Source organism: Pacificibacter sp. (assembly GCF_039769035.1).
In the GTDB taxonomy this organism is placed as follows: Bacteria; Pseudomonadota; Alphaproteobacteria; order Rhodobacterales; family Rhodobacteraceae; genus Celeribacter.
On sequence record NZ_JBDMZG010000113.1, the window covers coordinates 1 to 47,885 of the forward strand.

The 47,885-nt window shown below is 56.3% G+C and carries 46 protein-coding genes; 15 read left to right on the plus strand and 31 right to left on the minus strand.

Translation table 11 applies throughout. The features are described from left to right. From ABF287_RS10265 to coxB, 5 genes are all read right to left on the minus strand, one after another. Nucleotides 1-411, minus strand: a 411-nt coding sequence (locus ABF287_RS10265) for a cytochrome c oxidase subunit 3 (protein WP_347184916.1), incomplete at its 3' end; no start/stop codon positions are given. A 42-nt stretch (nucleotides 412-453) separates the two neighbouring features. After that, the gene (locus ABF287_RS10270; RefSeq protein WP_347184917.1) at nucleotides 454-1,035 is read right to left on the minus strand and encodes a cytochrome c oxidase assembly protein; all 582 of its coding nucleotides are present in this window, start codon (nucleotides 1,033-1,035) and stop codon (nucleotides 454-456) included. Next, complete coding sequence (locus tag ABF287_RS10275; protein ID WP_347184918.1) at nucleotides 1,035-1,199, minus strand: hypothetical protein; 165 nt, start codon at nucleotides 1,197-1,199, stop codon at nucleotides 1,035-1,037. The genes ABF287_RS10270 and ABF287_RS10275 overlap by 1 nt, the downstream gene beginning before the upstream one ends. Before the next feature lies 1 nt (nucleotide 1,200). Further along, entirely contained in the window at nucleotides 1,201-2,139 is a 939-nt protein-coding gene (gene cyoE / locus ABF287_RS10280; RefSeq protein WP_347184919.1) for a heme o synthase, read from the minus strand. A gap of 123 nt (nucleotides 2,140-2,262) precedes the next feature. Next, entirely contained in the window at nucleotides 2,263-3,129 is an 867-nt protein-coding gene (gene coxB, locus ABF287_RS10285) for a cytochrome c oxidase subunit II (protein WP_347184920.1), read from the minus strand. Between the two features lie 178 nt (nucleotides 3,130-3,307). On the opposite strand from coxB, the gene tldD reads away from it, so the two are divergent. Continuing rightward, a complete protein-coding gene (gene tldD / locus ABF287_RS10290) occupies nucleotides 3,308-4,729 on the plus strand; it encodes a metalloprotease TldD (RefSeq protein ID WP_347184921.1) in 1,422 nt (473 codons plus the stop codon). 246 nt (nucleotides 4,730-4,975) lie between these two features. Then, entirely contained in the window at nucleotides 4,976-6,115 is a 1,140-nt protein-coding gene (dprA, locus tag ABF287_RS10295) for a DNA-processing protein DprA (RefSeq protein WP_347184922.1), read from the plus strand. A 253-nt stretch (nucleotides 6,116-6,368) separates the two neighbouring features. Here dprA and ABF287_RS10300 read toward each other — a convergent pair whose 3' ends face one another. Both ABF287_RS10300 and ABF287_RS10305 read right to left on the minus strand, forming a co-directional pair. Continuing rightward, the gene (locus tag ABF287_RS10300; RefSeq protein ID WP_347184923.1) at nucleotides 6,369-6,800 is read right to left on the minus strand and encodes a glyoxalase superfamily protein; all 432 of its coding nucleotides are present in this window, start codon (nucleotides 6,798-6,800) and stop codon (nucleotides 6,369-6,371) included. Next, nucleotides 6,797-8,248 carry an MATE family efflux transporter gene (locus ABF287_RS10305; protein ID WP_347184924.1) on the minus strand — a complete coding sequence of 484 codons (1,452 nt, stop codon included), beginning with the start codon at nucleotides 8,246-8,248 and terminating at the stop codon, nucleotides 6,797-6,799. Before ABF287_RS10305 ends, ABF287_RS10300 begins: the two co-directional genes overlap by 4 nt. 377 nt (nucleotides 8,249-8,625) lie before the next feature. On the opposite strand from ABF287_RS10305, the gene topA reads away from it, so the two are divergent. From topA to ABF287_RS10335, 6 genes are all read left to right on the plus strand, one after another. Then, nucleotides 8,626-11,253 carry a type I DNA topoisomerase gene (topA, locus tag ABF287_RS10310; RefSeq protein WP_347184925.1) on the plus strand — a complete coding sequence of 876 codons (2,628 nt, stop codon included), beginning with the start codon at nucleotides 8,626-8,628 and terminating at the stop codon, nucleotides 11,251-11,253. Nucleotides 11,254-11,410: 157 nt separating this feature from the next. After that, on the plus strand, nucleotides 11,411-12,115 hold the full coding sequence (locus tag ABF287_RS10315; RefSeq protein ID WP_347184926.1) for a CoA transferase subunit A: 705 nt from the start codon (nucleotides 11,411-11,413) through the stop codon (nucleotides 12,113-12,115). Continuing rightward, a complete protein-coding gene (locus ABF287_RS10320; RefSeq protein ID WP_347184927.1) occupies nucleotides 12,115-12,744 on the plus strand; it encodes a 3-oxoacid CoA-transferase subunit B in 630 nt (209 codons plus the stop codon). The genes ABF287_RS10315 and ABF287_RS10320 overlap by 1 nt, the downstream gene beginning before the upstream one ends. A gap of 363 nt (nucleotides 12,745-13,107) precedes the next feature. Next, nucleotides 13,108-13,296: a hypothetical protein gene (locus ABF287_RS10325; protein WP_347184928.1), complete on the plus strand. Its 189-nt coding sequence runs from the start codon at nucleotides 13,108-13,110 to the stop codon at nucleotides 13,294-13,296. Nucleotides 13,297-13,748: 452 nt separating this feature from the next. Further along, the gene (locus ABF287_RS10330) at nucleotides 13,749-14,552 is read left to right on the plus strand and encodes an NAD(P)-dependent oxidoreductase (RefSeq protein WP_347184929.1); all 804 of its coding nucleotides are present in this window, start codon (nucleotides 13,749-13,751) and stop codon (nucleotides 14,550-14,552) included. Nucleotides 14,553-14,586: 34 nt separating this feature from the next. Beyond that, on the plus strand, nucleotides 14,587-15,117 hold the full coding sequence (locus tag ABF287_RS10335) for a GNAT family N-acetyltransferase (RefSeq protein WP_347184930.1): 531 nt from the start codon (nucleotides 14,587-14,589) through the stop codon (nucleotides 15,115-15,117). Nucleotides 15,118-15,184: 67 nt separating this feature from the next. Here the strand turns inward: ABF287_RS10335 and folD are convergent, their stop codons facing one another. From folD to ABF287_RS10435, 20 genes are all read right to left on the minus strand, one after another. Further along, nucleotides 15,185-16,087, minus strand: a complete 903-nt coding sequence (gene folD, locus ABF287_RS10340; RefSeq protein WP_347184931.1) for a bifunctional methylenetetrahydrofolate dehydrogenase/methenyltetrahydrofolate cyclohydrolase FolD — start codon at nucleotides 16,085-16,087, stop codon at nucleotides 15,185-15,187. After that, nucleotides 16,084-16,395, minus strand: coding sequence for a chorismate mutase (locus ABF287_RS10345; RefSeq protein WP_347184932.1), 312 nt, complete (start codon nucleotides 16,393-16,395; stop codon nucleotides 16,084-16,086). The genes folD and ABF287_RS10345 overlap by 4 nt, the downstream gene beginning before the upstream one ends. Before the next feature lie 135 nt (nucleotides 16,396-16,530). Then, on the minus strand, nucleotides 16,531-18,510 hold the full coding sequence (gene ftsH, locus ABF287_RS10350; protein ID WP_347184933.1) for an ATP-dependent zinc metalloprotease FtsH: 1,980 nt from the start codon (nucleotides 18,508-18,510) through the stop codon (nucleotides 16,531-16,533). 80 nt (nucleotides 18,511-18,590) lie between these two features. After that, nucleotides 18,591-19,874, minus strand: a complete 1,284-nt coding sequence (gene tilS, locus ABF287_RS10355; RefSeq protein WP_347184934.1) for a tRNA lysidine(34) synthetase TilS — start codon at nucleotides 19,872-19,874, stop codon at nucleotides 18,591-18,593. 60 nt (nucleotides 19,875-19,934) lie between these two features. After that, nucleotides 19,935-20,807, minus strand: coding sequence for a tol-pal system protein YbgF (gene ybgF, locus ABF287_RS10360; protein WP_347184935.1), 873 nt, complete (start codon nucleotides 20,805-20,807; stop codon nucleotides 19,935-19,937). Nucleotides 20,808-20,817: 10 nt separating this feature from the next. Then, nucleotides 20,818-21,372, minus strand: a complete 555-nt coding sequence (gene pal / locus ABF287_RS10365) for a peptidoglycan-associated lipoprotein Pal (protein ID WP_347184936.1) — start codon at nucleotides 21,370-21,372, stop codon at nucleotides 20,818-20,820. Nucleotides 21,373-21,458: 86 nt separating this feature from the next. Further along, the gene (gene tolB / locus ABF287_RS10370; protein WP_347184961.1) at nucleotides 21,459-22,793 is read right to left on the minus strand and encodes a Tol-Pal system beta propeller repeat protein TolB; all 1,335 of its coding nucleotides are present in this window, start codon (nucleotides 22,791-22,793) and stop codon (nucleotides 21,459-21,461) included. Nucleotides 22,794-22,810: 17 nt separating this feature from the next. Next, nucleotides 22,811-23,986 carry a hypothetical protein gene (locus ABF287_RS10375; RefSeq protein WP_347184937.1) on the minus strand — a complete coding sequence of 392 codons (1,176 nt, stop codon included), beginning with the start codon at nucleotides 23,984-23,986 and terminating at the stop codon, nucleotides 22,811-22,813. Between the two features lie 10 nt (nucleotides 23,987-23,996). Next, nucleotides 23,997-24,482, minus strand: coding sequence for a protein TolR (gene tolR / locus ABF287_RS10380; protein ID WP_347184938.1), 486 nt, complete (start codon nucleotides 24,480-24,482; stop codon nucleotides 23,997-23,999). Nucleotides 24,483-24,485: 3 nt separating this feature from the next. Then, a complete protein-coding gene (gene tolQ / locus ABF287_RS10385) occupies nucleotides 24,486-25,181 on the minus strand; it encodes a protein TolQ (RefSeq protein ID WP_347184939.1) in 696 nt (231 codons plus the stop codon). 140 nt (nucleotides 25,182-25,321) lie between these two features. Next, nucleotides 25,322-25,711, minus strand: coding sequence for a tol-pal system-associated acyl-CoA thioesterase (ybgC, locus tag ABF287_RS10390; protein WP_347184940.1), 390 nt, complete (start codon nucleotides 25,709-25,711; stop codon nucleotides 25,322-25,324). A gap of 92 nt (nucleotides 25,712-25,803) precedes the next feature. Beyond that, entirely contained in the window at nucleotides 25,804-26,445 is a 642-nt protein-coding gene (locus ABF287_RS10395) for a hypothetical protein (RefSeq protein WP_347184941.1), read from the minus strand. Continuing rightward, nucleotides 26,442-26,756 (minus strand): hypothetical protein, encoded by a 315-nt coding sequence (locus ABF287_RS10400; protein ID WP_347184942.1) that lies wholly within the window; start codon nucleotides 26,754-26,756, stop codon nucleotides 26,442-26,444. The genes ABF287_RS10395 and ABF287_RS10400 overlap by 4 nt, the downstream gene beginning before the upstream one ends. A gap of 12 nt (nucleotides 26,757-26,768) precedes the next feature. After that, nucleotides 26,769-27,812: a Holliday junction branch migration DNA helicase RuvB gene (gene ruvB, locus ABF287_RS10405; protein ID WP_347184943.1), complete on the minus strand. Its 1,044-nt coding sequence runs from the start codon at nucleotides 27,810-27,812 to the stop codon at nucleotides 26,769-26,771. 3 nt (nucleotides 27,813-27,815) lie between these two features. After that, nucleotides 27,816-28,502, minus strand: coding sequence for a Holliday junction branch migration protein RuvA (ruvA, locus tag ABF287_RS10410; protein ID WP_347184944.1), 687 nt, complete (start codon nucleotides 28,500-28,502; stop codon nucleotides 27,816-27,818). Next, nucleotides 28,499-29,080: a crossover junction endodeoxyribonuclease RuvC gene (ruvC, locus tag ABF287_RS10415; RefSeq protein ID WP_347184945.1), complete on the minus strand. Its 582-nt coding sequence runs from the start codon at nucleotides 29,078-29,080 to the stop codon at nucleotides 28,499-28,501. The genes ruvA and ruvC overlap by 4 nt, the downstream gene beginning before the upstream one ends. A gap of 113 nt (nucleotides 29,081-29,193) precedes the next feature. Further along, nucleotides 29,194-30,072, minus strand: coding sequence for a 50S ribosomal protein L11 methyltransferase (locus tag ABF287_RS10420; protein WP_347184946.1), 879 nt, complete (start codon nucleotides 30,070-30,072; stop codon nucleotides 29,194-29,196). Nucleotides 30,073-30,234: 162 nt separating this feature from the next. After that, on the minus strand, nucleotides 30,235-30,891 hold the full coding sequence (msrA, locus tag ABF287_RS10425; RefSeq protein WP_347184947.1) for a peptide-methionine (S)-S-oxide reductase MsrA: 657 nt from the start codon (nucleotides 30,889-30,891) through the stop codon (nucleotides 30,235-30,237). Nucleotides 30,892-31,001: 110 nt separating this feature from the next. Next, the gene (locus tag ABF287_RS10430; RefSeq protein ID WP_347184948.1) at nucleotides 31,002-32,237 is read right to left on the minus strand and encodes an MFS transporter; all 1,236 of its coding nucleotides are present in this window, start codon (nucleotides 32,235-32,237) and stop codon (nucleotides 31,002-31,004) included. 126 nt (nucleotides 32,238-32,363) lie between these two features. Then, the gene (locus ABF287_RS10435; RefSeq protein WP_347184949.1) at nucleotides 32,364-34,559 is read right to left on the minus strand and encodes a primosomal protein N'; all 2,196 of its coding nucleotides are present in this window, start codon (nucleotides 34,557-34,559) and stop codon (nucleotides 32,364-32,366) included. Nucleotides 34,560-34,782: 223 nt separating this feature from the next. Here ABF287_RS10435 and ABF287_RS10440 point away from each other — a divergent pair, with 223 nt between their 5' ends. From ABF287_RS10440 to ABF287_RS10450, 3 genes are all read left to right on the plus strand, one after another. Then, on the plus strand, nucleotides 34,783-35,499 hold the full coding sequence (locus ABF287_RS10440; protein ID WP_347184950.1) for a DUF484 family protein: 717 nt from the start codon (nucleotides 34,783-34,785) through the stop codon (nucleotides 35,497-35,499). Beyond that, nucleotides 35,496-36,443, plus strand: coding sequence for a tyrosine recombinase XerC (locus ABF287_RS10445; RefSeq protein WP_347184951.1), 948 nt, complete (start codon nucleotides 35,496-35,498; stop codon nucleotides 36,441-36,443). The genes ABF287_RS10440 and ABF287_RS10445 overlap by 4 nt, the downstream gene beginning before the upstream one ends. 75 nt (nucleotides 36,444-36,518) lie before the next feature. Next, entirely contained in the window at nucleotides 36,519-37,211 is a 693-nt protein-coding gene (locus ABF287_RS10450; protein WP_347184952.1) for a CDP-alcohol phosphatidyltransferase family protein, read from the plus strand. Between the two features lie 86 nt (nucleotides 37,212-37,297). Here the strand turns inward: ABF287_RS10450 and ileS are convergent, their stop codons facing one another. Continuing rightward, nucleotides 37,298-40,240 carry an isoleucine--tRNA ligase gene (ileS, locus tag ABF287_RS10455; protein ID WP_347184953.1) on the minus strand — a complete coding sequence of 981 codons (2,943 nt, stop codon included), beginning with the start codon at nucleotides 40,238-40,240 and terminating at the stop codon, nucleotides 37,298-37,300. Nucleotides 40,241-40,487: 247 nt separating this feature from the next. Between ileS and ABF287_RS10460 the strand changes: the two genes are divergently transcribed. Both ABF287_RS10460 and ABF287_RS10465 read left to right on the plus strand, forming a co-directional pair. Continuing rightward, complete coding sequence (locus ABF287_RS10460; RefSeq protein WP_347184954.1) at nucleotides 40,488-40,895, plus strand: group III truncated hemoglobin; 408 nt, start codon at nucleotides 40,488-40,490, stop codon at nucleotides 40,893-40,895. Between the two features lie 78 nt (nucleotides 40,896-40,973). Next, on the plus strand, nucleotides 40,974-42,170 hold the full coding sequence (locus ABF287_RS10465; RefSeq protein WP_347184955.1) for an NAD(P)/FAD-dependent oxidoreductase: 1,197 nt from the start codon (nucleotides 40,974-40,976) through the stop codon (nucleotides 42,168-42,170). A gap of 9 nt (nucleotides 42,171-42,179) precedes the next feature. Here ABF287_RS10465 and ABF287_RS10470 read toward each other — a convergent pair whose 3' ends face one another. Both ABF287_RS10470 and ABF287_RS10475 read right to left on the minus strand, forming a co-directional pair. Then, complete coding sequence (locus ABF287_RS10470) at nucleotides 42,180-43,202, minus strand: TIGR01620 family protein (protein ID WP_347184956.1); 1,023 nt, start codon at nucleotides 43,200-43,202, stop codon at nucleotides 42,180-42,182. Further along, complete coding sequence (locus ABF287_RS10475; protein ID WP_347184957.1) at nucleotides 43,199-44,602, minus strand: YcjX family protein; 1,404 nt, start codon at nucleotides 44,600-44,602, stop codon at nucleotides 43,199-43,201. The genes ABF287_RS10470 and ABF287_RS10475 overlap by 4 nt, the downstream gene beginning before the upstream one ends. A gap of 124 nt (nucleotides 44,603-44,726) precedes the next feature. Here ABF287_RS10475 and truA point away from each other — a divergent pair, with 124 nt between their 5' ends. Further along, on the plus strand, nucleotides 44,727-45,497 hold the full coding sequence (gene truA / locus ABF287_RS10480; protein WP_347184958.1) for a tRNA pseudouridine(38-40) synthase TruA: 771 nt from the start codon (nucleotides 44,727-44,729) through the stop codon (nucleotides 45,495-45,497). Between the two features lie 160 nt (nucleotides 45,498-45,657). Continuing rightward, on the plus strand, nucleotides 45,658-47,406 hold the full coding sequence (locus ABF287_RS10485; protein WP_347184959.1) for a sugar phosphorylase: 1,749 nt from the start codon (nucleotides 45,658-45,660) through the stop codon (nucleotides 47,404-47,406). Nucleotides 47,407-47,455: 49 nt separating this feature from the next. On the opposite strand, the gene ABF287_RS10490 is transcribed toward ABF287_RS10485, so the two are convergent. Then, nucleotides 47,456-47,713, minus strand: coding sequence for a hypothetical protein (locus ABF287_RS10490; protein ID WP_347184960.1), 258 nt, complete (start codon nucleotides 47,711-47,713; stop codon nucleotides 47,456-47,458). Between the last annotated feature and the right edge of the window lie 172 nt (nucleotides 47,714-47,885).

The following is a 47,885-nucleotide window of genomic DNA, read 5'->3' on the forward strand; positions in this document are numbered from 1 at the left end:
AAGCAATGTGTTCATCAAAGGCAGGTGGAACGCGTTAACCGGAATGATTTCAGGTTTAACGTATTCTGTGCCCGCGTATTCGTACATTGGGTAGATAGACGTTTTAAAGAACGCCCAGAACCATGCAAAGAAGAACATAACTTCGGACATGATGAACATGATGAAACCGTAACGCAGGCCGATGCGTACAACAGGCGTGTGATCGCCAGCCTTGTTTTCAAGGATTGTTTCGCGCCACCAAGCCCACATGACGTAAAGCACGCCCAAAAGGCCAGCAAGGAACATCCAAGGTGTGTCGTTGACCATCCACATGACGGCACCAAACAACATGATAAAGGCAGCGATACCACCCAGCATTGGTTTCGTGGATGGTGGCAGAATGTGGTAATCGTGGTTCTTTACATGAGCCATAGTCGTGTGTCCCTCTCCCTCGGGGTATTTTCCCTAATGGGTTCAGTTAAGATCTGTAACCTTCGGAGCGTCGCTTTGCAAAGCGGCAATCTCTTCGGGCAGATCGGTTTCGTAGAATGTATAAGACAATGTGATGCGATGTACATATTTCGCGTCACGGTCAGTAGTGATTTCGGGGTCCACGTAGAACGTTACCGGCATTAACACGGACTCGCCGGGTTGAAGCACTTGTTCAGTGAAACAAAAACAATCGATCTTGGTGAAAAAGCCACCAGCCTCGTATGGGGCAACGTTGTAAGACGCCGTGCCTGCAATCGCGCGATCCGTTGGGTTGTGCGCCTCATAAAAGGCCAAACCTGTTTCGCCAATGCGGATTTCCATCTCGCGTTCAACTGGTTTGAACGACCATGCCATGGCGGGATCGGTGTTCGCATCAAAGCGGATCTTGATGGTCTCGTCCAAGATGACGTCAGAACCAACGTCAGCTTCCAAAGTGGTGCCACCAAAGCCGGTGACCGCACAGAACCAGCTGTAAAAAGGAACAGCCGCCCAAGCCAAACCACCCATCAAGACAACAACACCCACAAGCGTGGCAGCCGTTTTTTGAGGACCTTGCAGCGCCATTATTCGGTTGCCTCCACAATGCCACCAGTGGTCACATCAACGGTTTTCACTTTGACCACAGTCAGGCCAAGGATCAACACAACGAAAGTCGCCAGCACAAGACCCAGCCCGACATTGCGGGATTTGCGGCGCGTGTGCATGTCATGAAGTTTGGTGATCGCCATGTTAGAAAGGTCCTCCGATGCCGAAGCCGCTAAGCATCGCATCAAACATTAGAGCCACGAAATGCGCAAAAAGATACGCCAATGAGAGCTTAAAGAACGACCGTTCCACTTTGAAATTATCGGCTTTGGCATCCGCGTCATCACGGCGCAAAATCTTAAACGCGCCTTGGATAAACAGCGCATTCATCACGACAAACGCCACCAAGTAGGCCCAGCCAGAAATGGAGGTGAACAACAATGCGCCCGCTGTCAGCGCCAAAAGCAGCGTGTAGACCACGATGTGCTTGCGGGTTGACCGCGTGCCGTGCGTGACGGGCAACATCGGCACTTTCGCCTTGTCGTAGTCAGAATTCATGAACAGAGCCAAAGCCCAGAAGTGCGGCGGCGTCCACATAAAGGTCAAAGCGAACATCAGCGTGCTGGTGATTGTGATGTCGCCCGTGACCACAGCCCAACCGATCATCGGAGGGAACGCGCCCGCAGCACCACCGATCACGATGTTTTGCGGCGTCGAACGCTTCAGCCACATGGTGTAAACAACGGCGTAAAAGAAGATGGTGAAGGCCAAAAGCCCAGCAGCGACCCAGTTGCTCGCCAAGCCCAGCATAATCACGGAAAAGGCCGAAAGCGTCACGCCGATGGCCAAAGCTTCACCTTCGGTCACCTTGCCTGCAGGAATTGGGCGTCCCTTGGTGCGTTTCATCACGCGGTCGATGTCAGCATCGTACCACATGTTCAACGCGCCAGACGCGCCGCCACCGATGGCGATGCACAGGATTGAAAAGAACGCGACAAACGGGTGCACTGATCCGGGTGCGACCATCAAGCCGACCAAAGCTGTAAAGACAACAAGTGACATCACACGAGGTTTCAGCAACGCGAAAAAGTCGCCAAAGCTCGCCTCTTCGGTGTCCTCAAGTGTGATCGTCGCGTCTGTCATCACGTGCCTTTGCATCGGTGGGGGAGCCTGCGGAGAACATCCCCCGAACGGCGCCGTTGTGCGTGTCTAGTTAGAACCGTGGCGGGGCAAATCAAATTGCCCACGCCTATTTTCGCAATCGCGTTACTCAGCAGATGCCAGTTGGATCATCTGTGGAGTTGTGCCCTCCAAAGACGCGAACTCTTCAATCGCGCCAGCCAACCATGCGTCGTATTCTTCTTGTGAGACAACTTTCACAGTGATCGGCATGTAGGCGTGGTCTTTACCGCAAAGCTCGGAACACTGACCAAAGAAGGTACCTGTTTTCTCTGCTTTGAACCAAAGTTCAGCCACACGACCAGGAACCGCATCTTGTTTCACGCCAAATGCTGGGATGGTCCATGAGTGGATCACGTCCGCACCGGTTACGCCCATCACAACAGTTGTGTCTACAGGAACAACAACGGCGGTGTCTGTCGCAAGCAAGTACAAGCTTTGGTCGTAACCCGCAGCTTCCAATTCATCGCGCTCAAGCAAGTAGCTGTCAAAAGAGAAACCTTCGTCAACGTACTCGTAGCCCCAGTACCACTGGTAGCCTGTTACTTTGATGTAGAGGTCGCCTTCAGGAATTTCTTGCTGTTTGAACAAAACTGGCAAAGAGAACGCGCCAATGATGACCAGAATAAAGATTGGCACGATTGTCCAAGCGATCTCGATCGGTGTGTTGTGTGTGAATGTTGCTGGTGTTTTGTTTGCCTTGCGGTTGTAGCGCACCACAACCCAAGCCATCAAAACGCATACAAACAACACGATCACTGTGATGATCCACAACAAGATGTTGTCCAATCCTTGCAAATCGCGAGCAAGTTCAGTCGCAGCGGGTTGAAAACCCAATTTGCCGTCCACAGGCGCGCCCAGCAATTCGCCGGCTTGTTGCGCCATGGCGGCACCTGAAACGGTGGAGGCTAAAACTGTGGCGGCAAAGCCAGACAAAAAGCGTTCTGTGCGCATGTTCTTTTCCCATTTCGCAAGCGCAACAGTGATATGTGCGCCGCAGTGCCCGATGTTCGGACGAATTTCGTTTGAGTCTCGACCCCCAAAAACCATATTAGTTGCTGTGGGACAAGATTTCCGCGCCGCCATTGACCGTGTTTTTTGATTTAGATCAAGTCCCCAAGGAGAAAATATAATGACAACGAGACGTTTTGACCCATTCGAGACACTGTTGGATCAGGCGTCAGCCCTGTCGATCTTGCAAAATGCCACTGTTGGCGCTGATGATGGCGAGATATTCTTCGAACGCCGTACATCTGAGGGGATCGTATTGGATGACGGGCGAATCCGCAACGCAACATATGACGCATCCGAGGGATTCGGCCTGCGTGCAGTGCGTGGAGAGACCGCCGGCTATGCCCATTCGACCGAAATTTCCGAATCGTCCCTCAAACGCGCCGCCGAAACTGCGCGTCTGGCCGTGGGCAACGGTGGCGGCAGTTTGGCCGACGCACCGCGTGCGACGAATGTGAAACTTTACACCGACGAAAACCCGATGGATGGCGCAGCGTTCAATGTCAAAATCGATACGCTCAAAGAAATCGACGATTTCCTGCGCGCCTTAGACCCACGCGTTGTGCAAGTCTCGGCCTCTGTTGCCGCTTCTTTCCAAGAAGTGTTTATTCTGCGCCCCGACGGTGGCCTCGTGTCGGATCAGCGCCCCATGGCCCGCCTCAACATTTCCGTCATCGTTGAAAAAGATGGCCGCCGCGAAAGTGGCTCTGCGGGCGGTGGCGGTCGCACAGGGCTGTTGGGCATGCTGGCCCCTGAGCACTGGAAATCCGTCGCCACCGAGGCCCTGCGCATTGCCAGCGTCAACCTTGAAGCCGTCCCTGCCCCTGCGGGTGTGATGGATGTTGTGCTTGGCAACGGCTGGCCTGGTATTTTGCTGCACGAAGCCATCGGCCATGGGCTTGAGGGCGATTTCAACCGCAAAGAAACCTCAGCCTTTGCAGGGTTGATGGGCAAGCAAATCGCAGCCAAAGGCGTGACCGTTCTGGACGACGGCACAATCCCTGATCGTCGCGGCTCCATTTCTGTCGATGACGAAGGCACGCCAAGCGGCAAAAACACATTGATCGAAGACGGCATTCTGGTCGGCTATATGCAAGACCGCCAAAACGCCCGCCTCATGGGCGTTGAGCCAACCGGAAACGGGCGGCGTCAAAGCTATGCCCACACCCCGATGCCGCGCATGACCAACACTTATATGCTCGGTGGCGACACGCCCCCCGAAGACATCGTCGCAAATCTCAAAGACGGCATCTATGCGGTCGGGTTTGGCGGCGGCCAAGTCGACATCACCAATGGCAAGTTCGTGTTTTCGTGCACCGAAGCCTACCAAGTCAAAAACGGTGTCGTTGGCGCGCCCGTGAAAGGCGCCACATTGATCGGCGACGGAGCAACGTCACTGAAACACATCCGCGCACTTGGCAACGATATGGCGCTAGATCCGGGCATGGGCAACTGCGGCAAGGCAGGTCAATGGGTGCCAGTGGGCGTGGGACAGCCCACAACTATGATCAGCGAGTTAACGGTTGGCGGATCGGCCACTTAACGGGAATTGATTTCCGGCACCTCGCCTGCAAATAAAACAAATACAAAGACTTACAGGCGCTGATGGCTCTTCTAGCCGCAGCGCCTGTTCCGTTTCATACCCAGCGCACCGCGCCAAATCACCCAGATCTCGGCGATGACTGCGGCGAATTTTTGATAAATTTGAGGATAAATTGATGAAAGTAACTGGGTATTAACCATTTTGCGCGATGGTCTTAACTGCAAGAGACGGAGAGAGCTGGTCAAAATGGATTTCATCCCTTCCCCCCCCCTCACCCCACCCCACACTGCGGAAGACCGCATCAACTGGCTCCGACTCTTGCGATCACGCCGCGTTGGAACGGCCACCTTTTACCGCCTTATGAACGACCACGGGTCCGCCCAAGCATCGCTGGATGCGCTGCCAGACATCGCACGGGCTGCGGGCGTAAACGGCTACAGAATATGCCCAAAATCCGTTGTCGAAGAAGAACTACGCGCGGGTCGCAAAATCGGCGCGCGCCTGCTTGCCATAGGTGAGCCTGAGTATCCTGCCAGCCTTGCCCTGATCCCTGACGCACCACCATTGCTTTGGGTGAAAGGCGATGTATCGCTGTTTGAACGCCCGATGGTGGCCTTGGTCGGGGCGCGCAATGCGTCTTCCTTGGGCCTTAGAATGGCCCGCGCCGTCTCGCGTGATCTGGGCGCCGAAGGCTTTGGCATCGTGTCCGGCATGGCGCGCGGCATTGATACGGCCGTCCACAAAGCCGCACTCGACACAGGAACCATCGCCGTGCTTGGCGGCGGCTTGGACGTGATATATCCCGCTGAAAACAAAGACCTTTACCACCAAATCGCAGACACAGGCGTCATCGTATCCGAACAACCCCTTGGCATGAAACCCTTTGCGCGGCACTTCCCCATGCGCAATCGCATCGTGTCTGGCATGGCTTTGGCAACCGTTGTGATCGAAGCCGCAGCCAAGTCTGGTTCGCTTTTGACCGCTGGCAACGCGATGGAACAGGGCCGCGAAGTGATGGCCGTGCCGGGGCACCCGTTTGATGGGCGCTCCTCTGGGTGCAACAACCTGCTGCGCGATGGGGCCAGCCTGATCCGTGGCGCACGCGACGTGATCGATGTGCTCGCCCAAGCGTCGCCCTTGGCGCTCACCGCAAAACAAACGCCCGATGAAGCGATTGAGCCCATAGCCCAAACGCCGCAATCGCTTGATGACACCACGGCGCTGCACACTGAAATTCTGTCACGCCTTGGCGGTGTCGCCATTGCCGAAGACCAGTTGATCCGCGACCTCAGCGCACGCGCCGAAGACGTCAGTTCGCAGATCATGACGCTGGAACTCGACGGACACATCACCCGAAAAGCCGGCGGTCTTTTGTCGCGCACATAGCGCTGTTTTAAAAAGTTGCACGACTTTAAGGCACGTGTTTGCAACAGTTTAAACCTTTCGCCGCCCCGCAGTTTACATGTTTTAAAGACGGATTTGAGCCGATTTGGGACAATAGTTTCCAAATCCCCATCGAACCGAACGGTGACTTTAGACAACTGAAACTGACCCTAACCTTTACGGCCCGCATCACCTTCTGACTCAAAGGCCACGACCTGCGGGGCAGGTTCTCGTGCCTGCAGGTCGTGGGTGTGCTTTACCACATGCCGATTTGCAGTTGTGGTTGGCCGTCGCTGGTGCGTTCCATGGAATGGCCTTGTGGGCCGACGGTGCCGCGGATGCGTCTGCGCAGGTTTGAGAACAGTTTCGAGGTCACAACGTCCACAGGTTCATCCAGATGCAGCTCTAATCTGACCCAACCGGCGCGGACTATTGCGGCGGAGACCACTTTTGCCGTGAAGGGTTGGGACAGATATGTGCCGGTCACTGCATCGCCGGGGGCCCAGTCTTTTGGGGGCAAGATTCCGATTGCTGCGAAGAATGTGTTCCAATCGCGAAAACCGTATTGGTGGGCAATCAGTTCGAGGGATTTGGCATGGCCAATCGCTGTTCCGTCGTCGGCCATTTTGGCGCGCAGCCGTTTGGCTTGATCTTTGGCCTGAGATGCGGATGGAAGTTTGATGGTCATGACGCCTCTCCCGCTGCGGTTTGGGCTTGGGTATGAGTTGCCGTGTGGATATGGGTATCGCCGTGGGGATCACTATGGGACCGGAAAAGCCCCAACCGCAAATTGCCGCGTGTCGCGCCATGCCATAGCACCAGTCCTGTGAGGGCGCAACGCAGGACTTCGGCGCTGGGGCTTGCGTACCAAACGCCTGTTTCACCAAACCATAGCGGCAAGAGGAATGTCAAAGGAATGGCAAAGCAATAGGCCTTGGACAGTCCAAGAATGGCGGCTTTGGCAGCATGGCCGATGGCTTGGAAATGGGCGGCGATCATCATCAAAGGCCCCATCAAGAAGAACGCAAGGCTCATGATCGGCAAAAGTCGCGCGACTTGCGAAATGACGGCTTTATCCACGACAAATAGGCTGGCGATTTGGCTAGGAAACAGCGTCACGATGCCTTGCACGAAGGCACAATAGATAAGCGCCGCAATGAGCGCGATCCGCAGGCTTGCCTCTGATCGTTTCCAAAGGGCCGCACCATAGTTATTGCCGGTGATTGTCTGCATCGCAAAGGACAGCCCCAAGAGCGGCAGGAAGGCGAAGGTCATCACGCGGGTGATGATGCCATAGGCAGAGACGGTGTCGGCGTAATGGGCGGCGCCGATCCATTGCAACGAGATCAGAATGGCCGTTGATCCCAGCGCCAGACCGATAAAGTTCAGGCTTTGCGGCGCGCCCAAGGCAAGGATACGCCCCCAATGCGCTCGCAAAGTCGCCTGCAGCACCACCGATGGTTTCAACGCGGTGTTACCGAAGGTGCGAAACCCAATAATAATGCCAAAGGCCAGTATTTGCGCGGCGGCCGTGCCATAAGCCGACCCTGCGACGCCCATATCAAGCAGCGCGATCAGCACATAATTGAAACCGATGTTGGCGACGGAAACGAGCAGGCTCATTGCCGCCATGAACCCCACGCGGCCTTCGCTGCGCAGCGCGTCCGAATGGACCGACAAGACGAACATCACCGGCGCGAAGACCACAGTGATGCGCAGATACAGCGCGCCCATCTGCGCCAAATCCATGTTGCCGCCTGCCGCCAGTCGTGCCAATGGCTGACCAAAGATGGTGAACAAGGCGATCAAAATCCCCCCCAGCGCGAGGGCCAGACCATGCGCGCCAGCAAAAATGCCACGCGCGCGCGTCGTGTCACCTGCGCCAAAGGCCCGCGCCAACATGCTGGACATGCCGTTCGATACAAGTGTGGAAAGCGCCACGATCAGAATGTAGATCGGAAACATCAAGGTCACGGCGGCTAGCGCTTGGGGGCCAACATAGTGGCCCAGAAACACCGCATCAGCGACGGACAACAGCCCGTTCATGCCCATGACGAAAATAATCGGCAAGGCGGTTTTAAGATAGATGGCGCCAAGGGGGCCATCGATGAAAGAATTGGAGGGGGTGTCAGACATATCCCATGTTCCTCAAGCCGAATCGCGCTTGTGAGATGGGGCCCGCGTTACCATCCGCGCGATATGCGGAAAAAGAGGTCGATAGAGATGTATCGTCGCAGAACTTCACCAAGACAAATGTCAGCGGGAGGCAGGCGTCTACAGCCTGCCCTTTGCCTATTCCGAATTATTTCACCCGTCAAGAGCGCCCGTTTTTCGTCGATTTGCCCCTATGGGAATGGGTCAGGGCCGCGCCGTAAATCAGCTGAAAGCCCCGCGATATTTGACATCTTGCGCAAGAAATTAACTCAATTTCACGATCTTTCATTGACATTCCGCAGTTGCGTAACTCAATTTGCGCCGCCATAAGGCCAACAGAGTCGTATAAAGGATGTACTATGCCCGTTGTTGTTGTCGAATCCCCAGCCAAGGCCAAAACGATCAATAAATACCTTGGAAGCGACTACACCGTATTGGCATCCTACGGCCACGTGCGCGACTTGCCGGCCAAGAACGGATCGGTCGACACGGACAATGATTTCGAAATGATCTGGGACATCGGCGCGCAAAGTCGCCCCCATGTCAAAGCCATCGCAGATGCGCTGAAAAACGACGACGAACTGATCCTCGCGACCGACCCCGATCGCGAAGGCGAAGCGATTTCATGGCACCTGCAAGAAGCGCTGACCAAACGCCGCGCGATTAAAAAGTCGACATCTGTATCGCGGGTGGTGTTCAACGCGATCACCAAAACCGCCGTGACAGAAGCGATGAAAAACCCGCGCCAAGTGGACATGCCGCTGGTGGACGCCTATTTGGCGCGCCGCGCTTTGGACTACCTTGTGGGCTTTAACCTCTCGCCTGTTTTGTGGCGCAAATTGCCCGGTGCGCGCTCTGCGGGCCGTGTGCAATCGGTGTGTCTGCGCTTGATCGTGGAACGCGAAGACGAGATCGAGGCGTTCAATCCGCAAGAATACTGGTCCGTCAAAGCGATGCTTGAAACGCCGCGCGGGCAGCAGTTTGAAGCGCGTTTGACGCAGCTCTCTGGCAAAAAGCTTGATAAATTCGACCTTGGCGACCGCCTGTCTGCGGAAATGGCCGTACAGGCTGTGTCGTCGCGTGATCTGAAAGTGGTGTCTGTTGAGGCCAAACCTGGCACGCGCAACCCATCTGCGCCATTCATGACATCGACCCTGCAACAAGAGGCCAGCCGCAAATTCGGCATGGGCGCGCGTCAAACGATGAACGCGGCACAACGCCTGTATGAAGCGGGTCTCATCACCTATATGCGGACCGACGGCATCGACATGGCGCCCGAAGCCATCGCAGAAGCGCGTGAAGCCATCAAGGCGCGTTACGGCGATAAATATGTGCCGTCCAAGCCGCGTGAGTACAAAAACAAAGCCAAGAACGCGCAAGAAGCCCACGAGTGTATCCGCCCGACCGAATTGGCCAAAGGTCCAAAAGAGGCGGCCCTGTCCGATGGCGATCAGGCCAAGCTCTATGACTTGATTTGGAAACGCACGATTGCGTCGCAAATGGAAGCGGCCCGTTTGGAGCGCACTACTGTGGATATCGCATCAGCTGACCAAGAGGTCGTCTTGCGCGCCACGGGTCAGGTTGTGGCCTTTGACGGCTTCATGGCCGCCTACATGGAAGGCAAAGATGACGCAGAAGGCGAAGAAGACAGCGCCCGTCTGCCACAAATCATGCAAGACGAGCCTGCCAAGAAAGTCGCCGGTGCCTTGACGGCTGCCGCTGTGGACAAAGAAGCGGCGCTTGGCGCTGGTGACGCCGTTCTAGGCCTGCAACACCACACCAACCCGCCGCCCCGCTACACCGAGGCCACTTTGGTGAAACGCATGGAAGAGCTCGGCATCGGCCGCCCTTCAACCTATGCCTCTGTTTTGACAACGATTGTTGAGCGCGAATATGTGCGCAAAGAGCAAAACCGCCTGTTCCCCGAAGACAAAGGCAAAATCGTAACGATCTTCTTGATGAACTTCTTCCGCAAATACGTTGGCTATGAATTCACCGCCGATTTGGAAGGCGAGTTGGACACGGTTTCTGCGGGCGATCTAGACTATAAAGACGTGCTGAAGCGCTTCTGGCGTGACTTCTCGGCGGCAATTTCTGAGACGTCCGATTTGCGCATTTCCGAAGTGCTCGACAAATTGGACGCAGCCCTTGCGCCAACGCTTTACCCACCGCGCGAAGATGGCACAGACCCACGCATTTGCCCCAAATGTGGCGCGGGCAATCTGCACCTGAAAACATCGCGTTCTGGCGGGTTTGTTGGCTGCTCCAACTACCCTGAATGCCGCTACACCCGTCCGATTTCGGGCGAAGGTGCGGAAAGCTATGAAAAGGTTTTGGGCGAAGACAACGGCGACGAAATTTCCCTGCGCTCTGGTCGGTTTGGGCCTTACGTGCAGCGCGGCGAAGCCACGCCTGAAAACAAAAAGCCACCGCGCACATCGCTGCCCAAAGGCTGGGCGCCCGAAAGCATCGATCTGGAAAAAGCGCTGCTCTTGCTGAACTTGCCGCGCGAAATTGGCCCGCACCCCGATGGCGGTGTGATTGCGGCCAATTTGGGTCGCTTTGGCCCCTATTTGATGCACCAGTTGCCAGACGAGGAAAAACCCGTCTACGCCAACCTCAAAGAGACCAGCGAAGTCTTTGAGATCGGCATGAACTTGGCGATGGAAATGATCACCCACAAGCGCGAGAACCCCGGTCGTGGGCGCACTGTGGCGAAAGCTTTGAAAGAGCTCGGCGATCACCCAGATGGCGGTCCGATCAAAATCATGGACGGCAAATACGGGCCTTATGTGAAGTGGGAAAAGGTCAATGTGACCCTGCCCAAAGAGACCAAGCCCGAAGACGTCACCGTCGAACAAGCGCTCGAACTGATTGCGACCAAAAAGCCTGCCAAGAAAAAGGCCCCCGCAAAAAAGAAAGCGCCTGCGAAAAAGGCTGCCGCCAAGAAGGCTCCTGCGAAAAAGACAGCGGCAAAGAAAGCCTAAAGCTGATCTGCCAAGGGATTTAATTGCTATTCTCAAGTTCAATGCCACGCATCTGTAAAAAGATGCGTGGTTTTGCGTTTTTGCACTGCAGCATTGCATTGACAGTTACATCTGGATTGCGTCCAATCTGTCGAACGATTTTCCTGAGGAGAGAAAAGTGAAAAAAGTGTACGGATCGGCGTCTGAGGCCTTAGACGGCCTTGTAAAAGACGGCATGTTGATCGCTGCGGGCGGCTTTGGCCTTTGTGGCATTCCTGAATTGTTGATCGACGCCTTGGTCGAAAGCGGCGTCAAGGACCTGACAGTTGCCTCAAACAACGCAGGTGTCGACGATTTTGGATTGGGCAAACTGTTGGCCACCCGCCAAATCAAGAAAATGATGTCATCTTACGTGGGTGAAAACGCAGAATTCATGCGCCAGTACCTCAGCGGCGAGCTGGAACTTGAATTTAACCCGCAAGGCACTTTGGCCGAACGCATGCGCGCAGGCGGTGCTGGCATTCCGGGCTTTTACACCAAGACAGGTGTGGGCACGGTGATTGCTGACGGCAAAGATGTGAAATCTTGGAACGGCCAAGACTACATTTTGGAAGAAGGCATTTTCGCGGATATTTCCATCGTGAAAGCGTGGAAAGCCGACGAGACTGGCAACGCGATCTTCCGCAAGACGGCGCGCAATTTCAATCCACCAGCGGCGATGTGTGGCAAGGTTTGCATCATGGAAGTCGAAGAAATCGTGCCCACAGGCTCGCTTGACCCTGACGCCATCCACCTGCCCGGCGTTTACGTGCACCGTATCGTGCAAGGTGAGCACGAAAAACGCATCGAACAGCGTACAGTCCGTCAAAAGGAGCAATCATAATGCCTTGGGATCGCAATCAAATGGCAGCACGCGCTGCACTGGAACTCGAAGACGGTACATATGTGAACCTCGGCATCGGCATCCCGACCTTGGTGCCGAACTTCATCCCTGAAGGCGTCGAAGTCACACTGCAATCTGAAAACGGCATGCTTGGCATGGGGCCCTTTCCGGTTGAAGGCGACGAGGACGCAGACCTGATCAACGCAGGCAAACAAACCATCACAGAGCTGCCAAACACCGCCTATTTCGATAGCGCGTTTTCCTTTGGCATGATCCGTGGCGGCAAGATCGCGATGGCGATTTTGGGCGCGATGGAAGTGGATGAGAAAGGCGATTTGGCCAACTGGATGATCCCAGGCAAATTGGTCAAAGGCATGGGCGGCGCGATGGACTTGGTCGCAGGCGTTGGCCGTGTTGTCGTCGTGATGGACCACACCAACAAGCACGGTGACAGCAAGCTGCTGAAAGCCTGTACATTGCCGCTGACGGGCAAAGCTGTTGTGGATCGCGTGATCACCAATTTGGGCGTTTTGGACGTTGTGGACGGCGGTTTGAAGATCGTCGAATTGGCCGACGGCGTGTCCGAAGCGGACCTGCGCGCGGCGACCGAAGCCACAATTATCGATTGACCCAACGTCACGAGACATCGTAGCATCTGCGAGGACCTTCTATTTGCGGGTCCTCGCGTTGAGTCCAGATTTACGCCCTTTTTTAAAGTTTCAGCTGCAGGCGTTTGGGATTAATCTACGCTAAAAGAAATGCATGTTCCAAGACGTTCTTGGGTCGTGCGATATTGATAAAATTTCATCTGTTATCAATATCTTAATCAGTATGTCAGGTTCTGATAATGACCAATATATTGGTCCATTTCAGCCCTACTCGCGCCGCATTTTGGTGCCCAAATAGGTCACATCTCACGCATTTGCGAACGTGACGCGGGCACCGCGTTTTATGCGCACGCTTTTAAAAGATCGCCTTTGGGGGGCACCTATATGAAACCGGTGAAATTTGACCAAACGACCCAGACCAGCTTCTTCGACTCCGTCGCTTTCGACTGGATTGTCTTTGCTTCTGCGATCACCTGTCTCGGCATCGCATTGATGGCAGCCCTTTCAACTGGACTGTCGATAACGGAAGGTGCTCTCACCCTCTCGCAGCTTGTACAAGCCGTTATGTCGTAGCCCAGCAAGCGCGACCTACAAGATGTCGTTGTGATGTACCGTGCCGAATTGGCGCGGTATTTTTGTTTTCGGTCTGGAGCAAAGCCAATCCAGCACCCAACCGCGCGACATTATTTGCTCTGAACCGTTTTTGATCGCTGTGCAGACCCAGCGGCAAACGCAAGCCATGCGGCCGAAAAATCCGAACAGATTTCGTGCCCCGTGCAAGTGAGTCGCACCACACACGGCTTTGCCCCAGAAAATCTGAAGCGACTCACTTCAAAGCCCAAAAGTAGCGTCCGAGAGGCCCTGGCGGGGTGAAAATGGCGCAGGGCGCCTGTAACAAAAGTCAATTTTTCGCCATATTTCGCGCAAAAAACACAGGCCTGAGGCACGCATTTTTTGAGCACATTGCAAATGACATTTGCATTTGCCGCGCGGTAAGATCTTTATGGGATTAGGAGGAGCAGACCATGAGCAAAATCGGACTGGCAGGTGTGGGCAGAATGGGCAGCGGGATGCTGACCAACATGCGCAAAAGCGGGATTGATGCGGATGGCTTTGACATTCGCCCCGCCAGTGAATTTGGCAACCTGCCGGTGAGCAATGACGCCGATGCTTTTGCGGAAGGGCTGACGACGCTGATCACGGTCGTGCGCGACACGGATCAAACCGACGAGGTGCTTTTCGGCACGCAAGGGTTTGTGTTGCGCGCCACGGACCTTGAAACGATCATCGTGTCGTCAACGTTGTCCCCCAAATATGTGCGCGCTTTGCGTGACAAAATTCCACCCCATATCAATTTGATTGATGCGCCAATGTCAGGCGCGCAAGTCGGCGCAATTGAAGGCACGCTGGCCTTTATGGTGGGCGGCGAAGACGCGGCGGTGGATGCCGCTTGGCCGCTGTTTGAGGCGATGGGGTCGAATGTGCACCGCATGGGGGGCTTTGGCGATGGCATTCAAACCAAGGTGCTGAACAATCTCTTGTGTGCCTCGCATACAGTGATGACGCGGTTGATTTTGGATTGGGCGACAGACGCCGATTTGGATCACGGCAAGCTTTTGGCGCTGGTGGAAAAAGCCACGGGGCAAAACTGGTTCGCCTCGCGCTTTGATGACATCGAGTTTGCCCGCCAAGGGTACGAGCCCAGCAACACCGTCGCGATTTTGGAAAAAGACGTGGCCGCAGCACTGGACGCCGCCCCAGTAGGGGCAGACACCGCCCTGCCCGAGTTGTTGAAACAGATGCTGCATGACCTGCAGCCGATGGACTGATCCACCTCTCCCCCCAAGAAAAGAGACCCGTTTGATGCGTGTGATCAAAGCCTACCCCGCTCGAAATCCTGATCTGTGGCAGAGCCAAAGCCAAAGCTTGGCGCAGATATTGATCGACAGCGTCGACCTTGGGGCGGCGATTGGCTTTATGCAGCCGTTGGATAAGACTGCGGCTTTGGCCTTTTGGCAGGGCACAGTCGCTGAAAGTGTGGCGCGCGGCGAACGCGATTTGTTTATCGCTGAAGAAGACGGCGCGGTGCTGGGCACGGTGCAGCTGATCCATGACATGCCTGCCAATCAACCGCACCGCGCGGAGATCGCCAAGATGATGGTCGCGCCCGCGGCAAGGCGGCGCGGTGTAGGGCGTGCCTTGATGCAAGCAGCGCTCAAATCGGCCAAGACCAATGGCAAAACGCTGGTCACGCTGGACACCCGCACGGGCGATGTGGCAGCGCCGCTGTATACGGCTGTTGGGTTTGAGGTCGCGGGGCATATTCCCGATTATGCCTTTGACCCCGATGGGCAGGCCCGCCACAGCACCACGTATATGTATTGCAAACTGTGACTTAGACATAAAAAGACCGCGCAAGGCATGGGCCCCGCGCGGTCTTTTTGTAAGGTAATAGCAGGTCTTAAGCGGTGAGACCTTCAGGTTCCGCAAAGCCGTTTGAGCGGCAGCAGGCGGTGACTGTATTGGCCAGCAAGCAGGCGATGGTCATCGGGCCGACACCGCCGGGCACAGGCGTGATCGCGCCGGCCACTTCTGCGGCAGAGGCGTAATCCACATCGCCCACAAGACGGGTTTTGCCCTCACCACGCTCAGGCGCGTCGATGCGGTTGATGCCCACGTCGATGACCACAGCACCCGGTTTGATCCAATCGCCTTTGACCATCTCTGCACGGCCCACAGCGGCAACAACGATGTCCGCGCCGCGCACGACCTCTTCGATATTGGCGGTGCGAGAATGGGCGATGGTAACGGTGCAGCTGTCACGCAGCAACAATTGCGCCACGGGTTTGCCCACCAAATTAGACCGGCCGATCACGACAGCGTTTTTGCCTGACAAAGACCCAAACTGATCGCGAAGAAGCATCAAACAGCCCAAGGGCGTACAGCTGACCATAGCGCGCTGACCACTGGCCAAAAGGCCTGCGTTCAACACATGCAAGCCGTCGACGTCTTTGTCGGGATCAATGCGGGCGACGATGTCGCGCTCTGACAGGTGATCAGGCACAGGGAACTGACACAGGATGCCGTGCACGGCAGGATCGGCGTTGAGCTGATCGATGAGGGCGTACAGATCGGCCTCGGAGGTGTCAGCCGGCAGTTTGTGTTCGTAGGAGTTCATCCCCACTTCGACGGTGGATTTGTGTTTGTTGCGCACGTAGACCTCGGAGGCTGGGTCTTCGCCGACCAAGATCACAGCAAGACCTGGCGTCACATTGTGCACTTCTTTCAGGCGCGCCACATGCGATGCAATTTTTTCGCGCATGGTGGCTGCAAAGGCTTTTCCGTCAATTTTGGTCGCTGTCATGCTGTGTCTCCTTTGGACATGGCGCGCTCTTCGCGTGCAATCATGTTGTCAATCATCAAGCGCCACATATCCGCAGCGGTTTGTTCATCGAACCCTTCGCGCGCGGCAATGCCACGGACATTGTCTATGACGGCGTTCACACGGTCCTCAATGCGCGCAGGCAAGCCCACGGCAGGCTTAAGCTCGGCCGCGCGGTCCACGTGTTGCTGGCGCAGAGCCAACAGGCGGATCAAGTCATGGTCGAGTTGATCAATTTGGCTGCGCAGATCTGCCATCGTGTCGATGGATTTCGGGTTTTGATACGTCATATCTGGTCCTCTTGCAGGCGCTTTAGCATGGGGGCGCAGTTGAGGAAAGAGCCACGCCGCAAATAGCAAACGCCTGTGTGAGAAACGAAAAAAGCCGCACTCGAAAGCGCGGCTTTTAAGCAGTGTCTGCTGATTTTATTCAGGCTTTTTTGTTTCAGCCTCAGGTGAATCAGCGTCAGTTGTGTCAGACTCGGTCGCGTCGGATGCATCCGCTTTGACGTCTTCATCCTTGATCACTTTGAGCTTGCGCTTGCCGGTTGTCGGCACGGCAATCACAGACGGCGTGTCTGGCGCAGCAGCGGCTTCCTCAGCCTCATCAACCTGCGGCAGTTCGCCTTTCATCACGCGCTTGATCTCGTCACCAGTGAGCGTTTCGTATTCCAAAAGGCCCTGTGCGAGACGCTCAAATTCTTCGTTGTTGTCTTCGAGAATTTTATACGCGCGCTCATAGCCGGCTTGGATAAAGTCTTTCACTTCGGCTTCAACAAGTTCTTTGGTCGATGCAGACATCGACAAACCGCTTGTGTTGCCTTGGTAGCCTTCATGCGCTTCGGCGTAGTCGATGTTGCCGACCTTGTCGGACATGCCCCACCGCAAAATCATAGCGCGCGCCAAGCTTGAGGCTTGCTGAATATCGCCCGCAGGACCGTTAGACACTTGGCCTTCGCCGTACTTGATGATCTCAGCCGCTTTGCCCGCCATGGTCATGGCGATGCGCTGGTGGCATTCGTCCTTGAACATGTTCAAGCGATCCATTTCAGGCAGGCTCATCACCATGCCCAAAGCAGAGCCGCGTGGAATGATCGTCGCTTTGTACACGGGGTCACATTTTGGCAGCATGATGCCGACAATGGCGTGGCCCGCTTCGTGGTAGGCGGTCATTTCTTTTTGCTCAGTCGTCATCACCATAGAGCGGCGTTCAGCGCCCATCATGACTTTGTCTTTCGCAGCCTCAAAGTCGACCATGGTCACAACGTTGCGGCCAATGCGCGCTGCCATCAACGCAGCCTCATTCACAAGGTTCGCAAGATCGGCACCGGAAAATCCAGGTGTGCCGCGCGCAATCGTACGCAGGTCAACCGCAGGTCCGAGAGGGATTTTACGCGCATGCACGCCCAAAATTTTCTCGCGACCTTTGATGTCTGGGTTTGGCACGGTGACTTGACGGTCGAAACGACCTGGACGCAGCAACGCAGGGTCAAGCACGTCACGACGGTTGGTCGCCGCAACGATGATCACGCCTTCGTTGGCTTCAAAGCCGTCCATTTCGACAAGCAATTGGTTGAGCGTTTGTTCGCGCTCATCATTGCCGCCGCCGTAACCCGCACCACGGGCACGGCCCACGGCGTCGATTTCATCGATAAACACGATACAAGGCGCGTTCTTTTTGGCCTGTTCGAACATGTCGCGCACACGAGATGCACCGACACCGACAAACATTTCCACAAAGTCAGAACCAGAAATGGTGAAGAACGGCACGCCAGCTTCGCCCGCAATCGCGCGTGCCAGCAATGTTTTACCCGTACCGGGAGGACCAACAAGCAAAGCGCCCTTTGGAATTTTACCGCCCAAGCGGGAATATTTTTGCGGGTTGCGCAAGAACTCTACGATTTCTTCGAGCTCTTCTTTGGCCTCATCAATGCCAGCCACATCATCAAAGGTTACGCGGCCAGCTTTTTCGGTCAGAAGTTTGGCTTTCGATTTGCCAAAGCCCATCGCGCCACCTTTGCCGCCGCCTTGCATGCGGTTCATGATGAAAATCCAGATCCCGATGATCAATGCGAAAGGCAGCAACGACATAGCGAGTGATTTCAAGCTACTTGGCTTTTGTGCTTTACCTTCAACAATCACGCCCTGTTCGATCAACTTGCCGGGCAATTCAAGATCGCCAGGGTTGATAGAATAAAACTCAGTGCCGTCGGCCAAAGTGTAGTTCACTTTCTCGCCATCAATGTTGACGGAGCTCACAGCACCAGCATCAACACTGCTCATGAATTCGGAATAGGCTCGTTCGTCTGTCGCCATGGTCGTATTGCTGCCGCCGATGACGTTAAACAACGCCACAACCAGCATCAAAAGTACCAGCCAAAAGGCGAGATTTCTTGCGTTACCCAAGATGAGGTCTCCTCGAAAATTCAGACTCAGCGCGGGCGCGCTAAGCGGTTCCCTTTAAAATAGGCATCGGTGGCATAAGTTCAATGCGATAAAAGAGATGTGAACACATGGTCTTGTGGATAGATCAGCTTTGCCGACACATTCAGCGGTGTTTGCGCAAGGGGTGTCACGGGTACCGCCATCGGAGCCGCCACCAAGATATCGCCGCTAAACACCGCAGGCGTGGACTTTAAGCTCTCTCGTGGCGGGTTCTCAGGCGTCCGCGGGCCCAATTGTGCCAAGCCATCGTCGCCCAAAGCGCGCACAATAAATTCCTGCGATTTGTCGCAGGCAATGCGCCAACGTTTGTCCCAAATGCCACTGCCAGACAAGATTTCGCCCTCAACGGCCGAATATTCACGAAACAGTCGCAATTCTGCGGCCGTCGCCACAAGCCGCACCCCGTGCAAAGTCGCGTCCTTGCCCTGCACCATGGCCGACATAAACGCCTGCAATTTGCTGGCCCGCGGCCCGTAATCCGTTGAGGCAATCCACCTGAGCGCATGCGACACCAGCCGCCGGTTCACTTCTTCAGGGGCGCGCACAAACGCCGCGCGATCAATCACCAAATCGCCCATCTCTTGGCGCATGCAGTGACAAGCGTGGGCATGTGTCGCGTGGTCCAGCGCCGAGCGCACCTGCCCAAGCTGCGCCATCACCCGCCCGACGATCTGCGCATCCACGCCAAGATCCGACAGCGCGGCCATGGCCTTGCGGGCTTTGACGCGATCATAGACCTCATCGTCATTGCTCGGATCATCAATCCATGCCTGATCCAAGCCGCGCAAATACTGGCGCAAATCAGCACGGTGGCTGGTCAAAAGCGGCCGCAGCCATGTGATCGCGTGGGCCTCGCGCTGCTCTTGCATGCCGCTCAGCCCATCGATGCCAGAGGCCCGCGCGAGACGCATGAAAAAGGTCTCTGCTTGGTCATCCAGCGTGTGGCCCAGCACAATCGCCGTGATGTTTTGCGCACGCGCCCAATCCGCCATTAGCGCATAGCGCGCCCGCCGCGCGGCATCTTGCAGATTGCCTGCACCAGACCAGTCGGTCCATTTCAATGTCGTATGTGCAATGTCCAGCGCGGCGCATGTTTCACCCACAAAAGCCGCTTCTTGTGCCGCCTCCACGCGCAACCCATGATCGACTGTGACGGCTGAGATGCGCACGCCTTGCCGCGCACCCCACGTGGCCATCAAGCGTAACAATGCCAAAGAGTCGCCACCACCAGACACCGCGACCCCGATATGATCCGGTGTCTCAGCGCCAAAACGCGTCGCAAAAAATTGTGTCAGCGTCGAAAGCTGCGGGTCAGTGTGTGTCATGCAAACCGCTATGCGACAAAATCACTGTTGGAACAAGTGATGCGCCTCAAAGTGCGGGTTTTATTGACAGCCCAAAGACAGAAGTTCCGCCGCCGCCTCACCCGCTTCAGGCGTGCCCGCAAACCGGTTTTCAACCTCGGACAACATCACGCAGCCCTTATCCACATGCCCAAGCGCGGCCATCGTGCCACCCAAACGGAGCAATGCGGCAGGCGCGCGTGCGCCCTCAGAGGACGTGTTGAAACTGCTCAAATAAGCGCGCGCCGCATCTTCGGTCTGGCCCAATTGCAGCAAAGCCTCGCCCTGCATGAATTGCGCTTCGCTGGTCAAAACACCGCCCGTGTAGTTTTGCGCGAACGTGCCAAAAGCCGCAGCCGCCGCTTCGTAATCTCCAGCATCATAGGCGGCTTTTGCGGCGTCAAAATCCGATTGCTCTGCCACAGCCAGCTGCCCCAATCCCTCTGTCGGCGCAGGAACGGGCGCAGGTGCAGGTGCAGTGGTCACAACATTGGTCGCGCCACTTGGCGCATCCGTGCCGCTCAAAGGCGTCAGCAACGGCAAATCACTGATATCACAGGCCGCCTCAAGATCGCACAGGCGGAAATTCATATCGTCAAGTTGACGCGTGCCATCCGCAACGATCCGGTCGATGCGAAATTCCAGCTGCTCCATCTTGCCGGTCAGCTTGGCCAGACTGGCCTCCATCGTGTCAACGCGTTCAAGCGTGGAGGCGCCGACCAAAGCCGTGTTGGGCGCGCCTGTGGTCGACAGCTCGCGTTTGAGCTTTTTCAATTCGACCGACAAAATGGCCGCCTCTTGGCGAATATCAGCCAAGGTTTGCGCGTCTTGCGCAAAAACAGGCGCGGCAAAGCCGACCGCAAAGACCACCGCAGTTGTCATCAAAACGCGTTTCATACCGCCACCTGTTGTCATGTTTCGCACCTTAGCTAATGCCTGCGCCAGCCGCCAAAACGGTCACAGCGCGACGGTTTTGTGCATAGCAGCTTTCTGCAGAACACACTTCGATGGGGCGTTCTTTGCCGTAGGTGATGGGGCGCAAGCGCGTCGCATCCACACCTTGTGAGATCAAGAAGTTTTGCACCGCAGCAGCGCGGCGGCTGCCCAATGCGAGGTTGTATTCGCGCGTGCCCTGCTCATCGGCGTGACCTTCGATAATCGCGGTATAGCCCGGATTTGCGTTCAACCACTGCGCTTGCTGCGCCAACAACCCGCGCGCCTCAGTCGTCAATGTGGATTGATCAACAAGGAACAACACGCGGTCGCCAATGGTTTGGCTAAAGTATGCGGTGGATTTGGGATCATTGGCGGAGCCTGGAATGATCGCACCATTTGCGCCATTGGCACCGAATTGGCCGTCAGCGCCGTAACCGCCAAAACGGTTCGGGTTTGTACAGGCGCTCAGGGCCAGTGCGGACACCAACAAAAGCGCAGTCGCACTGCGGGACTTGCGCGTCAGCAATGATTGAATGTGGGTCATGGTCATATCCTTTTGCGGAATTTATGTCTGCTCAATTTGGGTCAGTATAGCACTCGCCAAGCTCTTTGGGGAGTGCCGCTCAATCACTATTTCAACAGCGGCGACCATGCGGGGTCGGACGCACCAGAATTGGTCGGCACGCGGCGCAGATTGCGCCCAGAAATGTCGACGGAATACATCGCGGATTCCCCTGTTGCCCCTTGGGTTTCACGGGTAAACATGATCACGCGACCGTTGGGCGACCATGTCGGACCCTCATCCAAGAAAGACGCGGTCAACAGCCGCTCTTCGGAGCCATCCGTGCGCATCACGCCAATGTGGAAGCGGCCGTTTGCTTGCTTGGTGAAAGCAATCAAATCCCCGCGCGGTGACCAAACGGGCGTGCCATAACGCCCTTGACCAAAGGAAATGCGCTTCGCATCCCCGCCCCCAGCAGGCATGATATAGAGCTGCTGATTGCCAGACCGGTCACTTTCAAACACGATCTGCGATCCATCGGGCGAAAACGACGGCGCCGTCTCAATGGCGGGCGTATTGGTCAAGCGCACGGCCTGACCCGACGCGATATCCATACGGTACAAATCAGTGTTCGCGCCCGTTGAGACCGAATAAACAACCGAGCGTCCATCTGGCGAAAAGCGTGGCGCAAAGGACATGCTTTCAGCCGGCACTGGCAATTGGCGGCGCGTGACTGTGCCCACATCCAACATCATGATTTGCGGGAAACCGCTTTCATATGAGGTGTAGAGCACCCGATCCCCTGTTGGCGAAAAGCGTGGCGCCAAAACAATTGCGGAATCGTCTGTTAGGAACTGCATATTCGCGCCGTCGTAATCCATCACCGCAAGGCGCTTGCGACGCGCTTGCTTTGAACCCGTCTCAGAGACAAACACCACACGGCTGTCGAAATACGCGCCCTCGCCCGAAATGCGGCTGTAAACCACGTCGGCAACCTTATGCGCGATACGGCGCCAGCTTTGGGTGGACCCACCAAGCTGAAGCCCCGTCCCTAGCTGCGCATCGGAAAACACATCAAACACGCGGAACTTCACCGACAGATTGCCGCCTGCGTCCACCGCCACGGCCCCTGTCACCAAACCTTGCACGTTGATCGCTTTCCAATCGGCGTATTGCACAGGGCTTTCAAAAGATGTGATGCGCGAAATATATGCGCTTTCAGGCACTTCGCGGAACAAGCCCGTGCCCACAAGATCCGCCGCAATCACATCGGAAATCTTCTGCGCAAAATCGGCGGCCTGCACCGTCTCGGCGATGAAATTGGGCACAGCCACGGGCAAAGGTTCGATCACACCTTGGGTGATTTCGATTTTCAGCGGGCCTTGATCTTGAGCCGCCACCGAAATCGGCGCGCCCAATACGAAAGCTGCGGCAAGAGCTGCGCCCGCAATGCTGCGCGCCATGGCTGTAAGTTTCATCATTAGAATGTCGCTCCACTAGAATCGAAAGTAATTAGCATTTTTTCCCATCGGTCAAATTTCTCGACCGGCAGTGGCAGTCCACGCGCCCCACATCGTTTAATAGCGTTGCTGGCGCGGACGAAAGCTAATTGAACAGATTTTTCGCTTCCCCCAAATGATTCAGAAAGTGTGATGGACTCCTCAATGGGTGTCCCATTCCTGTTCATCGACACTGCGACGACCACAACGGGTTTTTCTTTTGCATGCTGCGAAAAGTTTTTATTCCAACACCTTCCAATCGCACTTCGTAAAGCGTCTCTTTCACCGTAACTTAAAGGTGGGCCCAAAGGGCCTTTTGGAGCAGCAGGTGTTTCAGACACAGCCTCAGCAGCAAGGGCGGCGATGGCATCAGCGGCAGCATCTGCTGCGGCATCCGCGCTGGCTGCGGCTTTGGCTTCTGCTTCGGCTTTCGCCTCATCCGCTTGCGCTTTGGCTTGATCGTCCGCCTTTTGCGCCACTTGTGTCGCAATAGATTGGGGGCGGGATTTTGGGCGTGGTGATGTGGACATGCCCGACGGGGTTTCCGCTTCGGTCACGATTTCGGTTGTGGCTTCTTGCGGTGCGGCAGCCTCTTCGTCGGGTTTCACTTCGGCGGTCTGTTCGGCATCTGGCGACACCTTCGGCGTCAACTGATCGGCAATATCTGGCGTTTTGTCAGGGTTCACCACCGCCTCAGGCGCGATGCGCGGCACAGGGCGCGGCGTGGGGCGCGTGTCCGCAATATCTGGCAAGCCAGCGCCGGGATCTTCCAACGAAATTTCAGGATCATTTGTCGGGCTTGGCGGCGTTGGGTCCACGCGCACGGGCGGGCTCAAGGGCGCGGGCTCTGACGGGGCGGTGTCTGCGGCACTTGGCTGAGATGGCACAGTCGGCGTGCTGGTGTCTGGCTGGGATTGCTCTGGGTTTGACAGGGCGGCCACATCCACCTCAGGGGCGCGAATTTCAGGCGCTATGGTGGGCACATCGGGCGATGTTTCGACACGGCTAAGGGACGCGAAATCCGCCTCAGAAATCAAGGAGACTTCTTGCGTCTGCAATGGCTCTGTATGGTTGGGTTTCACGAAAAATCCGCCCAGCAGCACATAGGCCACAAGCCCCGCATGCGCGCCGGCCGAAATATAGAGACCTTTATTCACCCGCGCGGCCTCAGTTGCCTGTGCTCACAGACGACCCATCCAAACGCGGGCCGCCTTGCTCTGTCACAAGGCCAATATTGCGAAACCCACCTGCGTTCAGCGCGCCCATCACTTGGACGACTTGCTCGTATGGAATGGATCCATCTGCGCTCAAAAAGACTTTGTCATCGTTGCGCTCATCAGCAATCGCACGCAGCTTTGTGACCAATTCCTCTTGGTTTTCTTCATTGTTCATCAGCAAAACCCGTCCATCGGCAGTCAATGTGATCGACAATGGCTCTTCACTTTCTTGCGGCAAAGCGGTGGCGGCGGTTTCTGGCAACTCAACAGGCACGCCCACTGTCATCATCGGGGCTGCGACCATAAAGATAATCAACAGCACCAACATGACATCCACAAACGGCGTCACGTTGATCTCGCTCATCGCTGCCGCTTGACCACGACGACGACCGCGACGACCGCCGCCCGATTTGTTTTTTGCAAGACCCGCACCCATGGCTCAGGAATCCAATTCGCGGGACAGGATGGTGGAAAACTCATCCGCGAAGGCTTCGTATCCGCCCAAGATCTTGTCACTGTCCGCAGACAGCTTATTGTAGAAAATCACCGCAGGGATCGCCGCCAAAAGGCCCAGAGCTGTCGCCAAAAGCGCCTCGGCAATACCGGGGGCCACGACGGCCAAATTGGTGGATTGCGCCAATGCGATGTCTTCAAACGCGGTCTTGATGCCCCAAACAGTCCCGAACAACCCGATGAATGGACCGGTTGAGCCAACCGTGGCCAAGATAGACAATTGGCTGTTCATCACTTCAGATTCTTTGGCAATCGCCACATCCATGGAGCGGTCAATCCGCGAGCCCGCGCCCGCAATCAAACCGCCGTCTGCGCGGTGCGATCTGCGCCATTCGGTCATGCCCGCGACGAACACGCGTTCCGGCGCATTGCGCGGCGTACCGGCGATGTGGTCATACAACTCGTCCAGCGGCTCACCAGACCAAAAGGCCTGATCAAAGACAGCGGCATCGGCCTTGGCTTTGCGAAAATTGATGTGCTTTTGGATGATGATGGACCACGACCAAAAGGACGCCCCGATCAACATCAACATGACGATTTTAACCGTGATGGTCGCTTTCATAAAAAGCGCCAGCAACGAGAAATCGATCTCCTGCGCCATCGCAAGGGTTGTTTGTTCCATGACCTGCTCTTTTTCTGCCTATGCCGCTGTTTGCGCGACTTGTTGTTAACTCACAATTTACCCCATGAGCAGGGTTATCACCAACACTTACCTGTGAGCATATTGTAATTTGCGGGGAAATTTCGCCAATCACCGCCAATTCAATGCAGATTTCGGCGAATATTTGCCGGAAGACGCGTTGGATGGCCGGTTTCGGACAGGGCGACAAGCGTGACTTGCGACACAAACAGAGGCGTTTCACCCCGTTTGACGGTTTGATTGAGCACGATCCGAACGCCGGTGATCGCCTCGACTTCCGTCTCGACGGTCAAATCATCGTCGAATTTTGCAGGTGCTAGATAGTCGGCCTCAACACGGCGCACTGCAAAAACGATGCCCTCGTCCGCCTTCAACGCCACCTGATCCACGCCCGCCTCACGCACCCATTCGGTGCGCGCGCGTTCGATGAATTTAAAGTAGTTGGCATAGTAAACGATCCCCGCCAGATCGGTGTCCTCATAGTAGACATGTACGGGAAACTTATGGCTCATCTGCGCGTCCTCACTCCGTTTGTGCCACGCTAAGCGGCACGGATGACAAGCGCAAGACAGTGCCGCGCGAGACAGCGCGACAAGGCCAAAATCTATTGCGCGATCAAACGCGCATAGAGGCGCAAAGCGTGCGAGGCATCGCGCGCCGCACTGGGCAACACAGGGTCATAAGAGGCGCGCAGCAAATTGGCGACATCAGGGCGAATAACAGCCCCGCTTTCGGTCTGCGCCAAGGGGCTGTCTTGAGTGAACACGGTGTCAGACCACAGCAAAAGCGCTTGCGTGGCTTGGGACAGCGCAATCACATCAGCGGGCACCTCATCCATGGCGCCGCCCATGCGCACAAAGGTGAAACAGGCGCGGATTGCCCCGTCGTCGTCAAAGCGAAACGCGCGATATTGATGGGCGTTGCGGTCAATCAACGTGGCCACGCGGTTTTCCAAATCAGGGATCATGTCGCCCATGTTCGGCACATCCAGCAGTTCTTTCCAATCCGAGAAAAAGAACATCATCAGGTTTGAGCCAAGCTCAGGGTCGGTTTCAGCAATCTCGGCACCTGCGATCACAATCGCGGTTTCAATCGCCCCTTTGATGACCGCCATAGAGTCGTCGGTGACGCCAAAAACCACCGGCGCAATGGGTCGCCCCCAACGTGCAAACACATAATCGCCGCTGGCGCGGGTGAAATAAGCTTCAACAGCTTCGGGGGTGAATCCTGTGGCGGTGTCGGTCATGATTGCGGCTCCAAGTATTTGCCCCACTTCTTGTCAAAAGCGGCGGATAAGTCCACCCCTTCTGCATCCGCCAGCACCAGTAAAAAGCCCAAAACATCCGCCATTTCATCCTCGAAATCGGCGCGCAACGTTTTGGGGTCTGTATCAGCGCCACGCGCCCGCCCGTGGAGTTTCAAATACGCGCCCATGACCTCGCCCACTTCCTCGACCAGTTTGCCCGTCAAAAACAGCCCGTCACGTTCAAGATTGAAGCTGTCGACGTAGATGTCATTGACGGCCTTGGCGCGTTTTTGCAGCTCTGCGATGTCCATGAGGGGCCTCGTTTATTTGCCGAACATATCGATTTGATCGGGCTTTTGTGGCGGTTGCAGGCCGAGGTGATGCCATGATTTTTGCGTCAGCATGCGACCGCGCGGAGTGCGCTGGATCAGGCCTTGTTGCAGCAAATATGGCTCGATCACGTCTTCAATCGCATCACGGCTTTCCGACAAAGCCGCCGCGAGCGTTTCAACCCCCACAGGCCCGCCTTGGTAGTTTTCCGCGATCAGCAGCAAATACCGCCTGTCCGCGCCGTCCAAGCCCAGATGATCAACGCCAAGCCGCGTCAACGCATTGTCGGCAATGGCGTGCGTGATGCGCCCATCGCCTTCGACCACAGCGAAATCCAACACGCGGCGCAGCAAGCGCCCCGCGATGCGCGGCGTGCCGCGTGCACGTTTGGCTATCTCATGCGCGCCCGCGTCATCGGCCGGCACGCCAAGCATGCGCGCACCACGGGTGACGATCTCGTGCAGTTCTTCAGTGGTGTAAAATTGCAGCCGCGTGGGAATGCCAAAACGGTCGCGCAAGGGCGTGCTCAAAAGGCCCATCCGCGTGGTCGCGCCCACAAGCGTAAAGGGCTGCAATTCAATGCGCACGGTGCGCGCGGCGGGGCCTTCGCCGATGACGAGATCCAGCTCGAAATCCTCCATCGCGGGGTATAGCACCTCTTCGACAACAGGGTTCATCCGGTGGATTTCGTCGATGAACAACACATCGCGGGCTTCCAAATTGGTCAAGATCGCCGCCAAATCACCCGCGCGCGCCAAAACAGGCCCAGAGGTCATTTTGAAATTCACGCCAAGTTCACGCGCCATAATCTGCGCCAGTGTGGTTTTACCCAAACCGGGCGGGCCATAGAACAGCACGTGATCCATGGTTTCTTCGCGTCTGCGCGCGGACTCAATAAAGATACGCAGGTTGGCGCGGGCCTCGTGCTGGCCGATGAATTCGTCCAAGACCTGCGGGCGCAAAGCACGGTCCGCGTCTTGGGGCTGGCGTTCGCCGCGCAGAGTGTCGTCGGGCTCAATCGGATCAAATTCGTCCATCTATCAATCCTTTGGCGCGAGCAGTTTGAGGGACGCGCGGATGAGCGCTGCCATATCCGCCTCGGGCGCGTCTTGCGCCGCTTGCGCTACAGCGCTGGCCGCATCTGATGGACCATATCCGAGGTTTTGCAACGCTGACAATGCATCCGCCTCAGTGGCGATATTGGACTTGGGCGCAGGTTTGGCCGCCGAAGGTTTGCGTGCTGTTTGAGGTGCTGAAGCCTCGATCACGTCTGCCGTATCCGCAGCATCCAGTGTTTCAGGCATCGCGCCGCCCATGGCCATGACTTTGGGTGCTTTGTCTTTCAACTCCATAATCACGCGCTGCGCGGTTTTGGGGCCCACACCGGGGGCCGCCTTGATGGTGTTCCAATCGCCCAGCGCAATGGCCCGCCCCACAGCTTCGGGCGCAAGCGTGCCCAAAATGGCCATGGCGGCTTTCGCGCCGATGCCTTGGACGGAAATCAACAGACGGTACCATTCTTTTTCAAACAGGGACGTAAAGCCGAACAGCTGCATATTGTCTTCACGCACGAGCATATCCGTATAAAGCGCCACGGGTTCGCCTTGGCGCGGCATGGCCATGCGGGTGCGTTCAGACACAAAGACGATATAGCCCACGCCACGCACATCAATCATCGCATGATCTGTGCCGATGTAATCCACGATACCTGTGAGTTTGCCAATCATGCGCGTGCTTTCTTGATGGGGGATGTGCGAGTGGTGGGTTTGCCATAAGACGATTTGACCGCAGGGCGTTTGGCCGCGGCTTTGCCGATGGCGTCTTGCAACCGTGCGCCAGATTGCGCGTGGTGTGAATGGCAGATGGCGATGGCCAAAGCATCAACGGAATCTGCGCCTGCCAGTTTTACGCCCGGCAATTGCAGTTTGATCATGTGCTCGACCTGTTGCTTAGCTGCGTGGCCCACACCCACCACGGCTTTTTTCACCGCATTGGGGGCGTATTCGCCAATCGGCAGGCCAAATTGCGCAGGCACGAGCAAGGCCACGGCGCGGGCTTGCCCCAGTTTCAATGTGGCGACAGCGTCTTTGTTCACAAACGTCTGTTCCACGGCGGCGCAATCGGGTTGATGGGTATGGACAACATCAGCGAGCTGATCGAACAGCGACAACAGGCGGATCGCCAGATCGTCAGAGGCCAGTGAATGGCAGATCCCATTGGCCACATGCGTAATACGCGGCCCTGAGACGTCGATGACACCCCAGCCCATATTGCGCAGACCTGGGTCTATCCCGAGTACTCGCATAGTCACCCCTGCTCTTCTTTTGCTTTTGTTCACGATTAGCACGAAACGAGAACATTGCAAACACCAATAGGGGTAAATCCCGATCTGACCCCGATCCGATTGGGGCGTACGCGTTAGGAGGCAGCCGTTTTGGTCAGTGTCAGGGTGGACCAGTCAAGGATCTCTTCGTGATGTGTCAGCGTGAAGCCATTGTTGGTATAGACCTCGATCACCTGTGCGGCTTGCGGGTTCAAGATACCCGACAAAATCACCGAGCCACCGTCCTTGGTGTGCGCGGCCACATCTGGGGCAAGCGCCACGAGCGGGCCTTTCAAAATATTGGCAAAGACCAGATCAAACGGCGCTTTTGCAGCAAGCGTTTCGTGGCTGAAACCAGCCGCTTCAAGACAGATGACCCGCCCTGCAAGATCGTTGGCATCCACATTGCTTTGCGCCACCGCAACGGCGACTTCATCAATGTCAGAGGCATATGCAGGCGTGTCATTCACCTTAGCCGCCGCCATGGCCAGCACAGCGGTGCCACAGCCAATATCGGCCACGTTTTCAAAGGTGGCCCCAGAGCTGAGCAAGCGATCAAAGGCGCGCAAACAACCCAGCGTCGTACCGTGGTGCCCCGTGCCAAAAGCCATCGCAGCTTCGATCAACAGACCAATTTTGTCGTCAGGCAAAGTGTCAGCATCATGCGAGCCGTAGACATAAAACCGCCCCGCCTCAACAGGTGCCAAATCGCGGCGCACTTTGGCGACCCAATCTGTGTCGGGCAGCTCGGAAATAACAAAATCTTTCGCGTCATTCGCAGCCGCAATCAACGCCAGCCCAACCACATCGGGGGCTTCGGTGAAATAGGCGCCCACTTCCCACAATCCAGAGCCGTCTTCGATTTCAAAAACGCCAACGCCTGTGGGTTCTGGGATCAATGTTTCCAGAACGTCGCTGATGGCCTCGGCTGGCAAACGACCTTTGGTTTTGGTGAAAGCTGTAAACGTTGGCATGGCGACACTCCTTTGATCTGCGCTGTGCTTAAACAGCTTTGCAGGGCTTTGGTCCATGTCTTTTCGCACGGGGGCACGTAAAACAACCGGTCTCAACGTGCCGCCGCCCAAAATCAGCGCCGACCCCCCTATGCAATAGAGAGCCGCGCCAGCGTTTTCAGATCAATCGGACTGCACGGGCAACCCGATGGGGCAACTGACCCCAGTGCCGCCAATACCGCAGTACCCGTCTGGATTTTTCGCAAGGTACTGTTGGTGATAGTCTTCCGCATAGAAAAATTCCGGCGCAGGCAGAATTTCCGTTGTGATGGCGCCAAGCCCCGCTTTGCGCAGGGTGGCCTCATAAGCCGTACGACTTACAGTTGCCGCCTCAGCCTGCGCATCGGACGTTGTGTAGATGCCAGATCTGTACTGCGTGCCGCGATCATTGCCTTGGCGCATCCCTTGCGTCGGATCGTGACCTTCCCAGAACACTTTGAGCAGTGCCTCAAAACTGATCTGCTCAGGATCATAAACCACGCGCACAACTTCGTTGTGGCCCGTCTGACCAGAACACACTTCTTTGTAGGTGGCGTTTGGAGTGACCCCTGCGGCATATCCAACAGCCGTGTTGATTACGCCGTCCAAGGACCAAAAGATCCGCTCCACACCCCAAAAACAGCCCATGCCAAACAACACAACCTCATGCCCTTTGGCCACGGGGGCTTTCAGCGCTGTGCCGTAAACAAAGTGCGTTTCAGCCGTTGGGATCGCTGTGTCACGCCCTGCAAGAGCTGTGTCAGCTGTCGGAAGACTCGTTTTATTGAACAGTGAAAACATGGGTACATCCTTTATGAGTTGGCACAAATATAGGGCTTTGTTGCACACACCCCAAGGGCGGCAGCCAGATCATCACGCAGTTGTGCAATCACAGCTGCGCAATCACAGTGCTAGCCTCGCGCGCGCGCCCGAAACCGAGCGGCCAAAATCGTCTCATTACCCTTTTCAGGATGGCGCGGAATCAACAGCCCCAAGCCAAACGACACACAAGCCAAGCTTGCGGCCAAAATGAACACAGCCGAAGGCGATACGATCCAAAGATACCCCAGTGCGGCCGGCAAAAACACCGCCGCTATATGATTGATGGTAAAGGCAACCGCAGCTGTCGGCGCGATGTCTTGCGGGTCCGCGATCTTTTGAAAATAGGTCTTCAAGGCAAAGGCCAAACCAAACAGCATGTGGTCAATCACATACAGCGCAGAGGCCATCAAAACGCCCCAGCCAAACCAATACAGCCCGCCATATGCCAAGAACACCAAGACCAACCCTGCGTATTCCAACAACAACACAAAGCGTTCGCCCCGCGCGCCCACCAAACGGCCCATAAGCGGCGCGACAATCATATTGATCACAAAGTTGATCATGAACAGCGACGTGACTTGGTGCACATCAAAGCCGAATTTCTCGACCATCATAAAGGCGGCAAAGACGACAAAAATCTGACGCCGCGCACCGGCCATGAATTGCAGCGTGTAGTACAACCAATAGCGCTTGCGCAGGATGAATTTCTTAAGCTGCGGATTGGGCGATTCAAACTGTGGGAAGGCGAACATACAATACAGCGCGATCAGCACCGTGACACCACCGCCCACCATGTAGACAAAGCTATACGACAGATCAAAGGTCTTCCACGTCGCCACCAACAGACCATAGGCAAGCAATGACGCCGCAGACCCAGCCGCCATAAGCCAGCCGATCACTTGCGGTGCGCGGGCCTTGTCGATCCATTGCAACTGCAGCGATTGGTTCACCGTCTCATAGTAATGAAACCCGATGGACGACAGCATGGTCAGCGTCAAAATCCCCCCGAAAGATGGGAAATACGCCGTCAAAGCCGTGGCCACGCCCAACAAAAGCAAGGCGACAATGCCCAAAACCTGCTCACGAAACAGCATCATCAAGGCGATCACACCCACCGCCAAAAAGCCGGGAATTTCACGCACAGTGTGCAACCACCCGATTTCAACACCGGTAAAGCCAGCCACCTCAATGACGAAATTGTTCAGCAAAGCGCTCCATGTGTTGAACGCAATGGGCATGGCAAAGGCCATGAGAAACAACAAGAAGATCGGGCGGCGATAGACCGGCAACTGCGCGGAATCGGCTAATGTGACACGGGTTTGCATATCGCTGGTCTAGGCGCTGCGCGAGGGCGTGGAAAGGCAATAGTTTCGATCACCCCTTGTGCAAAGCTAGTGCAAGGCTAGTTCAGGCCTGATGCAAGCCTGATTTCATGCCTGATTGCGCGCGGCCTACCAAAAACTTTGCGGATCAATGTCGATTTGCAGCCGCACATTTTTGGGCAATCTAACGCCTGCGGCCCATTGGCTCAGCGCGTTTTGCAAGGGCGCGGTCTTTTCGGCCTTCACCAGCAAGCGCATCCGGTGTTTGCCACGCACCCGCGCAATCGGTGCTGGTGCGGGACCAAAGACCATCGCGCCAATCTTTTGCAAAGGTGCTGTATTGCGCGCCATGTCACCCGCCGCCCGTGTGACATCGCCCAAATCCGGCCCCGACAAAATAATCCCCGCCATACGGCCATACGGGGGCACACCTGCCATCTTGCGCTCCGCCGCTTCAGCCTTCCAAAAGCCTTCTTCGTCGCCGGCCAAAATGGCGCGAATGACAGGATGTTCGGGCTGATAGGTTTGCATCAAAGCCGTGCCGCGTTTTTCCGCGCGCCCGGCCCGTCCGGCCACTTGGCGCATCAATTGGAATGTGCGTTCAGCGGCGCGCAAATCCGACCCTTGCAGGCCCAGATCGGCGTCAATCACACCCACCAAAGTGAGGTTCGGAAAGTTGTGCCCCTTGGCGACCAACTGCGTGCCGATGACAATATCCGTATCGCCATTTGCAATCAGTTGGATTTGTTCCTTCAACGCCCGTGCAGAGCCAAACAGGTCAGATGACAGCACCGCCACTTTCGCATCGGGGAATTTCTCAACGACCTCTTCGGCCAAGCGCTCCACACCGGGACCAACGGGGGCAAGTCTCCCTTCGGCTTTGCACGATGGGCAAGTGTTTGGCATCTCTTTGGTCTCACCACATTGGTGACACATCAAACGTTTCAAAAACCGGTGCTCGACCATGCGCGCATCGCAATGATCGCAGGCAATCTGATGCCCGCAGGCGCGACAAATGGTGACAGGGGCATAGCCACGACGGTTGATGAACAACAGCGATTGCTCGCCTTTTTCCACCCGTTTGTTCACCTCTGCCACCAGTTGATCCGATATAAATCGCGTGGCGGGCAGTTTTTCGCTACGCATGTCCAAAGCGCCCATTTCGGGCATCACGGCAGGACCAAAACGGCTGACCAAATCAAGGCGCTTGTATTTGCCGCTGTCCACATTGGCCCATGTTTCCAAGCTCGGCGTGGCAGAGGCCAAAACAACCGTGGCCGAACACAAAGACGCGCGCAAAACGGACATGTCGCGGGCGTTGTACAGCACGCCCTCTTCTTGCTTGTACGAGGTATCATGTTCTTCATCGACCACGATCAGCCCGAGGTTTTGATAGGGCAAAAACAGTGCAGAGCGCGCGCCGATCACCATCTGCGCACCACCTGTGCCAACCATTTTCCACACGCGGCGCCGTTCGGTCATGGTGACGCCAGAATGCCATTCAGCCGGCTTTGCGCCAAAGCGTTCCTCGACACGGTCCAAGAATTCCGAGGTCAAAGCGATCTCTGGCAACAGCACCAAAGCCTGTCGGCCTTTGGCCAAACATTCCGCCACGGCTTCCAAATACACTTCGGTCTTGCCCGATCCCGTGACGCCTTTAAGCAATGTCGTGGAATAGGTCTCAGAGGCCACAGCCGCGCGCAAAGCGGATGACGCCGTGGCTTGATCGTCGCTGAGCACCTTACCAGAGGCCTGCGGATTGAGACGCGGGAATTCCAAATCACGCGGGCTGTCTTGTTCAAGCACCGCGCCAGAAGGCACCATGCCTTTGATCACAGCCGTGCCAACCCCCACATGTTCGGCCAGTTCTTTCAAGGTAAACGACAGGTTCGGCGTGTCTTTCAAGGCCGCGATCACCCGCCTGCGCGCGTCTGTTTCGCGCGGCATTTCGCCCGTGCCCAAACGGTAGACTTTGCGCATCGATGGCGGATCCACCAAACCCGGCGCACGTGTAGCCAGCCGCAGCATCGCGGGCATCGGCGTCAAAGTATAATCGCCAACGCGGGTCAAAAACGCCATCATGTCGGGCGTCATCGGCGCTACATCCAGAATATTCGAAATCGCGCGGGCTTTGCTCAGATCAAAACCGCCGCGCCCCTTGCCCCACACACAGCCCAACACCTTGCGCGGGCCAAGCGGCACCTGCACAAAATCACCGATCTGACAGCCGCCGTCTGGCGCCTTGTAATCAAGTGGGCGGTCCAGCGGTTCTGTGGTCAGCACCGCGACAAGCGCGCCTTGGGGGAAATATCCGTCGTGAGTCATATTCGAAATTAGTAGGAGGTTTCGCCGCCTCATACCAGAGCAACCCTTAGGTGCAGATCAGCTCATCTGCGCGGCTTGTGGCGTTTCAAAGATGTTGCGGCTTGGACTCATCTGGCAAGATGCAGCCGCATCACAACCCATTTATCTTGCGCGAAAGCCGTCAAACGGTCACATTGCCAAGCAAGAGACTGGAAAAATCCAGCTAATGTTTGAGGCAAACCATATGAACACCCAAGTTCCCACGGCTCTTTTGGCCGAAGATCTGCGCGAAAAAATCATCTCCGAACCGGATATGATCCTTGATGATATTGATGTGATGCGCGCGCTCATTGCAGCCAATGAAAAAACCATCGGCGCTAATGTCGTCGATCTGCGCGGCATCGCGATGGAGCGGCTTGAAGGGCGGCTCGATAAGCTGGAAGACACCCACCGCGAAGTGGTTGCGGCCGCTTATGAAAACGTAGCGGGCACCAATCAAATCCACCGCGCGATTTTACGCATGATGGATCCGATTGATTTTGAAACCTTCTTGCGTGATTTGGGCGGCGATGTTGCCGATATTTTGCGGGTCGATTGTGTCAAACTTTTGCTGGAAACCAATGTCGAAGACGAAGATCCAGTTGTGCGCAAATTGGGCAACGTCTTGGTCACGGCAGAACCGCATTTCATCGACACCTATCTGACGCTTGGGCGCAATGTGCCCGTGCGCCCAGTGACTTTGCGCGCCGTGGTCCCTGAAGCGAATATGATTTACGGCACAGAATCCGGCTTTATCCGCTCAGAAGCCTGCCTGAAACTTGATTTCGGATCAGGTCGCTTGCCAGGGCTTTTGATTTTGGGCGCCGAAGATCCCGCCATGTTCAAAACCAGCCAAGGCACAGATTTGTTGTCCTTTTTCGCAGGCGTTTTTGAAAAGACCATGCGCCGCTGGCTCGCATGACCGCCTCGGTTGCCTCTGGCGGTCTGACGGATGGCTTGCGGGTCTGCGTCGCCGAGTGGCTTGATCTTGAACGCGCGCTGAAGGGCGTGTCCGAGAACACGATCACCGCCTATCGCAGCGACGTCACCGGCTGGCTGTCCTTTATGATGCACCACCATGGCACCGGATTTGGCACGGGCAAAATCGCAGAGCTTACCATTTCGGATATGCGGTCTTGGATGGCCTCTGAACGTGCGCGCGGCATTGGCGCCCGGTCCTTGGCGCGGTCCTTGTCTGCGGTCAAAACCTTTAGTCGTTGGATTGCCGAACGCGACGGGTTTGATGCCACGGGCGTTCTGTCTGCGCGCGCGCCAAAGTTTGGCAAAAAGCTGCCCCGCCCTTTGACGCCAGATGCGGCACAAAATATGATCGACACGGTCGAATTGCAGTCGGCCGAGCCGTGGATTGCAGCCCGTGACATGGCGGTTTTAACCTTGCTTTATGGCTGCGGGTTGCGGATTTCAGAAGCGCTGTCCCTCACAGGGCGCGCAGCCCCCTTAGGCGAAACGATCCGCATTGTCGGCAAGGGCAACAAGGAACGGTTGGTGCCGGTCTTGCCCGTGGCGCGCCGCGCGGTGGCGGAGTATGTGCGCGAATGCCCTTATGATTTGGAAGATGACATGGCCCTGTTTCGCGGCAAACGCGGTGGGCCGCTTAATCCACGGTTGATTTCGAAAGTCACTGAACAGGCCCGCATGCAGTTGGGGTTGCCCTCAACCGTGACGCCCCATGCAATGCGCCACTCCTTTGCGACGCATTTGTTGAATGCAGGCGGCGATCTGCGCGCGATCCAAGAACTGTTGGGTCATGCTTCGCTGTCGACGACCCAAGCCTATACGGCCGTGGATACCGCGCGGTTGCTTGAGGTTTATGACGCAGCCCATCCGCGCGCGCAAAAAGCGTGAATTAAACATCGCAGGTCATGGCGCAGAGTACCGTGACCTCTTGCAAGATCATCGCAAGACAGGCATCAAAGTATCATGAATCCACGCCATATCCTCGCCAACGCCGTTCACGTCCTCACCGCCATTGGTGCCGCACTCGCTTTGCTGGCCCTTTTTTCTGCCGCGCAGGGCAATTGGCACCACATGTATTTGTGGCTGCTGGCCGCTTTGGTTGTCGACGGGATTGACGGGCCACTGGCGCGCAAGGTCAACACGCGGGTCTATGCCAAGCGCATTGATGGGGTGTTGCTCGATCTGGTGGTCGATTTTCTGACCTATGTGTTCGTGCCGATTTTTGCGATTGTGCAATCTGGCATGGTGCCGGGCTGGACAGGCTGGCTGTGCGCCTTGAGCATCACCACCGTGTCGGCGCTGTATTTCGCGGACACCCGCATGAAGACCGACGACGCCAGTTTCGAAGGATTTCCGGGCTGTTGGAACATGGTGGCCTTGGTGTTTTTCGCAATTGAGCCACCGGTTTGGGCGATGGTTTTGGTGATGTTGACCCTCACGCCGGCGATGTTCTTGCCGATCCGCTTTGTGCACCCTGTGCGCACGGTGCGTTGGCGGCCTGTGACCTTGGCTGTGACCTTTGGCTGGATCTTTTGCGCGCTGTTTTTGTTGCTCGGACCGTATTCTCACGCGGTGGGCACGGGTCTGATGCTGACCAGCATCTACTTGCTGGGCGCAGGCGTGGTGCAACAGCTTTTGCCCGCACGCAAAACCTAAAACCACGTCCGAATATCGCGGATAAAAAAAGGGGGCCGAAGCCCCCTTTTGTCTCATGATGTATGTGTCGGCATGTCTGCGTCGACTTAGCTCAGTGCTTCGTCACAGCGTCCGCAGACACCTGCGTGGCTGTGCGCGCCAACGTCTGGCAAGATCTTCCAGCAGCGCTGACATTTCTCGCCATCGGCTTTTTCAAACACAACCGCAACGCCTTCGATGTCGGCCAAGGTAAAGGCCCCCTCTGGCGCGGCGTCAGTCGACACCTCTACGCCAGATGTGATGCACAGATCCGCGAAGGACACTGTTTTCAGCGCGTCAACAATCGCCGCGTCTTGCAGGTAAACCACAGGTGCCGCTTCAAGCGATGCGCCGATGACTTTTTCGGTCCGCTGGATTTCCAACGCCGCCGTTACCACACGGCGCACTTGACGCACAGAGGCCCATTTCGCAGCCAAAGCATCGTCTTTCCACGCTGTTGGTGTTTCCACAAAGTCCTCAAGGTGGATCGAGCTGCCCTCACCAGGGAAGCGCTCAAGCCAGACTTCTTCCATCGTGAACACCAAGATCGGCGCGAGCCATTTGGTGATGCGGTGGTACAAGATGTCGAGCACAGTGCGCGCCGCGCGGCGGTTCAATGTGTCGCCGTCACAGTACAAAGCGTCTTTGCGCACGTCGAAGTAGAACGCGGACAAATCCACCGTTGCGAAGGTAAACACAGCCTGCCAAACGCCAGAGAAATCAAAGCCGCGGTAGCCTTTTTCAACGGCCTCATCGACTTCTTTCACGCGGTGCAGAACCCAACGCTCAAGCTCTGGCATATCCGCAGGCTCGACACGATCGGCCTCGGAAAAGTCCGCCAATGAGCCAAGCATGTAACGCATTGTGTTGCGCAGACGACGGTAGCTGTCCGCCGTGCCTTTCAAGATTTCAGGCCCGATACGCTGGTCGCTGGTGTAATCGGTCTGTGCCACCCAAAGACGCAAGATATCCGCGCCGTATTGTTTCACAATGGTCTCTGGCACGATGGTGTTGCCGATGGATTTGGACATTTTCATGCCCTTTTCATCCAGCGTAAACCCGTGTGTCACAACGTTTTTATAGGGCGCACGGCCTTTGGTCGCAGCGGCTTGCAACAAGGACGAATGGAACCAACCACGGTGTTGGTCGGTGCCTTCCATGTAAACATCTGCGATGCCATCTTCGGTGCCATCTTCGCGGTCACGCAGCACAAAGGCGTGCGTACAGCCGGAATCGAACCACACGTCCAACACGTCGAACACTTGGTCGTAATCGTCAGGGTTGGCGATCCCATCCAATATGCGAGCCTTAAAGTCGTCCGCGTACCAGATGTCTGCGCCGTGCTCTTCGAACTCGGCCTTGATGCGCGTGTTCAAGTCTGCGTTGCGCAACAAGAAATCCGCATCCGTTGGCAGCGCACCTTTTTTGGTGAAACATGTCAGCGGCACACCCCAAGCACGTTGACGCGACAGCACCCAATCAGGGCGACTTTCGATCATTGAGTGCAGGCGGTTGCGGCCAGTTTGCGGCGTCCATGTCACCAACTCGTCGATAGAGCGCAGCGCGCGTTCGCGGATGCTGTCGCCATATTGGCCCATGCCGTCGTCGAGTTTTTTATCAACAGAAGCAAACCACTGCGGTGTGTTGCGATAGATGATCGGAGCTTTGGAGCGCCAAGAATGCGGGTAGCTGTGCTTGATCACGCCGCGGGCGAACAGACCGTCAACTTCGGTCAGTTTCGCCATAACAGCCGTGTTGGCGTCGCCTTCCCACGGGTTGTTCTTGTTCTTTTTGTTGGCTTTTTCGCGCAAGATCGCCTTGCCACCAAAGAACGGCAGATCCGCACGGAATGTACCGTCTTCAACGACGTTGTAGGTGATCATGGTTTCCAACATGCCCAAATCACGGAAGAATTCGAACTCGTCCATACCATGTGATGGGGCACAGTGCACAAAGCCCGTGCCTTCGCCGTCAGTCACAAATGGTGCAGCGCGGAAATCGCGGGGCTCATCCCATTCGCCGCCAGAGCCTTCGGCCCCAGCAAGAGGGTGCGACAAGGATGTGTTGCTCAGATCACCCGCATCGCTCACGCGTTTGAATGTCTCGATACGCGCCTTGGCAAAGACAGCCTCAGCCAAAGCATCGGCCAAGATGTAACGCTCGCCAGTGCGCACCCAGTTGTCTTCAGGGGCATCGGTAACTTCGTAGACGCCATAAGAAATCGTGTCAGAATACACGACCGCTTTGTTCGATGGCATGGTCCAAGGTGTCGTGGTCCAGATCACCACAGATGCGCCTTTAAGCGCCTCATTGTCGGTGTCGCGCACAGGGAATTTCACCCAGATCGCAAAGCTCTCTTTGTCTTGGTATTCGATCTCAGCTTCGGCCAACGCGGTTTTTTCAACAGGCGACCACATCACAGGTTTTGAGCCTTGGTACAGCGTGCCGTTCATCAAGAACTTGGTGAACTCTTCTGCGATCACGGCTTCTGCGTGGTAGTTCATCGTCAGGTAAGGGTCTTCCCAATTGCCTTGGACACCCAAACGCTTGAATTCGTCACGCTGGATGTTCACCCAACCTTCGGCAAATTTGCGGCACTCTTGGCGGAAATCCACCACGGGCACGTCATCTTTGTTTTTGCCTTTTTGGCGGTATTGCTCTTCGATCTTCCACTCAATCGGCAGACCGTGACAATCCCAACCCGGCACATAGCGCGCGTCGTGGCCCATCATTTGGTGCGAGCGCACGATGATGTCTTTGATGGTTTTGTTCAGCGCGTGGCCGATGTGCAAATGCCCGTTCGCATAGGGCGGGCCATCGTGCAGCGTGAAGGGTGTGCGCGCATCGGCTTTGCCTTTGGCGCGCAATTGATCGTAAACGCCCATTTGCGCCCAGCGCTCAAGCCAACCGGGTTCGCGTTTTGGCAAACCTGCGCGCATTGGAAAATCGGTCACAGGCAGGTTCAAAGTGGATTTATAGTCGTGTGTTTCGGTAGGTGTATCAGCGCACATCGCGTCAAGTCCTGTCAGATAAGTCTGTCAAAGGGTGTGGGGCGGCGCGGTATTCCATACGCCTTGTCCCGGCGGCTCATGGTTCAGAGCGCCGGGCTGGTAATTCGAATAATGATCGCTACCAAGAAATTCATAGGGGGCTTATAGGCCTGAGCGCGCGCGGGGTAAACCCGCTAAGATGCGGCGCGGGGTCTCATGGCGTTTTCTCGACACGCAGCCTAAGGTTTCGCCAATCAAAGGACACATTATGCCGCCCGTGCCACCCAAATTTCCGATCACCTCCGCCGAGATTGATCTGGTCGTCAGCCGGTTCTATGCCCGCGTCCGCACCCACCGTGATCTTGGCCCGATCTTTGCAGCCCATGTCGATGATTGGCGCCCGCATGAGGCCAAAATCGCCAGCTTTTGGCGCAATGCGATCGGGCTGGATCGCAGTTTCAAGGGCAACCCGCAAAGCACTCATATGGCGGCGCAAAACGTGAAGGCCGAACATTTCGCGCTTTGGCTGGGCCTGTTCGATACGGTTTTGACCGACACTTTGCCTCCCGCAACGGCCCAAAGCTGGTCGGCGCTGGCGCACCGCATCGGGCGCGCTTTGAAAATGTCGATTGAGCAACGCGACGCCCCCAAAGATGCGCCGCCAAAACTGTTTTAGCCCGCACTTTTAGACCGCACTGAAAGCTGATAATCACATTGGGGGCGCGGACACGCCCGATCAAACGCGAGACTGGTTATGAAAAAGCGCCTGAAAATTGGCATCGCAGGCGCAGGCATGGGCGGATTAGCCGCCGCTGCTTTGCTTGCGGATCAATCCCATGATGTGACCGTGTTTGATCAATTCGACACCCCGCGCGCTGTGGGATCAGGCTTGGTCATTCAACCTGTTGGGCGGCGCGTGCTGGATGTCATTGGCGCAGGCGCCACTGCGCGCGCCTCAGGTCATAAAATCCACCGCATGTTGGGGCGCGAAAGCAAAACTGGGCGGCGCGTTTTGGATGTTTCCTATGGCGACAGCTACGGCTTGGCCATTCACCGCGCCCGCCTGTTTGATTGCCTTTTTGACGCCGTCAAACAGCGCTCTGTGACCTTAAAACAATCGCACAAAGTGATCGGTCACGCGGATCAGCGACTGATCTTTGACACCGCAGAACAATCCGAGCCCTTTGATTTGATCATCGATTCCAGCGGCGCGCAGTCCAAGCTCAGCCCGCTCAAAGCGCGCGATCTGCCTTACGGTGCCATTTGGACCACCCTCGACTGGCCGGACTCTGCACTGCCAACAGGGCAATTGTCGCAACACTATCGCCGCGCCAATCGGATGATCGGCGTGATGCCTATTGGCACATTGCCGAATGACACAACGCAAAAAGCCGCGCTGTTCTATTCCCTGCCACGCGATGGATATGACAGCTGGCGTGATCGCGGCTTGGATCATTGGAAGGCGGAGGCCCGCGCCCTATGGCCTGACCTCGATCCGTTTTTGGATCAAATCAAATCGACCGAGCAAATGATCATGGCGCAATATGCGCACGGCACGTTGCGCAGGCCTTTTGGCGACAACATCGTTCACATCGGTGATGCGGCGCATCGCGCCTCGCCGCAACTGGGCCAAGGGGCGAATATGGCGCTTTTGGATGCATGGGCCTTGTCAGAGGCTTTGCGGCATTTCCCAGTGGAAACCGCCCTGCCTGCCTATGCCCGCGCACGCCGCGCGCATGTTTTGGCCTATCAATGGATGTCGGCAGCGTTTACGCCACAGTATCAGTCGGACAGTCGCATCTTGCCGTTTATCCGCGACCGCATCTTGTTTCCGCTGTCCATCGCGCCGCCAGCCAAACAGATTCTGACGACCTTGGTGCGGGGGAACATTTTGCCCCCGCTTGGCTATCTCACGCCGCCCGATCAGCCGGCAATTTCGCCCGATCTTTAAGCCCAATCTTTAAGCCTGTCCGCCGCCGCCAAACAGCCCCGCCAAGGCGCGACTGACTGTGCCAGAGACAGAAGGTTTTTTGGCCGCCACAAACGGCAGTGGACGGCACACTTCGATGGCCGCCACACCGACGCGGGCGGTGAGCGCCCCGTTGACCACGCCTTCGCCAAAGCGGCGTGACACCTTGGCCAAAACGCCGCCCCCCGCAAGGGATCCGATCAAATCATCGCCCACAGCCACAGCGCCCGTGGCCACCAAATGGGTCAACACAGACCGTGTGACGCGCCAAGAGCCAAGCGTGCCAGAGCGCCCGCCATAGATTTCAGCAATGCGGCGGATCATGCGCAGGTTCGCGGTGAGCGCTGTGACCACATCGGCCAAAGCAATCGGCACCAATGCGGTCACGGTCGCCACTTGGCGCGCTGCCGCTTCGACCTCGCGGCGCGCGGCCGCATCAAGTGGCACCAAAAACTCGGTCTCTGCCAATTGCAAAAGCCCATCCGCATCAAAGACTTCGTCTTTGCGCTCGTTAAAGCGATCATTGCCCCAAGAGACATCTTTGCGCGCTTTATAAATCGATTGCAGCTTGTCCGTGACCACCCGCGCCGCTTTGATGTCTTGCATGTCCGCAGCTTTCACGGCCGCTACGTGCAAGGTGTCGATACGCTTGAGCCGCGCGAAAGCGGCCAGTTCTTTGATGGCAATGGCCAGCAAAACCAACACAAACGCGCCAGTGAGCGCCAGCGCGCTGTAGCCCAAAATCGGGTTGCGCGCGATCAGACCGGCAACAAAATCATAGCTGGCCAAGGTGACAACAAACGCCACAACCGCCAATAACAAACGCCAAAACCACCGCGCCAAAATGGACGGTTTGCGCGCGGCGAAAACGGCGGCGCGTTCCATCGCACTGGGCGCACGCAGCGGCGTCAGGTCGGGAACGGGCTCCGCCGTTGAAGGCGTCTGCTTGGGCGCCTCATCCAGTTCGATCAGCACAGGCCCGCGTTTGGGATTTGGGGTTTGCCCGTCGCTCATAGCTTGTCTCCGATCAAGAACTCTGCGGCGCGGTCCAGCCGTATATGCGGCGGACCTTCGCCCGGTTTGAGCGTCAAACGCGCCGGTTCAAACCGCATGATTTCATAGTCCCCGTCCAGCCACTCGGTCGCCCCTTTGCGGGCAGGCGCGAGAATATGTGACGGGTCTTCTGGCAATTCACCGGGATAGAAAGCGGCGTTTTTGCCCTCAACCGTCCGGCCACGCACGCAATCCAGTTCGGTGCCATTGTGCTCAATCGTTTCCTCAACGGTTGCGCGCAGAGCTGCGATCGACATGGCTTTGGTCCCTGCCCCTGCAAAGTCTGCACGGTCTTTGGCATCACGCACCAAGGCTTCCATAATGGCTGTCAGTCGGGGGTGTTGGCTGTGGTGGATGTGATCGGCTTTAGAGGCGGCAAACAGCACGCGATCCACGCGGCGTTGCCCCAAAATGGCCAAGAGACGTCCCACGCGACCGGGGCGAAAGGCGGACAAAATATCCGACAAGGTGCTGCGCAAATCTTCCACCGCTTTGGGGCCTGCGTGAATGGCACCCAAGGCATCGACCAGCACAACTTGTCGGTCAATCTTAGAGAAATGATCGCGGAAAAATGGTTTTACGACTTCGCGTTTGTAAGCGTCGAAACGACGTTCAAATTCACGCCCAAGAGAGCCGCGTTGCGCCTCGTTGGGCGGCAAGGGCGCAAAGGTCAACACAGGCGAGCCTTCAAGTTCACCCGGAAGCAAAAAACGCCCCGGCGAGCAATCAGAATAGCCAGCTTCGCGCGCGGCTTTGAGATAGGTTGTAAAGCTGTCTGAAAGAGATTTGGCGGCGGATTCGGAATACTTTTGCAAGGGATCTGCGGCCTCAAGCGCGGTGAGAAAATCTGCGCTTTGTTCGCGAGATTTGGCCGCCTTGATCGCGGCTTCAGACCATTGCGCGTAGGTTTTTTCCATCAACCCAAGGTCCAACAGCCATTCGCCGGGATAGTCCAGAATATCCAAATGTATTGTGCGCGGGCCAGAAAACAGGCCCATCATCCCTGTGGGCTGTGCTTTGAAAGACAAGCGCAATTCAGACACCGCGCGGGTGCTTTCAGGCCAATGAGGTTCTGGCGCTGTCAGGGCCGCCAAATGGGTTTCATAGTCAAAACGTGGCACAGTGTCGTCGGGCTGAGGCTGCAAATATGCGGCCGTGATGGCAGACGAAGACCCAAGCTGCGGCATGCGTCCACGGTCCAAAAGGTTGGCCACCAAAGACGTGATGAACACGGTTTTTCCCGCGCGCGACAGCCCCGTAATGCCAACACGGATCACAGGTTCGAACAGAGTTTCGTTTATGCCGTCTTGTACCGTTTCGACGCCCCGCACAAAACGGTCGGCAATGCCACCAATGATCAAGCCTCTGCCCCTTCACAGTTTTCTTTAATCTAACATAGGTTGAGGCGGTTCATTTTAAAAGGTGCAGCGCAATACCCGCCCCGAAAGACTAGACGCAGTCTGCACCGCGCGGTAAATGGCGGACATGCCCAGATTCGCACTTCTCATAGAATACAACGGCGCGCCGTTTTCCGGTTGGCAACGCCAACGGGACCGTCCTTCTGTGCAGCAAGCCGTGGAAGACGCCCTGCGCAAGATTGACGCCGACTGTCCCACCATTGGTGCCGCAGGCCGGACGGATGCTGGCGTGCATGCCAAAGGGCAAGTGGCGCATTGTGATCTCAAACGCGATTGGGACCCGTTTCGTTTGATGGAAGCGGTGAACTTTCATCTTAAACCTTTGCCTGTTGCGATTTTGGATGCGGTGAAAGTGGATGACGACTGGCACGCGCGTTTTTCTGCGCATGAGCGGCGCTACACATTCCGTTTGATCGCGCGGCGTGCGCCTGTGGTGCATGAAACGGGTTTGGTGTGGCAGGTGCGCGGTCCTTTGGATCTCGGGTTGATGCAAGAGGCTGCAGATCGCCTGTTGGGCACGCATGATTTCACCACCTTCCGCTCCACCATGTGTCAGGCCCACAGCCCGATCAAAACCATGGATGAAATTCGGATCGAAGAGCGCGATTATCCTTACGGCAAAGAATACCTGTTTCACCTGCGCGCGCGGTCGTTTTTACACAACCAAGTGCGCTCAATTGTTGGATCGCTGGAACGGGTTGGTGGCAAGTTCTGGACGCCTGAGAACATGACCGAAGCGCTTGAGGCCTGTGACCGAAATGCCTGTGGGCCGGTGTCTCCGCCCGACGGTTTGTACATGACAGGCGTTGGCTATGAGACGAAACCGTTTGGGTTTTAAGCGCGCCGCACCAGTGTTGCTTTATTTTTAATCACTTTGTGAACCTGCCGTGTCGGCAAAGCCAACGATCTTCCGAATGGTTGTGGGGTAGCCCAAGTTCACATTGCTCGCCCCGCTGCAGTTTGATCTACATACTCCAAAGATTAACGAAAGCGGCGCAATGGCAAAACCATCTTCCAAACTACGCACAACCCTCGCAACCCTCATCACGCAGATTTATCCGGATCGCGATCCTGATGCGCTGGCGGGCGAGGTGATTGATGCGTTTTGGCCTGAAGACACCAAAGCCCGCACCCGTGGTCGTAGCCTTGGCAACACCTTGTGGAATGAAACCGACACATTGGTGATCACCTATGGCAACACCTTTGTGGACGGACAACACAAGCCGCTTGATTTGCTGCGCGACTTTTTGGAGCGCTATGTCAAAGGCGTGATTTCTGGCGTGCATATTTTGCCGTTTTTCCCGTTCACTTCTGACGATGGATTTTCGGTTACAGATTACCGCGCGGTGAACGGCCAGCTGGGCGACTGGGCTGACATTGAACGCATTTCCGATGATTTCAGATTGATGTCTGACTTGGTGCTCAACCACGTGTCGAGCAACTCGAAGTGGTTCAACGACTACCTGCAGGGCCACGCGCCCTACGACAAGTTTTTTAAAGAAGCGCTACCCTCTGATGATCTGAGCGAAGTGGTGCGTCCGCGCACATCACCGCTGTTGCGCGAAGTCGAAACCGCGAATGGGCCGAAACATGTGTGGTGTACCTTCAGCCACGATCAGATTGATTTGGACTTTGGCAATCCTGAAGTTTTGTTGGAATTCCTGCGGGTCACGCGCCTGCATATCGAACATGGTATTCGCATCGTGCGTTTGGATGCGGTGGCGTTTTTGTGGAAAGAACTTGGCACCAATTGCATTCACTTGCCCCAAACCCACGCCATTGTGCGCTTGATGCGGGTGCTGTGTGATTATGCCGAAGAGCCTGTGGTTTTGCTGACCGAAACCAATGTGCCGAACGCGGAAAACCTGAGCTATTTTGGCAACCGCAACGAAGCGCATATGATCTACAACTTCTCGCTGCCGCCATTGTTGCTGCACGCGCTGCTCAGCGGCACGAGCGTGCATTTGAACCAATGGCTGATGCGGATGCCACCGGCGCAATTGGGCTGTGCCTATCTGAACTTTGCCGCCTCGCATGACGGCATTGGCGTACGCGGCGCCGAAGGGTTGCTGTCGGGCGAAGAGCTTGGCGCTGTGATCGGCGCTGTGAAAGACTTTGGCGGCAAGGTGTCGATGCGCGCTTTGGCGGATGGCAGCCAGAAACCATACGAATTGAACGTCACCTTCTTTGATGCGCTTAAAGGCACGATTGAGGGCGGCGAAGACGACCATCAGGTTGCGCGTTTCTTGTGTTCGCAATCGATTGTTATGGCGCTCGAAGGCGTGCCTGCGTTCTATGTGCATTCCCTGCTGGCGACCCCGAATGATTTGGGCGGTGTTGAGAAAAGCGGCATGAACCGCGCGATCAACCGTCACCGTTGGGACTACCCAGAGCTGCGCGGTCACTTGGACGATCCAGACAGCATTCACGCGCAGGTGTTGAACGCCATGAAAGAGCGCATCGCCATCCGCACCAAGCAAAAAGCGTTCCACCCCAATGCGACGCAATTCACCATGCAGTTGGGCGAAAAGATCTTTGGTCTGTGGCGTCAATCACTGAACCGCGATCAATCCATTTTCGCGCTGCACAACGTGTCGGACGAGGCCCAAGTGGTGCCAACCTTGTCGATCAACTTGATCGAAGGCGAAGATTGGTACGACCTTTTGACGGGCAAAAAGCTGGACCTGTCCGACGGGGTTTTGACCTTTGCACCGTATCAAGTGCGCTGGGTGTCCAACGTCAAATAGGCTCTTAGCGATTTCAGCGCAGCGGCGATTTCAGCGGGGGAACAATTCCTTAGCTGAGATCGATTTCATGCGCCGCCAAAAGGGCTGCAACATCCACAACAGCACCACTTTCAATGGATTGATTCGCCGCAATGCCGGTCATGATCGACCAGCCCCCTGCCACGTGATCTGAGGCGCGATCATATTGATCAGGCTCCACGCCCTCTGGGTCAAAGATATAGCCCAACATGACCGGATCAGCGCCGCCGTGATGGCCTTCGCCTTGGGGCACATCAAGCTGCTGCGGGTCTTGCCCTGCCAGATGCAACTCGGTCCAAACGCTTTCTTTGCCCGCATGCGCGCGCTCGCCGCCAAAGACGCCGTGGACCTCGATATGCTTGTGAATTGTACGTCGTCAGAGTTTTTGGGTCCAGAGGCTGCGTAATTTAGGCGAGTATCTGGCTCATCTGGTTGGTTGTATTATGCGGCGCGTGTGCTGT

Coding starts and splice junctions, on each gene's coding strand:
- ruvB (WP_347184943.1), bottom strand. CDS start 27,812: ATGGACGAATTTGATCCGATTGAGCCCGACGACACTCTGCGCGGCGAA.
- ABF287_RS10270 (WP_347184917.1), bottom strand. CDS start 1,035: ATGGCGCTGCAAGGTCCTCAAAAAACGGCTGCCACGCTTGTGGGTGTT.
- ABF287_RS10400 (WP_347184942.1), bottom strand. CDS start 26,756: ATGGACATCGCAGAGCTGCAAAAACGCGCCAAGGCCGTCAATGACATC.
- ABF287_RS10460 (WP_347184954.1), top strand. CDS start 40,488: ATGCCGCCCGTGCCACCCAAATTTCCGATCACCTCCGCCGAGATTGAT.
- ABF287_RS10325 (WP_347184928.1), top strand. CDS start 13,108: ATGAAACCGGTGAAATTTGACCAAACGACCCAGACCAGCTTCTTCGAC.
- msrA (WP_347184947.1), bottom strand. CDS start 30,891: ATGTTTTCACTGTTCAATAAAACGAGTCTTCCGACAGCTGACACAGCT.
- topA (WP_347184925.1), top strand. CDS start 8,626: ATGCCCGTTGTTGTTGTCGAATCCCCAGCCAAGGCCAAAACGATCAAT.
- ABF287_RS10485 (WP_347184959.1), top strand. CDS start 45,658: ATGGCAAAACCATCTTCCAAACTACGCACAACCCTCGCAACCCTCATC.
- ABF287_RS10330 (WP_347184929.1), top strand. CDS start 13,749: ATGAGCAAAATCGGACTGGCAGGTGTGGGCAGAATGGGCAGCGGGATG.
- ABF287_RS10450 (WP_347184952.1), top strand. CDS start 36,519: ATGAATCCACGCCATATCCTCGCCAACGCCGTTCACGTCCTCACCGCC.
- tldD (WP_347184921.1), top strand. CDS start 3,308: ATGACAACGAGACGTTTTGACCCATTCGAGACACTGTTGGATCAGGCG.
- ABF287_RS10395 (WP_347184941.1), bottom strand. CDS start 26,445: ATGACCGACACCGCCACAGGATTCACCCCCGAAGCTGTTGAAGCTTAT.
- coxB (WP_347184920.1), bottom strand. CDS start 3,129: ATGCGCACAGAACGCTTTTTGTCTGGCTTTGCCGCCACAGTTTTAGCC.
- ABF287_RS10275 (WP_347184918.1), bottom strand. CDS start 1,199: ATGGCGATCACCAAACTTCATGACATGCACACGCGCCGCAAATCCCGC.
- tolQ (WP_347184939.1), bottom strand. CDS start 25,181: ATGGAACAAACAACCCTTGCGATGGCGCAGGAGATCGATTTCTCGTTG.
- truA (WP_347184958.1), top strand. CDS start 44,727: ATGCCCAGATTCGCACTTCTCATAGAATACAACGGCGCGCCGTTTTCC.
- folD (WP_347184931.1), bottom strand. CDS start 16,087: ATGACAGCGACCAAAATTGACGGAAAAGCCTTTGCAGCCACCATGCGC.
- ABF287_RS10420 (WP_347184946.1), bottom strand. CDS start 30,072: ATGCCAACGTTTACAGCTTTCACCAAAACCAAAGGTCGTTTGCCAGCC.
- ybgF (WP_347184935.1), bottom strand. CDS start 20,807: ATGACAACAGGTGGCGGTATGAAACGCGTTTTGATGACAACTGCGGTG.
- ABF287_RS10430 (WP_347184948.1), bottom strand. CDS start 32,237: ATGCAAACCCGTGTCACATTAGCCGATTCCGCGCAGTTGCCGGTCTAT.
- ABF287_RS10300 (WP_347184923.1), bottom strand. CDS start 6,800: ATGACCATCAAACTTCCATCCGCATCTCAGGCCAAAGATCAAGCCAAA.
- cyoE (WP_347184919.1), bottom strand. CDS start 2,139: ATGACAGACGCGACGATCACACTTGAGGACACCGAAGAGGCGAGCTTT.
- ABF287_RS10335 (WP_347184930.1), top strand. CDS start 14,587: ATGCGTGTGATCAAAGCCTACCCCGCTCGAAATCCTGATCTGTGGCAG.
- ABF287_RS10465 (WP_347184955.1), top strand. CDS start 40,974: ATGAAAAAGCGCCTGAAAATTGGCATCGCAGGCGCAGGCATGGGCGGA.
- ABF287_RS10470 (WP_347184956.1), bottom strand. CDS start 43,202: ATGAGCGACGGGCAAACCCCAAATCCCAAACGCGGGCCTGTGCTGATC.
- ABF287_RS10440 (WP_347184950.1), top strand. CDS start 34,783: ATGAACACCCAAGTTCCCACGGCTCTTTTGGCCGAAGATCTGCGCGAA.
- ruvC (WP_347184945.1), bottom strand. CDS start 29,080: ATGCGAGTACTCGGGATAGACCCAGGTCTGCGCAATATGGGCTGGGGT.
- ileS (WP_347184953.1), bottom strand. CDS start 40,240: ATGTGCGCTGATACACCTACCGAAACACACGACTATAAATCCACTTTG.
- ybgC (WP_347184940.1), bottom strand. CDS start 25,711: ATGAGCCATAAGTTTCCCGTACATGTCTACTATGAGGACACCGATCTG.
- dprA (WP_347184922.1), top strand. CDS start 4,976: ATGGATTTCATCCCTTCCCCCCCCCTCACCCCACCCCACACTGCGGAA.
- ABF287_RS10435 (WP_347184949.1), bottom strand. CDS start 34,559: ATGACTCACGACGGATATTTCCCCCAAGGCGCGCTTGTCGCGGTGCTG.
- ABF287_RS10305 (WP_347184924.1), bottom strand. CDS start 8,248: ATGTCTGACACCCCCTCCAATTCTTTCATCGATGGCCCCCTTGGCGCC.
- tolB (WP_347184961.1), bottom strand. CDS start 22,793: ATGGCGCGCAGCATTGCGGGCGCAGCTCTTGCCGCAGCTTTCGTATTG.
- ABF287_RS10445 (WP_347184951.1), top strand. CDS start 35,496: ATGACCGCCTCGGTTGCCTCTGGCGGTCTGACGGATGGCTTGCGGGTC.
- tolR (WP_347184938.1), bottom strand. CDS start 24,482: ATGGGTGCGGGTCTTGCAAAAAACAAATCGGGCGGCGGTCGTCGCGGT.
- ABF287_RS10320 (WP_347184927.1), top strand. CDS start 12,115: ATGCCTTGGGATCGCAATCAAATGGCAGCACGCGCTGCACTGGAACTC.
- ruvA (WP_347184944.1), bottom strand. CDS start 28,502: ATGATTGGCAAACTCACAGGTATCGTGGATTACATCGGCACAGATCAT.
- pal (WP_347184936.1), bottom strand. CDS start 21,372: ATGACCCACATTCAATCATTGCTGACGCGCAAGTCCCGCAGTGCGACT.
- tilS (WP_347184934.1), bottom strand. CDS start 19,874: ATGACACACACTGACCCGCAGCTTTCGACGCTGACACAATTTTTTGCG.
- ABF287_RS10345 (WP_347184932.1), bottom strand. CDS start 16,395: ATGACGTATCAAAACCCGAAATCCATCGACACGATGGCAGATCTGCGC.